General features: G+C 72.8%; 55 protein-coding genes and 2 riboswitches (2 of these 57 only partly in view). Of the genes, 22 read left to right on the plus strand and 33 right to left on the minus strand.

Features of this window, described 5'->3' with window-relative positions:
- Positions 1-1,081, plus strand: partial view of a transglutaminaseTgpA domain-containing protein gene (locus ACFZBD_RS19070; protein WP_391140748.1) — the final stretch only. The gene continues 1,340 nt to the left of window position 1, outside the view; only the last 1,081 of its 2,421 coding nucleotides appear in the window; the start codon falls outside the window, past its left edge; it ends in the stop codon at positions 1,079-1,081.
- Between the two features lie 342 nt (positions 1,082-1,423).
- Here the strand turns inward: ACFZBD_RS19070 and ACFZBD_RS19075 are convergent, their stop codons facing one another.
- From ACFZBD_RS19075 to ACFZBD_RS19085, 3 genes are all read right to left on the minus strand, one after another.
- A complete protein-coding gene (locus ACFZBD_RS19075; protein WP_391140749.1) occupies positions 1,424-1,831 on the minus strand; it encodes a DUF3040 domain-containing protein in 408 nt (135 codons plus the stop codon).
- A 304-nt stretch (positions 1,832-2,135) separates the two neighbouring features.
- On the minus strand, positions 2,136-2,924 hold the full coding sequence (locus ACFZBD_RS19080; RefSeq protein ID WP_391140750.1) for a methyltransferase: 789 nt from the start codon (positions 2,922-2,924) through the stop codon (positions 2,136-2,138).
- 66 nt (positions 2,925-2,990) lie between these two features.
- Positions 2,991-3,551, minus strand: a complete 561-nt coding sequence (locus tag ACFZBD_RS19085) for an SAV_6107 family HEPN domain-containing protein (protein ID WP_391140751.1) — start codon at positions 3,549-3,551, stop codon at positions 2,991-2,993.
- 163 nt (positions 3,552-3,714) lie between these two features.
- On the opposite strand from ACFZBD_RS19085, the gene ACFZBD_RS19090 reads away from it, so the two are divergent.
- The 5 genes from ACFZBD_RS19090 (at position 3,715) to ACFZBD_RS19110 (ending at position 9,745) form a co-directional block, all read left to right on the plus strand.
- On the plus strand, positions 3,715-4,686 hold the full coding sequence (locus ACFZBD_RS19090) for an ATP-binding cassette domain-containing protein (protein ID WP_391140752.1): 972 nt from the start codon (positions 3,715-3,717) through the stop codon (positions 4,684-4,686).
- Positions 4,658-6,745, plus strand: a complete 2,088-nt coding sequence (locus ACFZBD_RS19095; RefSeq protein WP_391140753.1) for a YhgE/Pip family protein — start codon at positions 4,658-4,660, stop codon at positions 6,743-6,745. The genes ACFZBD_RS19090 and ACFZBD_RS19095 overlap by 29 nt, the downstream gene beginning before the upstream one ends.
- A gap of 42 nt (positions 6,746-6,787) precedes the next feature.
- Complete coding sequence (locus ACFZBD_RS19100) at positions 6,788-7,396, plus strand: TetR family transcriptional regulator (RefSeq protein ID WP_391140754.1); 609 nt, start codon at positions 6,788-6,790, stop codon at positions 7,394-7,396.
- A 287-nt stretch (positions 7,397-7,683) separates the two neighbouring features.
- Complete coding sequence (locus ACFZBD_RS19105; protein WP_391140755.1) at positions 7,684-8,301, plus strand: DUF4126 family protein; 618 nt, start codon at positions 7,684-7,686, stop codon at positions 8,299-8,301.
- Between the two features lie 10 nt (positions 8,302-8,311).
- Positions 8,312-9,745 carry an FAD-dependent oxidoreductase gene (locus ACFZBD_RS19110; protein WP_391140756.1) on the plus strand — a complete coding sequence of 478 codons (1,434 nt, stop codon included), beginning with the start codon at positions 8,312-8,314 and terminating at the stop codon, positions 9,743-9,745.
- 25 nt (positions 9,746-9,770) lie between these two features.
- Here ACFZBD_RS19110 and ACFZBD_RS19115 read toward each other — a convergent pair whose 3' ends face one another.
- The 5 genes from ACFZBD_RS19115 to ACFZBD_RS19135 all read right to left on the minus strand — a co-directional run bounded on the left by ACFZBD_RS19115 (position 9,771) and on the right by ACFZBD_RS19135 (position 14,038).
- A complete protein-coding gene (locus tag ACFZBD_RS19115) occupies positions 9,771-10,604 on the minus strand; it encodes a hypothetical protein (RefSeq protein ID WP_391140757.1) in 834 nt (277 codons plus the stop codon).
- A 51-nt stretch (positions 10,605-10,655) separates the two neighbouring features.
- Positions 10,656-11,573 carry a methylenetetrahydrofolate reductase [NAD(P)H] gene (metF, locus tag ACFZBD_RS19120; protein WP_391140758.1) on the minus strand — a complete coding sequence of 306 codons (918 nt, stop codon included), beginning with the start codon at positions 11,571-11,573 and terminating at the stop codon, positions 10,656-10,658.
- Positions 11,574-11,629: 56 nt separating this feature from the next.
- Positions 11,630-12,307: a thiamine phosphate synthase gene (gene thiE / locus ACFZBD_RS19125; protein ID WP_391140759.1), complete on the minus strand. Its 678-nt coding sequence runs from the start codon at positions 12,305-12,307 to the stop codon at positions 11,630-11,632.
- Between the two features lie 85 nt (positions 12,308-12,392).
- Positions 12,393-12,758 (minus strand): Rv2175c family DNA-binding protein, encoded by a 366-nt coding sequence (locus ACFZBD_RS19130; RefSeq protein WP_137989908.1) that lies wholly within the window; start codon positions 12,756-12,758, stop codon positions 12,393-12,395.
- A 116-nt stretch (positions 12,759-12,874) separates the two neighbouring features.
- Positions 12,875-14,038, minus strand: a complete 1,164-nt coding sequence (locus ACFZBD_RS19135; RefSeq protein ID WP_391141208.1) for an FAD-dependent oxidoreductase — start codon at positions 14,036-14,038, stop codon at positions 12,875-12,877.
- Between the two features lie 228 nt (positions 14,039-14,266).
- Positions 14,267-14,379, plus strand: a riboswitch (TPP riboswitch).
- On the opposite strand from ACFZBD_RS19135, the gene thiO reads away from it, so the two are divergent.
- From thiO to ACFZBD_RS19165, 6 genes are all read left to right on the plus strand, one after another.
- On the plus strand, positions 14,377-15,660 hold the full coding sequence (gene thiO / locus ACFZBD_RS19140) for a glycine oxidase ThiO (RefSeq protein WP_391140760.1): 1,284 nt from the start codon (positions 14,377-14,379) through the stop codon (positions 15,658-15,660). It overlaps the preceding riboswitch by 3 nt.
- Positions 15,657-15,866, plus strand: a complete 210-nt coding sequence (thiS, locus tag ACFZBD_RS19145; protein ID WP_391140761.1) for a sulfur carrier protein ThiS — start codon at positions 15,657-15,659, stop codon at positions 15,864-15,866. The genes thiO and thiS overlap by 4 nt, the downstream gene beginning before the upstream one ends.
- A gap of 4 nt (positions 15,867-15,870) precedes the next feature.
- On the plus strand, positions 15,871-16,668 hold the full coding sequence (locus ACFZBD_RS19150) for a thiazole synthase (RefSeq protein WP_391140762.1): 798 nt from the start codon (positions 15,871-15,873) through the stop codon (positions 16,666-16,668).
- A gap of 91 nt (positions 16,669-16,759) precedes the next feature.
- Positions 16,760-18,715 carry a Stk1 family PASTA domain-containing Ser/Thr kinase gene (gene pknB / locus ACFZBD_RS19155; RefSeq protein WP_391140763.1) on the plus strand — a complete coding sequence of 652 codons (1,956 nt, stop codon included), beginning with the start codon at positions 16,760-16,762 and terminating at the stop codon, positions 18,713-18,715.
- A gap of 6 nt (positions 18,716-18,721) precedes the next feature.
- Entirely contained in the window at positions 18,722-19,573 is an 852-nt protein-coding gene (locus ACFZBD_RS19160; RefSeq protein ID WP_391140764.1) for a deoxyribonuclease IV, read from the plus strand.
- 82 nt (positions 19,574-19,655) lie between these two features.
- Positions 19,656-20,195 carry a DUF4396 domain-containing protein gene (locus tag ACFZBD_RS19165; protein WP_391140765.1) on the plus strand — a complete coding sequence of 180 codons (540 nt, stop codon included), beginning with the start codon at positions 19,656-19,658 and terminating at the stop codon, positions 20,193-20,195.
- Between the two features lie 31 nt (positions 20,196-20,226).
- Here the strand turns inward: ACFZBD_RS19165 and ACFZBD_RS19170 are convergent, their stop codons facing one another.
- A complete protein-coding gene (locus ACFZBD_RS19170; protein ID WP_391140766.1) occupies positions 20,227-20,859 on the minus strand; it encodes a molybdopterin-dependent oxidoreductase in 633 nt (210 codons plus the stop codon).
- A 175-nt stretch (positions 20,860-21,034) separates the two neighbouring features.
- Between ACFZBD_RS19170 and bfr the strand changes: the two genes are divergently transcribed.
- On the plus strand, positions 21,035-21,511 hold the full coding sequence (bfr, locus tag ACFZBD_RS19175; protein ID WP_391140767.1) for a bacterioferritin: 477 nt from the start codon (positions 21,035-21,037) through the stop codon (positions 21,509-21,511).
- A gap of 2 nt (positions 21,512-21,513) precedes the next feature.
- Here the strand turns inward: bfr and ACFZBD_RS19180 are convergent, their stop codons facing one another.
- Positions 21,514-21,768: a (2Fe-2S)-binding protein gene (locus ACFZBD_RS19180; RefSeq protein WP_391140768.1), complete on the minus strand. Its 255-nt coding sequence runs from the start codon at positions 21,766-21,768 to the stop codon at positions 21,514-21,516.
- Positions 21,769-21,906: 138 nt separating this feature from the next.
- A complete protein-coding gene (locus ACFZBD_RS19185; protein WP_391140769.1) occupies positions 21,907-23,256 on the minus strand; it encodes a class II 3-deoxy-7-phosphoheptulonate synthase in 1,350 nt (449 codons plus the stop codon).
- Between the two features lie 100 nt (positions 23,257-23,356).
- Between ACFZBD_RS19185 and ACFZBD_RS19190 the strand changes: the two genes are divergently transcribed.
- Entirely contained in the window at positions 23,357-23,413 is a 57-nt protein-coding gene (locus tag ACFZBD_RS19190) for a trp operon leader peptide (RefSeq protein WP_093653364.1), read from the plus strand.
- 93 nt (positions 23,414-23,506) lie between these two features.
- Entirely contained in the window at positions 23,507-25,375 is a 1,869-nt protein-coding gene (locus ACFZBD_RS19195) for a chorismate-binding protein (protein WP_391140770.1), read from the plus strand.
- Between the two features lie 14 nt (positions 25,376-25,389).
- Here the strand turns inward: ACFZBD_RS19195 and ACFZBD_RS19200 are convergent, their stop codons facing one another.
- The 4 genes from ACFZBD_RS19200 to ACFZBD_RS19215 all read right to left on the minus strand — a co-directional run bounded on the left by ACFZBD_RS19200 (position 25,390) and on the right by ACFZBD_RS19215 (position 29,216).
- Entirely contained in the window at positions 25,390-26,388 is a 999-nt protein-coding gene (locus tag ACFZBD_RS19200; protein WP_391140771.1) for an NAD(P)-dependent oxidoreductase, read from the minus strand.
- Between the two features lie 124 nt (positions 26,389-26,512).
- A complete protein-coding gene (locus tag ACFZBD_RS19205) occupies positions 26,513-27,211 on the minus strand; it encodes a response regulator (protein ID WP_391140772.1) in 699 nt (232 codons plus the stop codon).
- Positions 27,212-27,219: 8 nt separating this feature from the next.
- Complete coding sequence (gene macS, locus ACFZBD_RS19210) at positions 27,220-28,452, minus strand: MacS family sensor histidine kinase (protein ID WP_391140773.1); 1,233 nt, start codon at positions 28,450-28,452, stop codon at positions 27,220-27,222.
- A 32-nt stretch (positions 28,453-28,484) separates the two neighbouring features.
- Positions 28,485-29,216 carry a 1-acyl-sn-glycerol-3-phosphate acyltransferase gene (locus ACFZBD_RS19215; protein WP_391141210.1) on the minus strand — a complete coding sequence of 244 codons (732 nt, stop codon included), beginning with the start codon at positions 29,214-29,216 and terminating at the stop codon, positions 28,485-28,487.
- Between the two features lie 213 nt (positions 29,217-29,429).
- On the opposite strand from ACFZBD_RS19215, the gene ACFZBD_RS19220 reads away from it, so the two are divergent.
- Together ACFZBD_RS19220 and ACFZBD_RS19225 are read left to right on the plus strand one after the other, a co-directional pair.
- Positions 29,430-30,212 carry an alpha/beta fold hydrolase gene (locus ACFZBD_RS19220; protein ID WP_391140774.1) on the plus strand — a complete coding sequence of 261 codons (783 nt, stop codon included), beginning with the start codon at positions 29,430-29,432 and terminating at the stop codon, positions 30,210-30,212.
- Complete coding sequence (locus tag ACFZBD_RS19225; protein WP_391140775.1) at positions 30,205-30,858, plus strand: hypothetical protein; 654 nt, start codon at positions 30,205-30,207, stop codon at positions 30,856-30,858. Before ACFZBD_RS19220 ends, ACFZBD_RS19225 begins: the two co-directional genes overlap by 8 nt.
- 183 nt (positions 30,859-31,041) lie before the next feature.
- On the opposite strand, the gene ACFZBD_RS19230 is transcribed toward ACFZBD_RS19225, so the two are convergent.
- The 6 genes from ACFZBD_RS19230 to ACFZBD_RS19255 all read right to left on the minus strand — a co-directional run bounded on the left by ACFZBD_RS19230 (position 31,042) and on the right by ACFZBD_RS19255 (position 35,961).
- Positions 31,042-31,785, minus strand: coding sequence for an endonuclease/exonuclease/phosphatase family protein (locus ACFZBD_RS19230; RefSeq protein ID WP_391140776.1), 744 nt, complete (start codon positions 31,783-31,785; stop codon positions 31,042-31,044).
- Between the two features lie 77 nt (positions 31,786-31,862).
- Entirely contained in the window at positions 31,863-32,804 is a 942-nt protein-coding gene (locus tag ACFZBD_RS19235) for an ROK family glucokinase (protein WP_391140777.1), read from the minus strand.
- Positions 32,805-32,883: 79 nt separating this feature from the next.
- Positions 32,884-33,345, minus strand: coding sequence for a DUF5304 family protein (locus ACFZBD_RS19240; protein ID WP_391140778.1), 462 nt, complete (start codon positions 33,343-33,345; stop codon positions 32,884-32,886).
- A 54-nt stretch (positions 33,346-33,399) separates the two neighbouring features.
- Entirely contained in the window at positions 33,400-34,548 is a 1,149-nt protein-coding gene (locus ACFZBD_RS19245; protein WP_391140779.1) for an ArsA-related P-loop ATPase, read from the minus strand.
- A 112-nt stretch (positions 34,549-34,660) separates the two neighbouring features.
- A complete protein-coding gene (locus ACFZBD_RS19250) occupies positions 34,661-35,104 on the minus strand; it encodes an SRPBCC family protein (protein WP_391140780.1) in 444 nt (147 codons plus the stop codon).
- 89 nt (positions 35,105-35,193) lie between these two features.
- Complete coding sequence (locus tag ACFZBD_RS19255) at positions 35,194-35,961, minus strand: metallophosphoesterase (protein ID WP_391141211.1); 768 nt, start codon at positions 35,959-35,961, stop codon at positions 35,194-35,196.
- A 264-nt stretch (positions 35,962-36,225) separates the two neighbouring features.
- Between ACFZBD_RS19255 and ACFZBD_RS19260 the strand changes: the two genes are divergently transcribed.
- Positions 36,226-38,022 (plus strand): AMP-binding protein, encoded by a 1,797-nt coding sequence (locus ACFZBD_RS19260; protein WP_391140781.1) that lies wholly within the window; start codon positions 36,226-36,228, stop codon positions 38,020-38,022.
- A gap of 175 nt (positions 38,023-38,197) precedes the next feature.
- Entirely contained in the window at positions 38,198-38,728 is a 531-nt protein-coding gene (locus ACFZBD_RS19265) for a hypothetical protein (RefSeq protein ID WP_391140782.1), read from the plus strand.
- Positions 38,729-38,834: 106 nt separating this feature from the next.
- On the opposite strand, the gene ACFZBD_RS19270 is transcribed toward ACFZBD_RS19265, so the two are convergent.
- Complete coding sequence (locus ACFZBD_RS19270) at positions 38,835-39,977, minus strand: glycosyltransferase (protein ID WP_391140783.1); 1,143 nt, start codon at positions 39,975-39,977, stop codon at positions 38,835-38,837.
- An 82-nt stretch (positions 39,978-40,059) separates the two neighbouring features.
- Here ACFZBD_RS19270 and ACFZBD_RS19275 point away from each other — a divergent pair, with 82 nt between their 5' ends.
- Positions 40,060-41,334: a glycosyltransferase 87 family protein gene (locus tag ACFZBD_RS19275; protein WP_391141213.1), complete on the plus strand. Its 1,275-nt coding sequence runs from the start codon at positions 40,060-40,062 to the stop codon at positions 41,332-41,334.
- A 43-nt stretch (positions 41,335-41,377) separates the two neighbouring features.
- Here the strand turns inward: ACFZBD_RS19275 and ACFZBD_RS19280 are convergent, their stop codons facing one another.
- The 5 genes from ACFZBD_RS19280 to ACFZBD_RS19300 all read right to left on the minus strand — a co-directional run bounded on the left by ACFZBD_RS19280 (position 41,378) and on the right by ACFZBD_RS19300 (position 46,807).
- Positions 41,378-42,619, minus strand: a complete 1,242-nt coding sequence (locus ACFZBD_RS19280; protein WP_391140784.1) for a hypothetical protein — start codon at positions 42,617-42,619, stop codon at positions 41,378-41,380.
- A 39-nt stretch (positions 42,620-42,658) separates the two neighbouring features.
- Positions 42,659-43,672: an NlpC/P60 family protein gene (locus ACFZBD_RS19285; RefSeq protein WP_391140785.1), complete on the minus strand. Its 1,014-nt coding sequence runs from the start codon at positions 43,670-43,672 to the stop codon at positions 42,659-42,661.
- Positions 43,673-43,877: 205 nt separating this feature from the next.
- Positions 43,878-44,909, minus strand: a complete 1,032-nt coding sequence (locus tag ACFZBD_RS19290) for an NlpC/P60 family protein (protein WP_391140786.1) — start codon at positions 44,907-44,909, stop codon at positions 43,878-43,880.
- 256 nt (positions 44,910-45,165) lie between these two features.
- Positions 45,166-46,530: an NYN domain-containing protein gene (locus ACFZBD_RS19295; protein WP_391140787.1), complete on the minus strand. Its 1,365-nt coding sequence runs from the start codon at positions 46,528-46,530 to the stop codon at positions 45,166-45,168.
- A 34-nt stretch (positions 46,531-46,564) separates the two neighbouring features.
- Positions 46,565-46,807 (minus strand): hypothetical protein, encoded by a 243-nt coding sequence (locus ACFZBD_RS19300; protein ID WP_260228851.1) that lies wholly within the window; start codon positions 46,805-46,807, stop codon positions 46,565-46,567.
- A gap of 187 nt (positions 46,808-46,994) precedes the next feature.
- On the opposite strand from ACFZBD_RS19300, the gene ACFZBD_RS19305 reads away from it, so the two are divergent.
- Both ACFZBD_RS19305 and ACFZBD_RS19310 read left to right on the plus strand, forming a co-directional pair.
- Complete coding sequence (locus ACFZBD_RS19305; protein ID WP_391140788.1) at positions 46,995-47,729, plus strand: rhomboid family intramembrane serine protease; 735 nt, start codon at positions 46,995-46,997, stop codon at positions 47,727-47,729.
- Positions 47,726-48,007 (plus strand): Lrp/AsnC ligand binding domain-containing protein, encoded by a 282-nt coding sequence (locus ACFZBD_RS19310; protein WP_391140789.1) that lies wholly within the window; start codon positions 47,726-47,728, stop codon positions 48,005-48,007. Before ACFZBD_RS19305 ends, ACFZBD_RS19310 begins: the two co-directional genes overlap by 4 nt.
- 90 nt (positions 48,008-48,097) lie before the next feature.
- Here the strand turns inward: ACFZBD_RS19310 and ACFZBD_RS19315 are convergent, their stop codons facing one another.
- From ACFZBD_RS19315 to ACFZBD_RS19340, 6 genes are all read right to left on the minus strand, one after another.
- On the minus strand, positions 48,098-49,462 hold the full coding sequence (locus ACFZBD_RS19315; protein ID WP_391140790.1) for an aminotransferase class V-fold PLP-dependent enzyme: 1,365 nt from the start codon (positions 49,460-49,462) through the stop codon (positions 48,098-48,100).
- Positions 49,463-49,622: 160 nt separating this feature from the next.
- A riboswitch (SAM riboswitch) is annotated at positions 49,623-49,739 on the minus strand.
- 87 nt (positions 49,740-49,826) lie between these two features.
- Positions 49,827-50,891: an anthranilate phosphoribosyltransferase gene (gene trpD, locus ACFZBD_RS19320; protein WP_391140791.1), complete on the minus strand. Its 1,065-nt coding sequence runs from the start codon at positions 50,889-50,891 to the stop codon at positions 49,827-49,829.
- Between the two features lie 157 nt (positions 50,892-51,048).
- On the minus strand, positions 51,049-52,674 hold the full coding sequence (locus ACFZBD_RS19325) for a cytochrome b N-terminal domain-containing protein (RefSeq protein ID WP_391140792.1): 1,626 nt from the start codon (positions 52,672-52,674) through the stop codon (positions 51,049-51,051).
- Complete coding sequence (locus tag ACFZBD_RS19330; protein WP_391140793.1) at positions 52,671-53,723, minus strand: Rieske 2Fe-2S domain-containing protein; 1,053 nt, start codon at positions 53,721-53,723, stop codon at positions 52,671-52,673. The genes ACFZBD_RS19325 and ACFZBD_RS19330 overlap by 4 nt, the downstream gene beginning before the upstream one ends.
- On the minus strand, positions 53,720-54,529 hold the full coding sequence (locus ACFZBD_RS19335) for a c-type cytochrome (RefSeq protein ID WP_391140794.1): 810 nt from the start codon (positions 54,527-54,529) through the stop codon (positions 53,720-53,722). Before ACFZBD_RS19335 ends, ACFZBD_RS19330 begins: the two co-directional genes overlap by 4 nt.
- 71 nt (positions 54,530-54,600) lie before the next feature.
- Positions 54,601-54,974 carry the 3' portion of a cytochrome c oxidase subunit 3 gene (locus ACFZBD_RS19340; protein WP_391140795.1) on the minus strand. 247 nt of this gene lie beyond the right edge of the window, so only the last 374 of its 621 coding nucleotides appear in the window; its start codon lies beyond the right edge, outside the window; it ends in the stop codon at positions 54,601-54,603.

The raw sequence follows: 54,974 nt of genomic DNA on the forward strand, positions 1-54,974 counted from the left end.
CTACGAGCGGGCGGTGAAGCTCCAGGACTGGTTCGCCCGCGACGGCGGGTTCCGCTACGACGTGGAGGTCGAGTCGGGGACGGGGGCGCAGGCGATCTCACACTTCCTGAAGCAGAAGGAAGGGTTCTGCGTCCACTTCTCCTTCTCGATGGCGGCGATGGCGCGCTCGCTGGGCATCCCGGCGCGGGTGGCGGTCGGCTTCATGCCCGGCACGCCGCGGGCCGACGGCTCGGTGTCGGTGGGGATCCGGGACGCGCACGCATGGCCTGAGCTGTACTTCGAGGGGGCCGGGTGGATCCGGTTCGAGCCGACGCCGTCGCGCGGTTCCACTCCTGACTACACGCGGGCGCAGACTCCCTCGGACACGCCGTCGGGCTCGGCGCAACCGGAGACCAGTGCCTCGGCGCTGCCCTCCGAGGTGCCGAGCACCGAGGACAGCTGCCCGCCGCAGATGCGCCGGCAGGGCGAGTGCGGCCCCGACGCGGCGGCGGGCGCCGACGCGTCCGACGGGGGCGGGCCGAATCCGCTGATGGTGCTGCTGGTGTGCCTGGGGGTGGCGATCGCGGTGCTGCTGCCGCTGTCGCCGCTGCTGTGGCGTACGCGGGTACGGGCGGGGCGGCTCGGTTCCCCGGGCCGTACGGCCGAGGACGCGGCGGCCCGGACCCTGGCGGTCTGGCGGGAGGTCGTCGACACGGCCTGGGACCACGGGGTGGTGCCGGACGAGTCGCTGACGCCCCGGCGGACGGCGGCGCGGATCGTCCGCCTGGGCTCCTTGGAGGGCGAGGCGGCGAACGCGGTGCACCGGGTGGCGCGGGCGGTGGAGGAGGTTCTCTACGCTCCGGCCCCGCACCCGGCCGCCGGCCTGCCGGAGGAGCTCGCCCTGATCAGGACCGGCTTCCACACGGCCGCCTCCCGCCGCACCCGCCTGCGCGCCCTGCTCGCCCCCCGCTCGGCCGTCCGGGTGCTCTGGACCGCCTCTTCCCGCTGGTCCGCTGTGACGACCCGCTGGTCGGCCCACCGCCACGCCCTGACGGCCCGCGCGACGACGACCCTCCGGAAGGCCGCCCGCCAACGGGGGTGAGGGGGCGGGGGGGGGCCGGCCGGGCCCGGGCGGGGCCCGGCTGCCGGCCGGGTTCGGTCCCGAGGCTCTGACTGCTGGCCGGCTTCGGTCTCGGGGCCTGCCTCCCGGGCGGGTTCGGTCCCGAGGCCCGGCTGCCGGGCGGGTTCGGGCGGGGGCCGCCCGGTTTCGTTCGGCGGGGGCCCGGCTGCCGGCCCCGTTCGGCGGGGCCCCGTTACGCCGGCCGCGTTTCAGAGGCCCCCCGGGGCCGCACGCGACGAGCCCCGCGGGGCGGGCACCTGGGGGTGCCGGGCCGCGGGGCTCGGGAGCGTGAGGGGGCTGGTCAGAGCCCTCGGTCAGGGGGCGTCAGTGGCTGCCGCCCTGTTGTTCGTCTCGGCGGCGCTGCCACCGTTCCTCGATGCGGTGCATCATCGAACGGCGCTGCCGGGCCTGACGGCCGCCGGCCGCTCCACCCGCCGCCTGCTGCTGCTGCTCGCCCGGCTTGGGCGCCTTGCGCCAGCCGGTGACGGCCAGGACCGCGCAGCCCAGCATGACGAGGAACCCCACCACGCTGATCCAGATCTGCTGAGCGACCATTCCGGCCATGAGGAGCGCGATACCCACCAGGAAGCCGGCGACTGCCTGGTAGACCCGTCGCCGGGTGTACGTACGCAGTCCGCTTCCCTCGAGCGCTGTCGCGAACTTGGGATCTTCGGCGTACAGCGCTCGCTCCATCTGCTCGAGCATTCGCTGCTCGTGCTCCGAGAGCGGCACGGAGTCCTCCTAGTCGTCGGTCGCGGGGGCGACCGGGATGCGGCCCTTTCAGGATAGGCAGGGAATCGCCCCCGTGAAACCCGCCCTCAACGCCAAATCGCCATTCCGGGCCGCCATGCGGTTCGGTTGCTGAGGCGTTGATTCCCCTGCGCGCTGCCTGTCATGCCGGTTGGTGTCCCCCGATCATACGGGGCGAAGCCCCGGACCGGAGGGTCTGTGGCGTACTCCATGTGCGGCTGCGTCGCTGATCAGCCGGTTGCTCGACGGTCCGCGCCCGGACGGGGCCCGCACCGCCGAGCGGGTGTCAGGCGCGCTTGTCGCCCAGGACGTGCAGCTGGGTGGCGATGGCGTGGAAGGACGCCAGCTCCGCGGCGGCCGCCTCCAGCTTGAGCAGGGCCTCCGCGGCGCCGGGCTCGGTGTCGACCAGGACCCCGGGGACCAGGTCGGCGAAGACCCGGACGCCGTGCACCGCGCCGACGTCCAGACCGGCCTCGGAGGCCAGCGCGGTGAGCTGGTCCGCGGTGAAGCGCCGGGGCACCGGGTCGCCGTCGCCCCAGCGGCCGTCGGGGTCGCTCAGGGCGGTGCGGGCCTCGGTGAAGTGGCCGGCGAGGGCGCGCGCGAGGACGGCGCCGCCGACGCCCGCGGCGAGCAGGCTGAGGGCGCCGCCGGGCCGCAGCGCGGCGACCGCGTTCCGTACGCCCTCGGCCGGGTCGTCGACGTACTCGAGGACGCCGTGGCAGAGCACCACGTCGTACTCCTCGCGGGCGACGACGTCGAACAGGCCGCGGATGTCCCCTTGGACGCCCTCGACGCGGTCGGCCACACCGGCCTCGGCGACGCGCCGCTCCAGCGCGAAGAGCGCGTTCGGGCTGGGGTCGACGACGGTGACGCGGTGGCCGAGGCGGGCCACCGGCACGGCGAAGTTGCCGGATCCGCCGCCGGTGTCGAGGACGTCGAGGCTCGTCTTCCCGCCGGCCTTGGCCCGGCGGTCGAGGGCGTCCTGGAGGACGTCCCAGACGACGGCGGTACGCAGGGAGGCGCGCGACGGCCGCGACGACGTCTCTCGACCGAAGACAGGGGAAGGGTCCGACACGGCTGCTGACTCCTCGGTGACAGGGGCGAACGCTCCCACCCTATGGCCTCGAACGGTCTCTCCCGATCACCGCGCGGCCTCGTCGCCCCGGGGCTGGCGGGGCAGTACCGGCTGGAGGACGAGGAGCCGCTCGACCAGTCGCAGGAACATCCCGGCGTCCCGGATCAGATCGTCGGCGTCCCGTCGGCTCGCCGCGCCCGCGATGCCCGCCTCGGCCCTGGCCCGCCGCTCGGCGCCGGAGGCGAACAGGGCGCTCCACTCGGCCAGCTCGGGGGCGATCTCGGGCAGCACCTCCCATGCGCTGCGTATGCGCCGCCGCTTGCGCGGATCGTCCTCGGGCCTGCCCCGGGCGGCGAGCACGGCCGCCGCGGTGCGCAGGGCGGCGAGGTGGGCGGTGGCGTACCGCTCGTGGGGCGCGTCGAACGAGGCCGCCTCGTCGAGCCCGGCGCGGGCCTTGGCCAGCAGGTCGAGCGCGGCGGGCGGGGCGGTGGCGCGGCGCAGGACGGGGTGGATGTCGGTCGGCGGGCCGACCAGCGCGGGGGCGGGGCGGCCTCCCCCGTGGCTTTCGGCACGGGAGGTGCCGCCGGGGCGGCGCCGGGGCGCGGCTGCTGCGGAGGAGCTGACCATGACGAGCCTCCTGTCGTCGTGTGACGGCGCTGTGGCCGTATGTGTCCATCGTGCAGGGCACCACTGACAATCGGCCTGACCTGGGCTTTTGCCTCAACCTCCGTTCAGCGGTAAGTTTTTGCACTGACCAGTCAGTTCAAAAGGGGAAGAGGGGGGTGGATCCGTGGAAGCGCATGCGGAGGAGCCGTCGGGCGCCGCCGTCGTCGCGGACGGGTTCGGACTGAAGGGCCCGCGCGGCTGGGTCTTCCGCGAGGTCGGCTTCCGGGCGGAGCCGGGTTCGCTCGTCGCGATCGAAGGTCCTTCGGGTACGGGTCGCACCTGTCTGCTGCTCGCCCTGACCGGCCGGATGAAACCCCACGAGGGCCACGCCGAGGTCGCCGGGCTCCCGCTGCCCCGCAAGATGGCCGCCGTGCGCCGGATCAGCGCGCTCGGCCCGGTCCCCGGCGTCAGCGACCTCGACCCGGCCCTCACGGTCGACGAGCACCTGCGGGAGCGCGCCCTGCTCCAGCGCAGGTACGACGGCTCCCTGCGGTCCCTGCTGCGCCCGCGCGGGGAGCGGGCCGCCGCCACCCGGGCCCGGATCGAGGAGGCCCTGGAGGCCGCCGGGCTCGACCTGGGCACCTTGCCGAAGGCCGGGCGGACCTCCGTACGGGACCTGGAGCGCCTGGAGGCCCTGCGCCTCTCGGTCGCCCTGGCCCTGATCGGCAGGCCCCGGCTGCTCGCCCTGGACGACGCCGACATGAAGCTCCGGGACGCCGACCGCGCCGCCGCCTGGTCGCTGCTGCGGTCGATCGCCGACGCCGGCACCACCGTCCTCGCCGTCTGCAGCGAGGCCCCCGAGGGCGCCCTGCGGGTGACCACCGCGCCCCGCGCCACCCCGGCGACGGACACCCCGCAGGACCTGGCCGCCGAGGACCGGACGGCCGACGCGGACGACACCACCACCGCGGACCGGACGGACGCCATCGCCGCCGAGGACCGGACCGCCGACGCGGACGACGCCACCACCGCGGACCGGACCGCCGCCGGCAGCGGCGCGACCGGCGGCACCCACACCGAGACCACCACCGACGGCGACGCCGTCACCATCGAGGAGGGGGAGGGCGATGCGCTCGCCGAAACTGGCCGCGCTTGAGCTGAAGCGGTTCGGCAGGGGGAAGCTGCCGCGCGCCGCGCTCGTCGCGATCCTGCTGCTGCCCCTGCTCTACGGCGCGCTGTACCTGTGGTCCTTCTGGGACCCCTACAGCAGGCTCGACCGGATACCCGTCGCGCTCGTCAACGAGGACGAGGGCGCCACGGCCGACGGCAAGAAGGTCCACGCCGGCGACGACATCACGGCGGGCCTGCGCGAGAGCAAGGTCTTCGAGTGGCACGAGGTCGGCGATGCCGAGGCCCGTGCGGGCGTGGAGGACGGCACGTACTACCTCTCGCTGACCATGCCCGCCGACTTCAGCACCCGGATCGCCTCCAGCTCCGGTGACGCCCCGGAGACCGGCGCGCTCAAGGTCCGTACGAACGACGCCAACAACTACATCGTCGGGCAGATCTCCCGGACGGTGTTCTCCGAGGTCCGCACCGCGGCCTCCACCAAGTCCTCGCGCTCCTTCCTGGACCGGATCTTCATCTCCTTCTCCGACATCCACGACGCGACCGAGAAGGCCGCCAAGGGCGCCGGACAGCTCAAGGCGGGCGCGGACAAGGCCAAGAAGGGCTCCAAGAGCCTGGCCGACGGGCTGATCACCGCCAAGGAGGGCAGCGGCGACCTGGCCTCCGGGCTGAAGAAGCTCGACAAGGGCGCGGGCGAGCTGGAGACCGGCTCCCGGCAGGTCGCGGACGGCACAAAGGCCCTCGCCGACAAGGTCAACGGCAAGGCCGCCCAGGTCCGCCCGTACCTGAAGAACAACGGCAAGGCGATCGGTGACACGGCCCGCCTGGTGGCGCACTCCGCCGCGGCGGTGCGGCACGACCTCGACGACCTGGTCAGGCGCGCCCCCCTCGCCCGCAGCGCCGCCCACCTCGCCGACGACAAGCTGGAGAAGGTCCACCGCGAGCAGTGCGTCGACGACCCGCTGCCGGACCCCCAGGTGTGCCCGGCCCTCAAGGAGGCCAAGGTCACCGCCGACGACGTGGCGAAGATCGCCGACGACCTGCACGAGCTGACCAAGGACAGCGCGGGCGACCTGAAGAAGCTCGACGGGCAGCTCGCCACCCTGCAGAAGCAGGCCGAGGACCTCGCCAAGGCCGCGCCGACCCTCGAAGAGGACCTCGACGGCGCCGTCGCGAAGATCAACAAGCTCAACACCGGGGCCCAGAAGGTCGCCAAGGGCGCCGACCGGCTGCACACCGGCCTCACCACCGCCAAAACCGGCTCCAAGAACCTCGACACCGGGGTCGGCAAGCTCAAGAAGGGCGCCGGTGAACTCGACGGCGGCCTGTTCAAGCTGGTCGACGGCTCGGGCGAGCTGGCCACCGGTCTCCACGACGGCGTCGGCAAGATCCCGGACTACGACAAGCAGGACCGCGACCGCCGTACGGAGGTCATGGCCGACCCGGTCGAGCTCGCCTCCCAGTCGATGCACAAGGCACCCAACTACGGCACCGGTTTCGCCCCGTACTTCATCCCGCTCTCCCTCTGGGTCGGCGCGATGGTGGCGTACATGCTGATCCAGCCGCTCAACCGGCGCGCCCTGGCCGCCGGTGCCTCGGCCTGGCGGATCGCGCTGGCCGGCTGGCTCCCGGTCGCGGCGATCGGGCTGCTCCAGGTCGCCGCGCTGATGTCGGTGCTGCACTGGGGCCTCGGCCTGCAGATGGCCAGCGCCGCCGGGACGGTCGGCTTCCTCGCCCTGGTGACCTGCTGCTTCGCCGCGATCATCCAGTGGCTCAACGCCCGCTTCGGCGCGGCGGGGCGGATCCTCGTCCTCGCGGTGCTGATGCTGCAGCTGACCTCGGCGGGCGGAACGTACCCCGTGCAGACCAGCCCGGGCTTCTTCAACGCCATCCACCCCTTCCTGCCGATGAGCTACGTGGTCGAGGCGCTGCGGCGGCTGATCACGGGCGGCGGGACCGGTCCGGTGTGGCAGGCGGTCGCGGTGCTGTCCGCGTTCACGGTGGGCGCCCTGGCGCTGACCGCCCTCTCGGCCCGCGGCAAGCAGGTGTGGACCCTGGACCGCCTCCACCCCGAACTGTCCCTGTGACACCGGGACCCCGACAGCCGCCGCACCTGTGAGAATCGAGCCATGGACAGCAGCAGCACCAGACGCCGGGCCACGCGCGCGAAGCTCTACGAGGCCGCCGTCACCCTCATCGCCGAGCAGGGCTTCTCGGCGACGACGGTGGACGAGATCGCCGAGCGCGCGGGCGTCGCCAAAGGCACGGTGTACTACAACTTCAAGAGCAAGACCGAACTCTTCGAGGAGCTGCTGAGGCACGGCGTGGGCCTGCTCACCGCCTCCCTGCGGGACGCGGCCGAGGAGACGGAGAAGCGGGGCGGGAGCCGGGTCGACGCGCTCGACGCGATGATCCGGGCGGGCCTGGTCTTCATCGACCGCTATCCGGCCTTCACCCAGCTGTACGTCGCCGAACTGTGGCGCACGAACCGGGCGTGGAACGAGACCCTGCTGGTGGTCCGTCAGCAGGCGGTGGCCGTGGTGGAGGGCGTCCTGCGCGAGGGCGTCGAGGGCGGGGAGCTGAGCGAGGAGATCGACATCCCGCTGACGGCGGCGGCGCTGGTCGGGATGGTCCTGGTGGCCGCCCTCGACTGGCAGGCGTTCCAGCGGGAGCGCTCGATCGACGACGTGCACAGCGCGCTCTCCCGGCTGCTGCACGGGCGCGTGAGCGGCCGCTGACGGCAGACGAAAGACGCCGGTCCGATGAGGCTCGATCCCCCCGAGCCTCGCCGGACCGGCGCTTCTTTCATCCCCCGTGCACCCCCGTTACGGCAGGTGCGCGGCCCCGATCCGCAGCCCCGTGTCCGCGGTTGCGGGGCCGCGCCCCTTCCGTGGTCTCCACTCTGCCGTCCGCGCAGGTCGGAGCCCATCCGCGCGGCTACTCATCTCCGCGCCTGAGTACGGGTACTCACGGCCGCGTCACGGTCCCCACGCGCGCGTGGCGCCCGCTGGCTACGATCGCGTGCGTGTCCGTACTCCCCCTGGTCTTCACCAGCGGCTGGGCGAGCGGGATCAACGCGTACGCGGTGGTCCTGCTGCTCGGCCTCTTCGGCGCGACCGGTCTCACCGACGAGGTGCCCGCGTCGCTGCAGCGCACCGACGTCCTGATCGCCGCCGGGGTGCTCTTCCTGTGCGAGGCGGTGGCGGACAAGATCCCGTACGTCGACTCCGTCTGGGACTCCATCCACACGGTGGTCCGCCCGGTCGCGGGGGCGGTGGTCGGCGCGCTGCTCGCCGGGCAGTCCGGTTCGCTGCCGGAGCTGGCCGCCGGCGCGGTGGGCGGCTCCACCGCCCTGCTCAGCCATGTCGTCAAGGCCGGGACGCGGATGGCGATCAACACCTCGCCGGAGCCGTTCTCCAACATCGCGGCGAGTGTCGCGGAGGACCTCGGCGTCGCCGGGATCATCACCTTCGCGATCTTCAATCCGCAGGCCGCGGCGATCATCGCCGCCGTGCTGCTCGTCCTCGGTCTGGTGATACTGGGCTTCCTCGCCCACCGCATCCGCCGCTTCCTGCGCCGCCGGGCCCAGCGCCGGGAGGAGAAGCGGCTGGCTGCCGCCCGGCCCCGCCACCCCGGCGGATAGGGTCCCTGACATGGCACGGATTGTGGTGATCGGCGCCGGCATGGGCGCCATGGCGGCGGCCGCGCGGCTGGCCGTGGCGGGCCACCGGGTGACGGTGTACGAACGCACGGAGACCTACGGCGGCGCGGTGCGCCGCCTCGCCCGCGACGGGTTCGCCTTCGACACGGGGCCGGGGCTGCTCCATCTGCCCGCCGTCTACCGCGATCTGTTCGTCAAGACCGGCAAAGAGCCGCTGGAGGAGTGCGTCGAGCTGACGCAGGTCGACCCGGCGAGTCGCCATGTCTTCGCCGACGGCACCCTGGTCGACCTCCCCAACGCCTCCCGCGCGGGGACGGTCGCCGCCCTGGACGCGGCGCTCGGCGCCGGCGCGGGCGAGCGCTGGGGCGCGTTCATGGTCCGGGCCCGCGAAGCCTGGGACCGCACCCGGCGCCCGCTCCTGGAGGAGCCGCGGACGGCGGACACCGCGGCGCTCGCCCGGGAGCCGTACCCGGCGCCGAAGGCGGGGCTGTTGCGCCGCCCCACGACGACGCTCGCGCGGATCGGGTCGCGGGAGCTGCGCGACCCCCGGCTCGCCGCGCTCCTCGACTCCTACGCCTGGGCCTACGGCTTCGATCCGGCCACCGCCCCGGCCGCGGCCGCCGTCCTGCCGTACATGGAGCAGACGTTCGGGACGTGGTACGTCCGGGGCGGTCTGCGGGCGCTCGCGGACGCGGTGTACGCGCGGTGTCTGCGGCGGCGGGTGGACTTCGTCTTCGACGCGCGCGTGGACCGGGTCCTGGAGAAGGACGGGCGGGCGGCCGGGGTGGTGCTGGCCGGCGGCGAGACCGTGGCGGCGGACCACGTCGTCGCGGGCGCGCCCGTGCCCGCGCTGTACCGGGACGGGGTGGTGGGCCGGGCTGCCGGGGGCGACGGGCCGGGGCACCAGGCCGACGGGACGGGCCGGGTGACGGTCTGTCTGGCGCTGCGCGGTGCCCGGGAGGCCGGGGCCGCGCACCGGACGGTCGTGCACGCCTCCGGGGACCGCCCCACCACGACCGTGCTGCGGCCCGACGATCCGTCTCTCCGCCCCGACGCCGGCCACGAGTCGGTCACCCTCACGGCGACGCTGCGCCTCGACCCGGCGTACGACGCGACGGCGGTCGGCGAGGCGATGGTGACGGCGGCGGAAGCCGCCGTGCCCGGGCTCCGGGAGCGGCTGCTCTGGCGGGAGGTCCGCACCCCGGACGACACCCTGCGCGAGACGGGCGTCGCCGGCGTGCCGGGTCCGGCCCTTGCGGGCGGCTCGGGCGCCTTCCTGCCCGCCGCCAACCTCTCGCCGCTGCCGGGCCTCTACTTCGCCGGAGGCTGGTCCCACCCGGGCGGCGGGCTGGCCCACGCGGGCATGTCGGGGGCGCTGGTCGCCGGCCTGATCGTGGAGGGCGACGACTTCCGCGGCTCACGGTGAGGGGCGGACGGCTTTCTCCTGCCGTCTAGTACCGGTACTGCTGGTCGTTGCCGTAGTCGTGGTGTTCCTGGCCCTGCGGGTACGGGGGCTGTTCGCCGTCGCGCTGCTGCGGCACCCAGACTCCGCCGGGCGGCGTGTCGTAGCCGTAGGACGGGGCGTACGGGTCGGCGTAGGGCTGCTGGCCGCCGGTGCCGTAGTCGTACGTGCCGTACTGCTGGCCGTCCGTCGTCGGGCCGATGTACGGGTCCGAGTAGGCGGCGTACTGCTGCTGTCCGCTGCCGTAGTCGTAGCCCGGCTGCTCGTACGCGGGCTGGTCGTAGCCCGGCTGGTGGCCGTAGCCCGGCTGCTCCTGGTGGGGCGCGTACGGGTCGTAGCCGCCGTAGGCGGGGCCCGCCTCGGACCGGGCGGCCGTCTGGTCGTAGGCGCCGGCGTAGACGCCGTACTGGCCGGTGTCGTCGGGCATCGGCTGGGGCTCGTACACCGCGGTCCGCTCGGCCGCGGAGGGCTCGGCCGCCGCCGGCTCGTAGGCGACCTCGGTGACCTCCAGGGTGGGGCCGGCGGCCTCGGCCGGCGCGGTGGACCTGCGGCGGCGGCTCGCGCCCGGGTTGCCGCCGATCGCCCATCCGGTGGAGAAGCCGCGGCGGAAGGAGAGCGTCACGTAGGTCTGTCCGACGGCGAAGGCGACGGCGCCCGCGATGATCACGGCGACCGAGGGCAGCAGGACGCCGAGGACGACGCCGAGGAAGCCGCAGAACGCCAGGACGCGCCAGCGCAGCCGCGCCTTGTACTGCAGGAGCACCTCACCCAGCAGCCACAACGCCACGACACCGAACGCGATGTAGAGGACCGTCCACCCCATGCCCGCCCCTCTCCTACGGCCACCGCCGCGGGTCTGGGGCGGGTACGCCGGTCACGACTGCACGTGCAGTCCGAGATTCTCGTAGATCTCCAGCGTCGCGGTGGAGTTGTTCAGCGTGATGAAGTGCAGTCCGGGGACACCCTCGGAGAGCAGACGCGCGCAGAACTCCGTCGCGAACTCGATGCCAATGGAGCGTACAGCGGCCGGATCGTCCTTGACGGCGAGGATGCGCTCTTTCACATCGGCCGGGAACGCGGCGTTGCTCAGCTGGGGCAGCCGGTCGAGGGTCTTGACGTTCACAACGGGCATGACTTCGGGGATGATCGGCGTCTCACAGCCGGCCTTCTGGACGCTGTCGCGCATCCGGAGGTAGTTCTCCGGGTCGAAGAACATCTGGGTGATGGCGTAGTCGGCGCCGGCATGGCACTTGTCCACGAAGTGCCGGATGTCCGTGTCCCAGTCGGTGGAGCGGGGGTGCATCTCGGGGAAGGCGGCGACGCCGACGCAGAAGTCGCCGGACTCCTTGATCAGCCGGACCAGGTCGGCGGCGTACCGCACGCCCTCCGGGTGCTCGATCCACTCCCCCAGCGGGTCGCCCGGCGGGTCGCCGCGCAGGGCGAGCATGTTGCGGATCCCGGCGTCGGCGTACTGGCCCAGGACGTTGCGCAGCTCGGCGACCGAGTGGTCGACGGCGGTGAGATGGGCCACCGGGGTGAGGACGGTGTCGGCGGCGATCTTCTGGGTGGCCTTGACCGTCCCGCCGCGGGTGGACCCGCCGGCGCCGTAGGTGACGGAGACGAAGCTGGGGGCGACCGCCTCGATCCTGCGCAGGGCGTTCCAGAGGCTTCGCTCGCCCTTCTCCGTCCTGGGCGCGAAGAACTCGAAGGAGTACGAACGCTTGCCGGACGCGAGGATGTCGCGGACCGTACGAGCGCGGTCCGAGCGGGTGGAAGCGGTTCCTAGGGCCATACCGGCAGGTTAGACGGGGTACCTCCGCCGACGAAGCGGAGTCCGAAAGATGGACGTCATCCGGCCGCCCGCTCGTGGACGCGCTTGGCCAGGCGCGCGGTCGCCGCGGCGGGGTCGTCGGCCTCGGTGATCGCCCGGACGACGACGATCCGGCGGGCGCCCGCGTCCAGGACCTCGTCGAGGGTGGTCTCGTCGATGCCGCCGATGGCGAACCAGGGGCGCTCCTGGGGCAGGGAGGCGGCGTACCGCACGAGCCCGAGGCCGGGAGCGTACCGGCCGGGCTTGGTGGGGGTGGGCCAGCAGGGGCCGGTGCAGAAATAGTCCACGCCCGGTTCGGCGACGGCGGCGTCGACCTCGGACTCGGCGTGGCAGGAGCGGCCGATCAGCACTCCCCCGGACTCGGTCCGGGGGGATTCCCAGCCGAGGATGGCGCGGGCGGCGGGGACGGGCAGGTCTCCCTGGCCGAGGTGCAGCACGTCGGAGCCGATGGCGTGGGCGACGTCGGCCCGGTCGTTCACGGCGAGGAGCGTGCCGTGGCGGCGGCAGGCGTCGGCGAATACGGCGAGGTGCTCCAGCTCCTCGCCGGCCTCCAGGCCCTTGTCGCGGAGCTGCACGATGTCCACGCCGGAGGAGAGCACGGCGTCGAGGAACGCGGGCAGGTCGCCCTGGCGCCTGCGGGCGTCCGTGCAGAGGTAGAGCCGGGCGTCGGCGAGCTGCGCGCGTGGCGTGGACATGGGTGGTTCCCCCCGTGGGCTGCGGCGGTGCCGTGGGGCCGGGGCGGGCCCGGCCCCACGGACCTCCTGTGGTGGCGTGGGTGCGTCAGACGGCGAGCGCCTGGGCGCGGCGCTTCACCTCCGTGCCGCGATTCTCGCTGAGGGCCTGCGCGGGCGTGCCCGGCAGGGTCGGGTCGGGAGTGAAGAGCCACTCCAGCATCTCTTCGTCGGTGAAGCCGTCGTCCTTCAGGAGCGTCAGGGTGCCGCTGAGGCCCTTGACGACCTTGTCGCCGTCGATGAAGGCGGCGGGCACCTGGAGCGCCCGGTTCTCTCCGCGGCGCACGGCGATGAGCTGGCCCTCCTTGACCAGCTGCCGCACGCGCGTCACCTCGACATCGAGCATTTCCGCGATGTCGGGGAGGTAGAGCCAGGCGGGGACGAGAGCATCGATTCTTGCGTCAATCTCGGTCACGGGAACAAGCCTGCCATCTGGGACTGACAGTCGGTAGTCGGGCCCCGTGGAGTGTCCGCTCCCGGCCGGGGCGGGGGCACGGGCGCGCGGCCCCGGCCGGGCGCCCTGAGCACGTCTCAGAGGACCGCCGTCTTCAGGGCGACGGCCGGGTCGGTGGCCCGGGCGGGGTCGAGGCGGGCGGCCGCCTCGATCAGCTTGCGGCCCTGGGCCAGGTCGCGGGGGCGGCCCACGGCGAGCAGGGCGACCAGGACGCCCGCGCGCAGCCAGAGGACGGACCAGGAGGCGCCGGCGGGGTCGCCGCGGCGGACGAGCGCGTCGGCGGTGGTGTGGTGGCCCGCGTACTGCACGAAGCGGCCGAACTGCTCGGACCAGAAGTACGGCACCGGGTCGTAGGCCCCGGGGTTCTCGCCGATGATGTCGGCCGCGACCGTCCGCGGGCCCTGGAGGGCGTTGTCCCAGTGGTGGACCAGGAGCCGCTCGCCGTAGCGGGCGGACGGGAAGGAGGCGCAGTCGCCGACGGCGTACACGCCGGGTACGGAGGTGCGCAGCCGGTCGTCGGCGGTGAGGGAGCCGCCGGCGTCGAGGGTGACGCCGGAACCGGCGAGCCAGTCGGTGGCGGGGCGGGCGCCGATGCCGACGACGACGGCGTCGGCGGGCAGCCGCCGCCCGTCGGCGAGGACGACGCTGCCGCCCTCGAAGCGGTCCACGCGCGCGTGGGTGAGGAGAGCGGCGCCGCTCTCCTCGTACCAGCGGGCCATGGGGGCGGCGACCTCGGCGGGCAGCGCGCCCGCGAGCGGGTGGTCGGCGGCCTCCACGACGGTGACGGCGCACCCCGCCTCGCGCGCGGCGGTGGCGAACTCGGCGCCGATCCAGCCGGCGCCGACGACCACGATGTCGTGGCGCCGTTCCAGGACGGGCTTGAGCCGGGCGGCGTCGTCGAGGGTGCGCAGCAGATGGACCCCGGGCACGCCCTCGGTGCCGGGAAGGGTGACGGGCTGGGCGCCGGTGGCGACGACCAGGACGTCGTAGGGGACGGGGCCGGCCTCGGTGTCGATCTCGCGGTCGCCGGCGCGCAGGCCGGTGACCTCCAGGCCGAGGCGCAGCTCGATGGCGAGTGCTTCGAAGTCGACGTCGAAGGCCGAGTCCTCGGCCTTGCCCAGGAGTACGGCCTTGGAGAGCGGGGGCCGGTCGTAGGGCTGGTGCGGCTCGGCTCCGATGAGGGTGACGGGGCCTTCGAAGCCCTGTTCGCGCAGGGCGACGGCGGTCTGCACCCCCGCCATCCCGGCGCCCACGATCACGACGTGCTGCTGTGCCTGCTTCTGCTCGCTCACCCGATCACCTTACGCAGCTGACGTGCCGTCAGGAAGGCAGCGGTCGCACCCGCGACGGGCCGGCTCCTCCCGCCGGGGCCGTCCGCCCGGCTCGGCGCCTCTTCCCACCCGCGCCCCGGGGAGGCGGGAGGCTCCCTTACCGGCCGCCGAGGGCGGGGGTTAGTCTGACCGTCAACGTAGAGCACTCGCGGGAGCCCGGACGCACCGGGCTGAGAGGGAGGCTGGCCGGCCTCCGACCGTACGAACCTGATCCGGGTCATGCCGGCGAAGGGAGGGGCTGGACGCCCATGCCATCACGTACGCCACACCTCGGTGCGCCGTCCGCGCGCACCCCGGACTCCGGTGCGCCGTCCGCGCGCACCCCGCACGTCCGGACACCGCACGCGCACGCCGCGCACCCCGGGACACCACCCGCCGGTACCTCCTCGGACGTCCTCGTCATCGGGGGCGGGATCATCGGCCTCGTCACGGCCTGGCGCGCGGCGCAGCGCGGGCTGCGGACGGCGCTCGTCGATCCGGAGCCCGGGGGCGGGGCGGCGCGGGTGGCGGCCGGAATGCTCGCCGCCGTCACCGAACTCCACTACGGCGAGGAGACCCTGCTCGGCCTCAACCTCGCCTCCGCGCGCCGCTATCCCGACTTCGTCGCGGAGCTGCGGGACGCCACCGGCCAGGACGTCGGCTACCGCTCCTGCGGAACGCTCGCCGTCGCGCTGGACGCCGACGACCGGGCGCACCTGCGGGAGCTGCACGCCCTGCAGACGCGGTGCGGTCTGGAATCGGAGTGGCTCAGCGGGCGCGACTGCCGCCGTCTGGAGCCGATGCTGGCCCCGGGCGTCCGGGGCGGGCTGCGGGTCGACGGCGACCACCAGGTCGATCCGCGCCGGCTGGCCGCCGCGCTGGTCACCGCCTGCGAGCGGGCCGGGGTGGTCGTCCACCGGAGCGTCGCCGAGCGGCTGACGGTGGTGCGCGACCGGGCCGTGGGCGCGGTCCTCGCGGACGGGACGGAGCTCGGCGCCGACCAGGTCGTCCTCGCCGCCGGCAGCCTCAGCGGCCGGCTCGACGGTGTACCGGAGGAGGTGCTGCCGCCCGTACGGCCCGTCAAGGGGCAGGTGCTGCGGCTGAGCGTGCCGCCGGCGTACGCGCCGTTCCTCTCCCGGACGGTCCGGGCCGTGGTGCGCGGCAGCCACGTCTATCTGGTGCCGCGCGAGAACGGGGAGCTGGTCGTCGGGGCGACGAGCGAGGAGCTGGGCTGGGACACCACCGTCACGGCGGGCGGGGTGTACGAACTGCTGCGCGACGCGCACGAGCTGGTGCCCGGCATCACCGAGCTGCCGCTCACCGAGACCCGGGCGGGCCTGCGACCCGGGTCCCCGGACAACGCGCCGCTGCTCGGGCCGAGCGCCCTGCCGGGGCTCCATCTGGCCACCGGCCACTACCGCAACGGGGTGCTGCTCACCCCCGTCACCGGCGACGTCATGGCGGAGGTGCTGACCACCGGCACGCTCCCGGACGAGGCCCGCCCCTTCACTCCCCGCCGCTTCTCTCCCGTACGTCTGGAGCAGCCCGCATGAACGTGCTGAACGTGTCCGTGAACGGGGAGCCGCGCACGCTTCCCGGCCCCGTCTCGCTCGACGCCCTGGTCGCCACCCTCACCGCGGCGCCCTCGGGGGTGGCCGCGGCCGTCAACGAGACCGTGGTGCCGCGCGGCCGGTGGGCCGTGACGGTCATCGGCGACGGCGACCGGGTCGAGGTCCTCACCGCCGTCCAGGGAGGCTGAGCCGATGTCCGACGACACCTTCGTCCTCGCGGGTACGGAGTTCTCCTCGCGCCTGATCATGGGCACGGGCGGGGCGCCCAGCCTGGACGTCCTGGAGCGCTCGCTGGTCGCCAGCGGCACGGAGCTGACGACGGTCGCCATGCGGCGACTGGACCCGACGGTGCGGGGCTCGGTCCTCTCCGTCCTGGAGCGGCTCGGGATCCGGGTCCTGCCGAACACGGCGGGCTGCTTCACGGCGGGCGAGGCGGTGCTGACCGCGCGCCTGGCCCGGGAGGCCCTCGGGACCGACTGGGTCAAGCTGGAGGTCGTCGCCGACGAGCGGACCCTGCTGCCGGACGGGGTGGAGCTGCTCGACGCGGCGGAGACGCTGGTGGACGACGGCTTCACGGTCCTGCCGTACACCAACGACGACCCGGTCCTCGCGCGGAAGCTGGAGGACGTCGGGTGCGCCGCGATCATGCCGCTCGGTTCGCCGATCGGCTCCGGGCTCGGGATCCGCAACCCGCACAACTTCCAGCTGATCGCGGAGCGGGCCGGGGTGCCGGTGATCCTGGACGCGGGGGCCGGGACGGCTTCGGACGCGGCGCTCGCGATGGAGCTGGGGTGCGCGGCGGTGATGCTGGCGTCGGCGGTGACCCGGGCGCAGGAGCCGGTGCTCATGGCGTCGGCGATGCGGCACGCGGTCGAGGCGGGCCGGCTGGCGTGGCGGGCGGGCCGCATCCCCCGCCGCCATTTCGCCGAGGCGTCCTCCCCCGCGGAGGGCCGCGCCGCCCTGGACCCGGAGCGTCCCGCGTTCCGATGACGTGATCCCGGCCACCCCGTCCCGTCACAGGTGCGCTGCAGTCGCCGGTGGCGGCGACGGGGTGTCCGCGGGGACTCGTAAACTCGGGGCCGTGGACACGACCCTTCAGGACCCTCTCGTCGGGCAGCTGCTCGACGGCCGCTACCACGTCGACGCGCGCGTCGCCGTCGGCGGGATGGCCACGGTCTACCGGGCCGTCGACACCCGCCTCGACCGGGTGCTCGCGCTCAAGGTGATGCATCCGGCGCTGGCGACCGACGCCACCTTCGTCGAGCGGTTCATCCGCGAGGCGAAGTCCGTGGCGCGGCTCTCCCACCCCAACGTCGTCGGGGTCTTCGACCAGGGCGCGGACGGGGCGTACGTCTATCTCGCGATGGAGTACGTCGCCGGCTGCACCCTGCGCGACGTGCTGCGCGAGCGCGGCGCCCTGCAGCCCCGGGCCGCGCTGGACATCCTGGAGCCCGTCCTCGCGGCGCTCGGCGCCGCGCACCGGGCCGGTTTCGTCCACCGGGACATGAAGCCGGAGAACGTCCTGATCGGGGACGACGGCCGGGTCAAGGTCGCCGACTTCGGTCTCGTACGGGCCGTCGGCTCGGCCACGAACACCACCGGCTCCGTCCTCGGCACGGTCTCGTACCTCGCCCCCGAGCAGATCGAGCACGGCACCGCCGACACCCGCGCCGACGTGTACGCCTGCGGTGTCGTCCTGTACGAGATGCTGACCGGCGGGAAGCCGCACGGCGGGGACACGCCCGCGCAGGTCCTCTACCGGCACCTGAACACCGACGTCCCGGCCCCCTCGGCCGTCGTCCCCGGCCTCGCGGTCGAGCTGGACGAGCTGGTCACGGCGGCCACCGCCCGCAACCCGGAGATCCGCCCTTACGACGCCGTCGCGCTGCTCGCCCTGACCCGGGAGGCCCGGGCGGCCCTCGGTGACGAGCAGCTCGACGCGGTGCCGCCGGGGGCGCGCGCCGAGACGGACGGGGCGGGCGAGGACGGCTCCGAGGACCGGACCAGCGTGATCCCGCGCACCGCCGTGCCGCAGCACACGAGCCGGCTGGCGATGCCCCCGGAGCCCGAGCCGGAACCGCGTCCCTCGCGCCGGGCAGGCGGCTTCGCGGGCGCCGGTGGCGTGGGGTCCGGTGCGCGCAGGCTGCCCCGCCCGCGCGGTCCCCTGCTCGTCCTCGCCCTCGTCCTGGTGGCCCTCGGGCTCGGCGGCGGCGTCTGGTACATCAATTCCGGCCAGTTCACCCGGGTCCCCGCCATCCTCGGCCAGAGCGAGGCCCAGGCCACGCAGCGGCTGGAGAAGGCGGGCCTGGAGGTCGGGAAGACCCGGCGCGCGTTCAGCGAGGTCTACGAACGCGGGACGGTCATGGCCACGGACCCGGCCCCGGGCGAGCGCATCCGCGGAAACGGCACGGTGACGCTCACCCTCTCCCGCGGCCCGGAGATCGTGAAGGTCCCCCGCCTGGAGGGCAGGACGCTCGCCGAGGCCAAGCGGATGCTGACCGAGGAGGGCCTGGCCCCCGGTGTGGTCACGGAGGCCTTCAGCGAGGACGTGCCGCAGTCCGCGGTGATCGGCTCCGACCCCGGGCCCGGCACCGAGCGCTCCCCCGACTCGGCGGTCGCCCTGATCGTCAGCAAGGGCGCCCCGATCGAGGTTCCCTCCGTGTCCGGCGAGTCCGTGGCCGACGCCACCCAGACGCTGCGGAACGCCGGGCTGAAGGTGCAGGTCGCGGCCGAGCGGATCGACTCCCCGCGGCCGGCCGGTTCGGTCGCCGCCCAGTCCCTGGCCGAGGGCAGCCGCGCCGCCCGCGGCGACACGATCACCCTCACGGTCTCCAAGGGGCCGAGGATGATCGAGGTGCCCGACGTCATGGGCGAGCAGATCGACACCGCGCGCGAGCGGCTGGAGGGCGCCGGCTTCGAGGTGGAGGTCAAGAAGACCTTCCCCTTCCTCGGCGACACCGTCTCCGCCCAGTCCGTCGAGGGCGGCTCCACCGCCCCCGAGGGCTCCACCGTCACGCTCACGACCAAGGGACTGTAGAGACTCATGCGCAACCCCGTCGGCGGCCATGTCCCCGTGGCCGGCGGCCTCGCCACGACCGGCCTGGCCTACGCCCGCGAGCTGGGCGCCGAGGCCGTCCAGGTCTTCGTCGCCAATCCGCGCGGCTGGGCCACCCCGGTGGGCAACCCCGCGCAGGACGAACGGTTCCGCGCCGCCTGCGAGGCCGCGTCGATGTCGGCCTGGGTCCACGCCCCGTACCTCATCAACTTCGGCTCGCACACCGAGGCGACGGTCGAGAGGTCGGTGGAGTCGCTGCGGCACTCGCTGCGCCGGGGCCGGGAGATCGGCGCCAAGGGCGTGGTGGTGCACACCGGCTCGGCGACCGGAGGCCGCCCGCGCGAGGAGGCGCTGGCGCAGGTGCGGGAGCGGATGCTGCCGCTGCTCGACGAGCTGACGCACGAGGACGACCCCTTCCTGCTCCTGGAGTCCACGGCCGGGCAGGGCTCCTCGCTCTGCTCCCGTACGTGGGACTTCGGGCCGTACTTCGACGCGCTGGACCACCACCCGCGGCTCGGGATCTGCCTGGACACCTGCCACATCTTCGCGGCGGGGCACGACCTGACCGGCCCGCACGGCGCGACGCAGACCCTGGACCTGCTGGTGGAGACGGTCGGCGAGGGCCGACTGAAGCTGATCCACGCCAACGACTCGAAGGACGTCGTCGGGGCGCACAAGGACCGGCACGCGAACATCGGGTCGGGCCACATCGGCCAGGAGCCGTTCCGGGCGCTGATGCGCCACCCGGAGACGGAGGGCGTGCCGCTGGTCATCGAGACGCCCGGCGGCAAGGAAGGGCACGTGGCGGACGTGGAGCTGCTGAAGAAGCTCCGCGGCTGACGCCCACGCGTTGAGGAATACCCCTAGGGGGTATACGGTTCCTGGAGAGGCAGGAACCGCTATCCGACGTTGGGGGCTCGTCATGGAGCACGAAGCGCACACCGGCCACCTCGGCCGGCAGGACCACCGGAACCCTCACGACCACCACGGAGACCACACGGCCCACGGGCACCACGGCGGCGGCGCGGTGTCCTGGTCGATGGCCGTGAAGGCGACGCTGCACTGCCTCACCGGATGCGCCATCGGCGAGGTCCTCGGCATGATCATCGGCACGGCCCTCGGCTGGGGCAACGCCCCCACGATGGCGCTCGCCATCGCCCTGGCCTTCCTCTTCGGCTACTCCCTGACCCTGTGGGCCGTCGTCCGCGCCGGGCTCTCGCTCAAGGCGGCCATCGGCGTCGCGCTCGCCGCCGACACCCTCTCCATCACGGTGATGGAGATCGTCGACAACGGGGTCCTGCTGCTGGTCCCGGGCGCCATGGACGCGCATCTGTCGGACGCGCTCTTCTGGGGCGCCCTCGCCTTCGCCTTCCTCGTCGCCTTCCTGATCACCACACCCGTCAACAAGTGGATGATCGGCCGCGGCAAGGGCCACGCGGTGGTCCACCGCTACCACCACTGACCCCGCCGCCCGGCTCGGCGACCCGGGGCGGCTACAGCTCCGGGCCGTCGCCCGGCTCCTCCTGGTAGGAGTAGCGCTGCTCCGTCCAGGGGTCGCCGATGTTGTGGTAGCCGCGCTCCTCCCAGAAGCCGCGGCGGTCGGCGGTCATGTACTCCACGCCGCGGACCCACTTGGGCCCCTTCCAGGCGTACAGATGGGGCACCACGAGCCGCAGCGGGAAGCCGTGCTCGGCGGTGAGCAGCTCCCCGTCCTTGTGGGTGGCGAAGATCGCGCCCTCGGCGGCGAAGTCGGAGAGCCGCATGTTGGCGCTGAAGCCGTACTCGGCCCAGACCATGACGTGCGTGACGTTGGCGGCCGGCGGGGCGAGCTCCAGGACCGTACGGGCGGGCACACCGCCCCATTCGGCCCCGAGCATGCTGAATTTCGTGACGCAGTGCAGATCGGCCACCACCGTCGAGAACGGCAGGGCGGAGAACTCCTCGTGGTTCCAGCACCGCTTGTCGCCGTCGGCGGTCGCGCCGAAGACGCGGAATTCCCAGCGGTCGGGCTTGAACCTGGGCACGGGGCCGTAGTGGGTAACCGGCCAGCCGCGTTGCAGCCGCTGCCCCGGCGGAAGATCCGACTGCGCCGCTTCCCGGTGTACTCCGCTCTCCGGCTGACCCATGTCCTCCATGGTGACAGACGGCGAGGGGTGGTCATGACCAGTGAACGCCGGGGTAGGGGCCTTTCGGGGCAACTCCCACTAAGCCTGCACTTACTGGACGCCCCCCATCCGTGGTGCAAGGATGCGGCCATCCTGCCCAGTCATTACGTAGACATGCGTGGAAGGAGCCTCTGCGATGCAGGGCGACCCCGAGGTCCTCGAGTTCCTCAACGAGCAGCTGACCGGCGAGCTTACGGCCATCAACCAGTACTGGCTGCACTACCGCATCCAGGACAACAAGGGCTGGACCAAGCTCGCGAAGTACACCCGCGAAGAGTCCATCGACGAGATGAAGCACGCGGACAAGCTCACCGAGCGCATCCTGATGCTCGACGGGCTGCCCAACTACCAGCGGCTCTTCCACGTCCGGGTCGGTCAGACGGTCACCGAGATGTTCCAGGCGGACCGCCAGGTGGAGGTGGAGGCGATCGACCGCCTCAAGCGGGGCATCGAGGTCATGCGCGCCAAGGGGGACATCACCTCGGCGAACCTCTTCGAGGAGATCCTGGCCGACGAGGAGCACCACATCGACTACCTCGACACCCAGCTGGACCTGATCGAGAACCTCGGTGAGTCCCTCTACATCTCGACGCTGATCGAGCAGCCCAGCTAGGTCTAGGCGGCTTCGGAGAGCTCGTCCGGGACCGGCAGGTCGGTCGCGAGGGCGGGCATGCCCTGGTCGAGGAGCTCGCGCCGGGGGCAGTTGCCGCGGCCGAGGATGGCCTGGATACGGCGGACACAGGAACCGCAGTCGGTCCCGGCCTTGCAGGCGGAGGCGATCTGGCGGGGTGTGCAGGCGCCCGCGTCCGCGTGGGCCTTGACCTGCTTCTCCGTGACACCGAAGCATGAGCAGACGTACACGCGGTTCACCTCCTGCCGAGATCGATAAGGCTAACCTAACCTTACCCGGCACGCCCGGCGCGTAAAAGCCCCGTGAACGACGGTGGGGCGCGGATCACATGGACCCGCGCCCCATCGTCGTAGGAACACACCTACTGATCGCGACCGCTAGTCGCGGTACAGCTCCGCCACCAGGAAGGCGAGGTCCAGCGACTGGCTGCGGTTGAGCCGCGGGTCGCAGGCCGTCTCGTAGCGCTGGTGCAGGTCGTCGACGAAGATCTCGTCGCCGCCGCCCACGCACTCGGTGACGTCGTCGCCGGTGAGCTCGACGTGGATGCCGCCCGGGTGCGTGCCGAGGGCCTTGTGGACCTCGAAGAAGCCCTTGACCTCGTCGAGCACGTCGTCGAAGCGGCGGGTCTTGTGGCCGGAGGCCGCCTCGAAGGTGTTGCCGTGCATCGGGTCGGTCACCCAGGCGACGGTCGCGCCGGAGGCGGTGACCTTCTCGACCAGCTCCGGGAGCTTGTCCCGGACCTTGTCGGCGCCCATGCGGACGATGAAGGTCAGCCGGCCGGGCTCGCGCTCCGGGTCCAGGCGGTCGATGTACGTCAGCGCGTCGTCGCCGGTGGTCGTCGGGCCGAGCTTGATCCCGATCGGGTTGGCGATCCGCGAGGCGAACTCGATGTGCGCGTGGTCGAGCTGGCGGGTGCGCTCACCGATCCAGACCATGTGGCCGGAGGTGTCGTACAGCCGGCCCGTGCGCGAGTCGGTGCGGGTGAGGGCGCCTTCGTAGTCGAGCAGCAGCGCCTCGTGGGAGGCGTAGAACTCGACGGCCTTGAACTCGGCCGGGTCGGTGCCGCAGGCCTTCATGAAGTTCAGCGCGTTGTCGATCTCGCGCGCCAGCTGTTCGTAGCGCTGGCCCGAGGGGGACGACTTCACGAAGTCCTGGTTCCAGGCGTGCACCTGGCGCAGGTCGGCGTAGCCGCCGGTGGTGAAGGCGCGCACCAGGTTGAGCGTCGAGGCGGACGCGTTGTACATCCGCTTCAGGCGCTCCGGGTCCGGGACGCGGGCCTTCTCGTGAAAGTCGAAGCCGTTGACGGAGTCGCCGCGGTACGTCGGCAGCGTGACGCCGTCACGGGTCTCGGTCCCCTTCGAGCGGGGCTTGGAGTACTGCCCGGCGATGCGGCCGACCTTGACGACGGGCACGGAGGCCGCGTACGTCAGGACGGCGCTCATCTGGAGCAGCGTCTTGAGCTTGGCACGGATGTGTTCGGCGGACACGGCGTCGAAGGCCTCGGCGCAGTCGCCGCCCTGGAGCAGGAACGCCTCGCCACGGGCGACGGCTCCCATCCGGGCGCGCAGCTGGTCGCACTCGCCCGCGAAGACGAGCGGCGGATACGACTCGAGGTCCGCGATCACATCGCGCAGAGCCTCGGCATCGGGGTACTCGGGCTGCTGCGCCGCGGGCAGGTCTCGCCAGGTCGCCTTGGCGACGGCGTGGGAATCAGCGTTCACGGTCACACCACCACAGTACGTGGCGGCGGGCGCCGTCCAAGCCACTGACCGCTTGCTGAGACGGATGAGAGGGACACGACAGAGCCGATGGGCTACGATCTCGGCCATGTTCGCGCAGACGACCCGTAACTGGTGGTGGACCGCTCATCCGGCGGCCCACTGACTGCGCGTACCCGAACACGCGAAGGCCGCCCGAGGGGCGGCCTTCTCTGTTTTCCCGGGCCGTTCCTCTCCGCTCCACGGAAGGAACGCATCGATGGACCTCTCCCGCCTCCTGGACGACTCCTGTCCCCCGTTCGCGCTGCTGCGCCGCCGTACCCCGGGCCGTGACCACGACACCGTCGAGGTGCTGATCGGCGCGGTGCACGAGGCGGAACGACTCGCCGACCTGCCGGTCGGGCCACTGCCGACGCTCGCGCTCGTGCCGTTCCGGCAGATCCGCGAGCGGGGCTTCGACGTCCGCGACGACGGCACACCGCTCTCCGTGCTGGTCGCCGAGGAGGCGTACGAGCTGCCGCTGGCCGCCGTGACGGAGCGGCTGCCGGCCCATGACGTACGGGTGGAGGGCGGCGGGTTCGACGTGTCGGACGCGGCCTACGCCGCCACCGTGCGGCGGGTGATCGACGAGGAGATCGGGTCCGGGGAGGGCGCCAACTTCGTCATCCGGCGCACCTACACGGGCGAGATCCCGGGCTTCGGGCGGGCCGACGCGCTGGCCCTCTTCCGGCGGCTGCTCACCGGCGAGCGGGGCGCGTACTGGACGTTCGTCGTCCACACCGGGGAGCGGACGCTGGTGGGCGCGAGTCCGGAGGTGCACGTCCGGATGTCCGGGGGCACCGTCGTGATGAACCCGATCAGCGGCACGTACCGCTATCCGTCCGGCACCGCGCCGACCCCCGAGGGCCTCCTCGCCTTCCTCGCCGACCGCAAGGAGACCGAGGAGCTGTCCATGGTGGTCGACGAGGAGCTGAAGATGATGTGCACCGTCGGCGACCGGGGCGGGGTGGTGATCGGGCCCCGGCTCAAGGAGATGGCACATCTCGCCCATACGGAGTACGAGCTGCGCGGCCGCTCCTCCCTCGATGTGCGGGAGGTGCTGCGGGAGACGATGTTCGCGGCGACCGTCACCGGGTCCCCGGTGCAGAACGCCTGCCGGGTCATCGAGCGCCACGAGTCGGGGGGCCGCGGGTACTACGCGGGGGCTCTCGCGCTGCTCGGCCGGGACGAGAGCGGGGCCCAGACGCTGGACTCGCCCATCCTGATCCGTACCGCCGACATCTCCGCCGGCGGCCGGCTGCGGGTGCCGGTCGGCGCGACGCTGGTCCGGCACTCCGATCCGGCGGGCGAGGTGGCCGAGACGCACGCCAAGGCGGCCGGGGTGCTCGCCGCCCTGGGGGTACGGGAGGGGCGGCCCGGCGACGGGGCGGCGCCGGCGGCGCGGCTCGCCGACGATCCCCGGGTGCGGGCGGCGCTGGACGCGCGGCGGGCCGACCTGGCGCCGTTCTGGCTGCGGATGCAGGTGCGATCGGCGGAGCTGAGCGGCCACGCCCTGGTGATCGACGCGGAGGACACCTTCACCGCGATGCTCGCCCACCTGCTGCGCTCCTCCGGGCTCGACGTCTCGGTGACGCGCTACGACGAGCCGGGGGTGCGGGAGCTGGCCCTCGCGCACGAGGGTCCGGTGGTCCTCGGCCCCGGGCCCGGCGATCCGGGGGACACGGCCGATCCGAAGATGCGGTTCCTGCGGGGGCTGACGGCCGAGCTGGTCCGCGACCACCGCCACGGTCTGCTGGGCGTCTGCCTGGGCCATGAGCTGATCGCGGCCGAGCTGGGTCTGGAGATCGTCCGCAAGCGGGTGCCGTTCCAGGGGGCGCAGGTGCGGATCGACCTCTTCGGGCAGGAGCGGACGGTCGGCTTCTACAACAGCTTCACGGCCCGCTGCGACGACCGGACGGTGACCGAGCTGGCGCTGCACCGGATCGAGGTGAGCCGGGACGCGGAGACGGGCGAGGTGCACGCGCTGCGCGGGCCGGGCTTCGCGGGCGTGCAGTTCCACCCGGAGTCGGTGCTGACGAGGGAGGGGGCGGAGCTGACCGCGTCGCTGCTCGCCGGGGTGCTGGTCTAGGTCGTAGGTCGGGGTCAGGGGGCGGCGGGGACCAGGACGTTCTCGCTGCGCCGGCCCTCGGTGTAGTCAAGGACGTTGCGGAGCGTCGTGGCGACGATCTGGCCGACCGCGTCGACGGTGTAGTACGCCTGGTGGGAGGTGACCACGACGTTGGGGAAGGTCACCAGGCGGGCCAGGGTGTCGTCCTCGACGACCTCCAGGGACTTGTCGAGGAAGAAGAGCCCGGCCTCCGCCTCGTAGACGTCGAGTCCCACCCCGGTGAAGCGGCCGGCCCGCAGTTCGGTGACGAGGGCTTCGGTGTCGACGAGGCCGCCGCGGCTGGAGTTCACCAGGATGGCGTCGTCCTTCATGGCCTTGAGCGCGGCGGCGTCGATGAGGTGGCGGGTGGCCGGCATCAGCGGGAGGTGGAGGCTGACGACGTCGGACTCGGTGAGGAGCCGGTCCTTGTCGACGTAGGCCATGCCGAGGTCGGCGCAGGCCGGGTTCGGGGAGACGTCCCAGCCGAGCAGCCGCATGCCGAAGCCGTGGGCGATCCGGGTGAACGCCTCGCCGATCTTGCCGGTGCCGAGGACGCCGACGGTGCGGCCGCGCAGATCGCGTCCCATGAGCCCGTCGAGCCGGAAGTCGAAGTCGCGGGTCCGGTTCGAGGCGCGCACGATCCGCCGGTTGACCGCCATCGCCAGCGTCCAGGCGAACTCGGCGACGGAGTAGGGGGAGTAGAAGGAGACCCGGGCGACGGTGAGGCCCAGGCGTTCGGCCACGTCGAGGTCGATGTTGTTGAAGCCGGTGGAGCGCTGGGCGATCATCCTGGTCCCGCCGTCGGCGAGGGTCCGCAGCACCCGGGCGCCGAGGTCGGCGTTGACGCTGGTGGAGACGATGGGGTGGCCGGCGGCGAGGGGGGCGGTGTCCTCGGTGAGGAAGACGTCCAGGCAGCGGACCTCGTGGTGGCCGTGGAAGGCCGCCTCGATCAGCGGCTTCTCGTCCGCCTGCACACCGAACGCAAGGATCTCCACGGAGCCCCTCCGGGGGTTTGCCGGTTTTGTCTGGTACTCGGCGAATATACGGTCCCCGGAGGCGGCGCGCGTGCCTCAGCCGAGGAAGCCCCCCCCCGCTTCCGTGCAACGGGCGGGGGAATCCTCAGGCGTCGTCCAGGCCGCGCTCGATGGCGTAGCGGACGAGCTCCACGCGGTTGTGCAGCTGGAGCTTGCCGAGGGTGTTCTGGACGTGGTTCTGCACCGTGCGGTGCGAGATGACCAGGCGTTCGGCGATCTGCTTGTAGCTCAGCCCCTTGGCGACCAGGCGCAGGACCTCGGTCTCGCGTTCGGTCAGCTGGGGGGCCTTCGGCTCGTCGGCGCCCGCGGTGGGGGCCGGCTCGGAGGCGAGCCGGCGGTACTCCCCGAGGACCAGGCCCGCCAGGCCCGGCGTGAAGACCGGATCGCCGACGGCGGTGCGGCGGACCGCGTCGATCAGCTCGGCCGTGCTGGCGGACTTCAGCAGATAGCCGGTGGCGCCGGACTTGACCGCCTCCAGGACGTCGGCGTGCTCGCCGCTCGCCGAGAGCACCAGGACCCGCAGCGCCGGGTCGGCGCCGACCAGCTCCTTGCAGACCTGGACGCCGGGCTTCGCCGGCAGGTTGAGGTCCAGGACGAGGACGTCCGGGCTCACCGCCGTGGCGCGCCGCACCGCCTGTTCGCCGTCGCCGGCCGTGGCGACCACGTCCAGGCCGGCCTCGGCGAGGTCGCGCGCGACCGCGTCCCGCCACATCGGATGGTCGTCGACGACCATCACCCTGATCGGCCCGGCCGTCGAGGACCCGTCCACCCGCTGCTCGCTCATCTGTCCGTTCACCTTCCCCCGTGGCTCCCGCGCTGACGCGGGACCTTCAGTTCCACTTCCGTGCCCTGGCCGGGGACCGAGATCAGCTCGGCCGTACCGCCCAGGTCCCGCAGTCTCCCCCGGATGGACAGGGCCACGCCCATCCGGCCCTCGCCCTCGGCCTGCGCCAGCCGCCCCTCGGGGATGCCGGGGCCGTCGTCCCGTACGGTCACGATCACCTCGTCCGGCCAGTCCTCGACCAGGATCCACGCCCGCGCGTCCGCCCCCGCGTGGACCCGGACATTGTCCAGGGCGGCACCGACGGCGGCGGCCAGTTCGCGGGCGGCGGCCGAGGGGAGCAGGACGGGGGCGCCCGGGTCGGAGAGGGTGACCCGGGCCCCGGCCCGCGGGGCGAGCAGGGACCGCAGATCGACCGGGGCGGTCGCGGAGGCCGCCGTGCCGGCCTCGTCCTCGGAGACGTCGACGTAGCGGACGACGGCTCCCTCGGACGCGTCCTCGGAGACCAGGGACGGCCGGGTCAGTCCGCCGGCGACCAGGGTGCGCAGGGCGACCTCCTGCTCCCCGGCCATCCGGCCCAGCTCGGCGGCCTCGCCGCCGAGCGCCGTGCCCCGCCGCTGCACCATCGCCAGGACCTGGAGCACGCTGTCGTGGATGTCCCGGGCGAGCCGCTCCCGCTCCCGGGTCGCGGCCTCGATCTCCAGGGCGCGGGCGAGGGTGCGCTCGGAGGCGCGGGCGACCTCGACGACGTAGCCGATGGCGATGGAGGCGACCCAGACGAGGAGCACGTTGTGCAGGGTGTCGCGGCTCGGGTGGCCGCGCTCGATGATGTTGGCGACGGCGACCAGCGAGGAGGCGAAGCCCGCCCAGCGCCAGCCGCCCTTGATGGCGTACGCGAGGACGGCCCCTGCGGTCCATATCGACGGCAGGGTGGGGCCGTCGACGGTCCGGGCCTGGTCGTCGGCGAGCGGGGTGAGCAGGATGCCGGTCAGCGCGACGGTGAGGTCGGCGACCAGGAAGCGCCGGGTGCAGCCGGCGGCGTTGGCCACCTTCGGGAGGGTGGCCAGGTTCCAGACGCACAGGACGGTGAGGAAGCCGATGGCCACCCAGGGCCGCTCGAAGGAGTCGCGCGAGAAGACGAAGAGCAGCACGGCGTAGACCATGGTCAGGACACGGTAGGCGGTGAGCGCCCGCCACAGCGGCTGCTCGACCGACATCCGCACGACTCGCTCGCGCTTGGCCATCTCCCCCACCCCACGACGCCCCCCGGCAGGGGTCAGGCGCCGGACTCTTCCCGTGCCGCGATCTCGGCCTTGACGGCTTCCTTGGCGGCCTTCTCGGCTTCGGCGATCTGCCGCTTCGCGGCCGTCGCGTAGATGTCGACGTACTCCTGGCCGGACAGCTTCATGATCTCGTACATGACCTCGTCGGTCACCGAGCGCAGGATGAAGCGGTCCCCCTCCATGCCGTGGTAGCGGCTGAAGTCCAGCGGCTTGCCGATCCGGATGCCCGGGCGCATCAGCTTGGGGACGACCTTGCCCGGCGGCTGGATCTTCTCGGTGTCGATCATGGCGACCGGGATGACGGGCGCGCCGGTGGCCAGGGCCACGCGCGCGAGGCCGCCGGGCTTGCCGCGGTAGAGCCGGCCGTCGGGCGAGCGGGTGCCCTCGGGGTAGATCCCGAAGAGTCCGCCCTTCTCGATGACGTCGATCCCGGCCTTGATCGCCGCCTCGCCGGCGCCGCGCGCGCCGGAGCGGTCCACCGGCAGCTGGCCGACGCCCTTGAAGAAGGCGGCGGTGAGCTTGCCCTTCACCCCGGGCGAGGTGAAGTACTCGGCCTTGGCGATGAAGGTGACCTTGCGGTCGAGCACGGCGGGGAGGAAGAAGGAGTCGGAGAACGACAGGTGGTTGCTCGCGAGGATCGCCGGCCCCTCGTCGGGGATGTTCTCGAGGCCCTCCACCCACGGCCTGAAGGCCAGCTTCAGCGAGCCTCCGATGGAGAACTTCATTGCGCCGTAGATCAACTCGGGTACCTTCCGTGTGCCGTCGGACAGACCATATCCCGCCGTGTCCCACGCCCCCGCGCCGGAGCGGCCCACGGCGGGGCACCTTCGTGTCTACGGACCTGGTCGGTGTCGGTCCGGTCGCGTACCGTGAAGTCCTTCCCTCTTGCCGTCGCTTCGTCGTACCTCCCGAAGCCGAACCCCGAACAGGAGACCCCGGTGCCGGTCCTCCCTGGAGCCGAGCCGTACCGCCATGAGGGCGGAGAGGTCGGCGTCCTTCTCTGTCACGGATTCACCGGATCCCCGCAGTCGCTGCGGCCCTGGGCCGAGTACCTCGCCGAGCGCGGGCTGACGGTGTCGCTGCCCCTGCTGCCCGGGCACGGCACCCGCTGGGAGGACATGCAGCTCACCACCTGGCAGGACTGGTACGCGGAGGTGGACCGGGCCCTGCGGGAGCTGCTCGCCCGGTGCGAGCGGGTCTTCGTCTTCGGCCTGTCGATGGGCGGGGCGCTGGCCCTGCGGCTCGCGGCGAAGCACGGGGACGCGGTCCGGGGCCTGGTCCTGGTCAACCCCGGCAACAAGGTGCACGGTGTCGCCGCGCACGCGCTGCCGGTGGTCCGCCACCTCGTCCCCACGACGAACGGCATCGCCAGCGACATCGCCAAGGAGGGCGTCACCGAGATCGGGTACGACAAGGTGCCGCTGCACGCGGCGCACTCGCTGCGCCGGTTCTTCCGCACGGTGGACGCGGAGCTGCCGCAGGTCACCCAGCCGCTCGTCCTGCTGCACAGCCCGCAGGACCACGTGGTGCCGCCGGCGGACTCGGCCCGCATCCTCAGCCGGGTCTCCTCGACGGACGTCCGCGAGGTCCTGCTGGAACAGAGTTACCACGTGGCGACGTTGGACCATGACGCGGAGCGGATCTTCGAGGAGAGCTGGGCGTTCGTCGGCCGGCTCGCTCCGGACGTCGTAGGGGAGAAGGGGAGCACGAGCGGTGGCTGAGCAGCAGGACGGGGAGCGCGAGCCGCAGCCCATCGACGAGGAGGCGGCCTGGGCCGCGATCGTCGCCGGGTACGGCGAGGAGCCGACGGATCCGCCTGGCGCGCGGCCCTTCCGGTCGGTCGAGGACTTGGCGCTGCCCGAGCCGGTGGAGAGCGAGAGCGAGAGCGAAGGCGACACCGAGGACGAGGCCGAGGACGAGGAGCCGGAGAGACCGGCTCTCGGCAGCTCGGTCGTCTTCGCCCCCGGGGTGAGCGTGGGCGGCGGCCCGCGTGACTACCGGCTCGCGGACCCGGACGAGGAGCCGGCCGAGGAGCCGGCCGAGGAGACCGGGGACGGCGAGCCCGCCGCGGGGAGCAAGGCCGGCAAGCGCGCCGCGAAGGACGACGACGGCGAGGGCCACTTCGTCCCGCCGGAGCCGCCGCCGCTGCCGGAGGCCGACGCGACGACGAAGTTCGCGTGGCTGGGCGTGGTGGGCGGCCCGGTCCTGATGCTGCTGGCGGTGCTCCTCGGGTGGGACATGACCTGGTGGATGACGACCCTGTGCGTGGGCGGCTTCCTGGGCGGCTTCGCGACGCTGGTGGCCCGGATGAAGCACGACGACGACGAGGACGGCTTCGACGACCCGGGCCGCGGCGCGGTGGTGTGAGCGGGGCGCGGCCCTCGACAGGCCGGTGACCGGAGCCCCGGGCGGGGGCCGAGGCCCGGTGGGGCCGGCGGTGGCGTGACCGGCGCGCCCACCCGCTTCCGGGCGCCCGGGCGGCGTGCTCAGCCCGCCGGGCCCCGCCTGCTCAGCCCGCCGGGATCCGCACCGCCGCCCGGCCCCACGTGCTCAGCCCGCCGGGATCCGCACCGCCGCCAGCACCGGCAGGTGGTCCGTCGCCGCCCTGAGGTCCGCCTCCGGGAGGCCCGTCGGGACACCGCAGCCGAGGAACTCGACCCCCGGGGTGGCGAGGATCGCGTCGATCCGCTGGTACGGATCGCCCGGCGGGAAGGTGCGCTCCCCGCCCCAGGGGGCGACCTGCCACCCGTCCCGCAGCTCCTTCGCCAGCCGCGTGAAGCTCCGGCCCTCCGGGCGCTCGTTGAGGTCCCCGGCCACGATCGTGTGCGGCGCGCCCATGGCCGCCACCCGGTCCAGGACCATCCCCGCCTGCGCGTACCGCTCCTCCTCGCGCAGGCTCAGATGGCAGCTGATCAGCCCGACCCGCGCCGCCCCGAACCGTACGACCGCCGTGGCGAGGCCCCGCCGGTGCTGCCCCGGGGTGAGCGGCAGCAGCACGTCCTCGGTGCGTTCCACGGTCGCCCGCAACGAGCACATCAGCAGCGGCCCGGCGGCGGTGGCGCCCCCGCTCAGCACATAGAGGTCGCATTTGGCGGCGAGCCGGGCCGCGTGCTTGCGCCAGCGGAAGAAGCGGGGCGCCTCCTGGACGAAGACGAGGTCGGGCGCGCAGGCCCGGATGACCCGGGCGAGGGCGTCCTCGTCGTCCCGCTGGGAACGGACGTTGTAGGAGAGCACCCGGACGACGGCCGAACCGTCCGCTTCGGTGCGGGAGTTGGGCAGCTCACTGATCGCCATGCCCAGCAACATACGACAACCGCCCGCCGTACCCCGAGGGGCACGGCGGGCGGAGTCATGAGGAGTACGGGACGGTGTCAGCCCTGGCGGGCGAGGTCCGCCGCGCCGACCAGGCCGGCCTCGCCGCCGAGCTGGGCCGCGAGGACCTGCGCGTGCGGGCGCCACTGGCCGCCGATCAGCCAGCGCCGGAAGGACTTCCGGATCGGGTCGAGCACCAGCTCGCCCTCGTCCGACACACCGCCGCCGACGATGAACGCCGACGGGTCGAACAGCGACGCCAGGTCGGCCAGGCCCGCGCCCGCCCAGCGGGCCAGCTCGCGGAAGGAGTCCACGGCCACCGGGCAGCCCTGCCGGGCGGCCGCGCTGACGTGCTTGCCCTCGATGCCCTCCGGGGTGCCGTCGCCCAGCGCGAGGAGGATGGCGGCGTTCTCCGGGGTGGCGTTCGCGCGCTGCCGGGCGTACCGGACGAGGGCGCGCCCGGAGGCGTACTGCTCCCAGCAGCCCTGGCTGCCGCAGCCGCACAGCAGGCCGTCGGGGACGACCCGGATGTGGCCGAACTCCGCGGCGACGCCGAAGCGTCCGCGGCGGAGCTTGTTGCCGATGATGATGCCGCCGCCGAGGCCGGTGCCGAGCGTGATGCAGATGACGTCGTCGTGCCCCTGCCCCGCGCCGAACCGGTACTCGCCCCAGGCCGCCGCGTTCGCGTCGTTCTCGACGACGACCGGCAGGCCGACCCGCTGCTCGACCTTGTCCTTCAGCGGCTCGTGCCGCCAGTCGATGTTCGGCGCGAAGAGGACGGTGGCGCGCTTGTCGTCGACGTAACCCGCCGCACCGATGCCGACGGCCTCGATCTGATGACCCTTGCCGGCCTCGGACACAGCGGCGCAGATCGCGTCGACGATGCCTCCGGGGGTCGGCGGGGTGGGCACCTTGTGCGTGTCGAGGATGTTGCCCTCCTCGTCGACCACGCCGGCCGCGATCTTCGTGCCGCCGATGTCGACGCCGATGGTGAGTCCCATGTGTCCCTCAGTTTTCGGTCGAGCCCCGCTAGGGGCAACCGTACCCGAGGGGCGCGACCCTACCGCTCAGTCGGACCGCTCAGTCGAGATCGATGTGCTGCCCGGTGCCGGGGCCCTCGTCGCGCGGGTCGTCGGGACGGTCGGCGGGGGCCGCGTCGCCCTGTTCCGCGCGCGACGGGCCGGCCCCCTCCCGGGTCCAGCGCGTCTCGTGGCTCTCGACCGCGGAGCGGTACGCGGCGAGCAGTTCGTTGCCCGCGGCCGCGAGGTGGTCGAAGACCTGCGGGTTCCGCTCGATGACGGGCTCGACGGCGGCCTTCGCCTGGTGGACGATCTGCTGCACCGTGTGCTGGACCGCGCCCTGGGCGGCCATGCCGCCCAGCGGGCCCCGCAGACCGGAGACCTTGTCGGCGACGGCGTCGAAGAGTCTGCGGAACTCCTCGGCGGCCGAACCGGGCTCCGTGCCGGCGCGGGCGCGGCGGCGGGCCTTCTCGGCCTCCAGGTCCTCGGCGCACGCCTTGGCCCAGGCATCCGAATCGCTCATGGCGTACTCCTTACGGCTTCTACCGTCGACGGTACACGGGCGCAGCGGTGTCCGTTACGACGTCTTCGGCCAGAGGCCGGTGTCGGGGGTGAACCGGATCCGCAGGTCGCCGTCGACGAGAGCGGCGCCGGAGACGGTGCAGCGGCGCAGGACGGGCGGCAGCGGGACGTTCCGGCGGAAGGGCCCGGCGGCGAGGAGGAGTTCGTCCCCTCGGCGTACGAGGGACAGCTCCTCCTTGACGGCGCCGGGCAGCGGGAGGTGCCAGACGAGGATGCCGTCGTCCTCGCGGCGGTCCTCGACCCGCCACGCGGGGGCGGGCCGCTCGACCGGGTCCCCGGCCTTCTCCGCCACGGCGAGCGTGACGAGGTCCTCGGGGCCCTCGGGGTCGCGGCCGAGGTGGGGCAGGGTGTGGACGGTGCCGTCGTAACCGGTACGGAGCCGGTCCAGGTGCTCTCGCCGGCGGGCGGCCAGGGCGGCGAACCAGGGGTCGGCGGAGTCGGCGGGGAGCATCCGGTTGGCGACGACGGCGTCGAGGGCGAGGCCGTGGAGCGCGAGTCCGAGGCGGGCGGTGCGCAGGGCGTCGTGGGCGTCCGGGCCGGGCTCGACGACGAGGCGGACGGTGGTGTCCGGGGCGTCGACGACCGCCTGGACGGCGGCGAGTTCGGCCTCCCAGCGGCCGGTGGTCTCGTACAGCCACTGGGCGGGCATGGGGACGCCGGCCAGCTGGGCGAGCATCGGACGCAGGGCGCGGGCGGCCTGTCGTTCGGCGGGCAGGAGGCGGCGCAGATAGCGGCGGAGCTGCTCGGGCAGGGCGAGGACCGCGAGGGCGTCAAGGAGCGGCGGCATGTCGACGACGACCAGGTCCCGGTCCGTGGCGGCGGCGTCGCGCAGGGCACGCAGGAGGGCGAAGGGGCGGCTGCCGGGGAGTTCGGTCAGCTCGGCGTCCTCCAGGGGGGCCGCGCCGAGGAGGTCGAGGGCGGTGGCGGAGCGGGCCTGGAGGTCCAGGAACTCGCGGCGGAAGTCGGCGGCCGGGTCGGGGCGCAGGATCCGCAGGGCGCCGGGGGCGGCCGCGGCGAGCGCCTCGTCGGGTCGCTCGGACACCAGCAGGACCCCGCGGCCCGCCCGCGCCTCGGCGAGGGCGGTCGCCGAGGCGACCGTGGTGCGCCCGGCGCCGCCGGGGCCGGTGACAAGGATGATCCGCATGCGGCGACGTTATCGGTGTGCGCCGCCCGCCCGGGCCCCCGGGGTCGCCGGGGGCGGGCCCGTCGGGAGCCCGGTTCCGCCGCCGGCCCGTGGGGCCTGCGGGGGCGGTGGCTCAGGCGCCCGACTCCACGCGCTTCTTCAGGCCGGCCAGCGCGCGGTCGATGATGACCTTCTCCGCCTTGCGCTTGATCATGCCGAGCATCGGGATCTTGACGTCGACCGTCAGCTGGTACGTCACCTCGGTGCCCTTGCCGCCGTTCGCGGGGGCGAGCCGGTAGGAGCCGTCGAGGGCGCGGAGCATCTGGGACTTGACCAGGGTCCAGCTGACCTCGTGGTCTCCGGTCCAGGTGTACGCCAGGGTGTGGTCGTCCTTGATCGCGCCGGCGTCGAGCAGCAGCCGGACCTTCTCCGCGCGGCCGGCCGGGTCGGTCGCCAGGACCTCGGCCTCCTTCACCTCGCCCGTCCACTCGGGGTAGCGGGCGAAGTCGGCGATCACGCCCATGACGTCGGCCGGTGCCGCCTCGATGGTGATGCTCGAGCTGGTGTGTTCGGCCATCGCGGTGGTTCCTCCACTGTGCGGTCCGGCGGAAGTCGAAGGGCACGAACGTGCCGACCGAAGGCTATCGCGCCCCCGGGGCCGGGCTTTCACCACTCCAGCGCCCACGGCCTCCCGGTCGCGGCGAAGTGGCCGACGTTCACGCATTCCGTGGCGCCGATCCGCATCCGCCGCGCCAGCGGCTGGTGGACGTGGCCGAAGAGGGCGTAGCGGGGCCGGGTGCGGCGGATGGCGTCGAGGAGGGCGCGGCTGCCGCGCTCGAAGCGGCGCGCGACCGTGTCGTAGGTCAGCTCCGGCACGTCGGGCGGGATGTGGCTGCACAGCACGTCGACGGCGCCGAGGGCCTCGACCTTCGCCGCGTACTCCTCGTCCGAGATCTCGTACGGCGTGCGCATCGGTGTCCGCAGGCCGCCGCCGACGAAGCCGAAGACCAGGCCGCCGAGCTCGATCCGGTCGCCGTCCAGGACGGTGGTCCCGGGGCGGGCGAACTCGGGCCACAGGCGCGGGATGTCGACGTTGCCGTAGGTGGCGTAGGTCGGCGTGGGGAAGGCGGCGAACATCTCGGCGTACTGGCGGCGGACGGCCGCCTCGATGGCCGTGTCGCGGTCGACCTCGAGCGCGGCCCAGAGCCGTCTGCCCAGCTCGCGGGCCTCGTCGAAGCGGCGCGCGGTGCGCAGTTCGACGATGAGGTCGGCGTTCTCGACGCCGAAGAGGTCGGGGAAGATCCCCCGGCTGTGGTCGGCGTAGTCGAGGAAGAGCACGAGGTCACCGAGACATATGAGGGCGTCCGCCCCCTCCCCCGCCTTGGCGAGGGCGCCGGTGTTCCCGTGCACATCACTGACGACATGGACTCTCATGCCTGGCATGAGACCCACCTTAGGGGGTCGGACCTGCGGTTACTTCCAAGTCCGCGAAGGAGTGGACTACTGTGCGCGAAGCACCGCCATACATGTGTGACGCATGGAACATCTGACCTGACCCCCCTATCGGGAACCGAGTACTGATGGGTAACGTCCGGGCAGTCCAGTCGTGCTCACCCCACTGAGCACCTGCCCGATCTTGGACTTCACCGGTGCATCACACAGAGCCGTGGCGCCGGCGCCCGATGAGGAGCAGCAGTCTTGCGCGAGTTCAGCCTTCCGGCCCTGTACGAGGTCCCCACGGACGGCAATCTGACGGATCTCATCCGCCGCAACGCCTCTCAGCACCCCGATGTCGCCGTGATGGGACGCAAGGTGGCCGGCGTCTGGACGGACGTCACCGCCGAGCAGTTCCTCGCCGAGGTCCGCGGGGTCGCGAAGGGGCTGATCGCCGCCGGTGTGGAGCCGGGTGACCGGGTGGCCCTGCTGTCCCGGACCCGTTACGAATGGGTGCTTCTCGATTTCGCGATCTGGAGCGCCGGCGGTGTGACCGTCCCGGTGTACGAGACCAGCTCGCCGGAGCAGATCCAGTGGATCCTCGGCGACTCGGAGGCCACGCTGGTCCTCGCGGAGTCCGCCGCCCACGAGGCGGCGGTGGAGTCGGTGCGCTCCGGCCTGCCGGAGCTCAAGGGCGTCTGGCAGATCGAGGCCGACGCGGTGGCCCGCCTCACCGCGTCCGGCGCGGAGGTCTCCGACGCGCTGCTCGACGAGCGGATGTCGTCCGCGCACGCCGACGACCCGGCGACGATCGTCTACACCTCGGGCACCACGGGCCGCCCCAAGGGCTGTGTGCTGACCCACCGCGCGTTCTTCGCCGAGTGCGGCAACGTGGTGGAGCGGCTCAAGCCGCTGTTCCGTACCGGCGAGTGCTCGGTCCTGCTCTTCCTGCCCGCCGCGCACGTCTTCGGGCGTCTGGTCGAGGTCGCCTCCGTGATGGCGCCGATCAAGCTGGGCACCGTGCCGGACATCAAGAACCTCACCGACGAACTGGCCGCGTTCCGGCCCACCCTGATCCTCGGTGTGCCACGCGTCTTCGAGAAGGTCTACAACTCGGCGCGCGCCAAGGCGCAGGCGGACGGCAAGGGCAAGATCTTCGACAAGGCCGCGCACACGGCGATCGCGTACAGCCGCGCGATCGGCACGCCGCAGGGCCCCTCGCTCGGTCTGCGGATCAAGCACCGGATCTTCGACAAGCTGGTCTTCTCCAAGCTGCGCGCGGTCCTCGGCGGCCGCGGCGAGTACGCGATCTCGGGCGGCGCGCCGCTGGGCGAGCGGCTCGGCCACTTCTTCCGGGGCATCGGCTTCACCGTCCTGGAGGGCTACGGCCTGACGGAGTCGTGCGCGGCGACCGCGTTCAACCCCTGGGACCGGCAGAAGATCGGCACGGTCGGGCAGCCCCTGCCCGGGTCGGTGGTCCGGATCGCCGACGACGGCGAGGTGCTCCTGCACGGCGAGCACATCTTCTCGGGCTACTGGAAGAACGAGGCCGCCACGGCCGAGGCGCTCGCCGACGGCTGGTTCCACACCGGTGACATCGGCACGCTCGACGAGGACGGCTACCTCGCGATCACCGGCCGGAAGAAGGAGATCCTGGTGACGGCGGGCGGCAAGAACGTCGCCCCGGCGGTCATCGAGGACCGGATCCGGGCGCACGCGCTGGTCGCGGAGTGCATGGTGGTGGGCGACGGGCGGCCGTTCGTCGGCGCGCTGGTCACCCTGGACGAGGAGTTCCTCGGCCGGTGGGCCGCCGACCACGGCAAGCCGTCCGGCTCGACAGCCGCTACGCTGCGCGAGGACGCGGAGCTGCTCGCCGAGGTGCAGCGGGCGGTGGACGACGGCAACGCGGCGGTGTCCAAGGCCGAGTCGGTGCGGAAGTTCAGGATCCTGAACTCCCAGTTCACCGAGGAGGCGGGGCACATCACCCCGTCGCTGAAGCTGAAGCGGAACGTCGTGGCGAAGGACTTCGCCGACGAGATCGAGGCGATCTACCGCGCCTGACGGTCGCCCAGAACGCCCCTGGCAGCCCGCGTCGGGCCGCCGGGGGCGTTCGCGCGGTCCGAGAGCGTGTTCCGGGAGCGGGTTCCGGAGCGTGTTCCGCGTCCACCACCGGTCACGGCGACCCGCCGTGCCACCGGCACCCGAGGCAGAGACAGACATGAGGAGCAGAGGTTTCATGCGGCTCAAGCGCACCGCCGTCCTGGGGGCGGCCCTGACCGCCCTGGTCACGGTCACGGGCTGCAGCAGCAGCTGGGGAGAGGACGCCGGCCTGGCGAAGGCGGGCGACCTGGCGGGCGTCGAACGGATCGTCAGCGAACACACGCTCTGCAGCGATCTGCGGGCGGCCTCCGGGGACGGCTCCATGAACGAGGAGGCCAAGGACCCCGCCTGGGGCATAGGCCAGCGCGCGGTCTGCGGCGACGACCGCGAGGACACCCTGACCCTGCTGACCGTCACCGACATGGAGAAGTTCCAGAAGGCGAACCGGGATGCGGCGGCCAAGGGCGGCGGCGGCCGTTTCCTCATCGGCCAGGACTTCGCGCTCGTCCCGGGCGACGAGCGGGTGGCCCAGAAGCTCAAGGACTCGGGCACCCTCCTCTTCACCTGCGAGAAGGACTTCAAGATCCCCGACGGGTACCGCCAGGAGGAGCTCCTGGTGGACGGCTGCGCGCTGACCGACTACCTGCCCGCCCGGCTCTCCGGCTGACACCGGGGAGCGGAACGGCCACCCGCCCGGCTCTCCGGCTGACACCGGGGAGCGGCGGCGCCCGCCCGGTCGCGGTCCGGGGCCGGCGGGCGCCGTCGGGGCATCGTCAGAGCAGCTCCTTCAGCCGCTCGGCCAGCAGGTCCCACCGCCAGCGCTCCTCGACCCAGGCGCGGCCGCGCTCGCCCATCCGCGCGCGCAGCTCCGGGTCGAGCAGCAGGGTCGCCACCCGGTCCGCGGACTCCTCGGGGGAGTCGCCGCGCACCACCCAGCCGGTCTCGCCGTCGAGCACCGCGTCCGGGGCGCCGCCCGAGTCCCCGGCGACGACCGGCAGGCCGGTGGCCGAGGCCTCCAGATAGACGATGCCGAGCCCCTCGACGTCGAGGCCGCCCCGGCGGGTCCGACAGGGCATGGCGAAGACGTCGCCGGCGCCGTAGTGGGCCGGCAGCTCGGCCCAGGGCACGGCGCCGGTGAAGCGTACGGAACCGGCCACGCCGGTCGTCGCGGCGAGCCGCCGCAGATCGTTCTCGTACGGGCCGCCGCCGACGATCAGGAGCACCGCGTCCGGCACCCGGCGCAGGATCGCCGGGAGGGCCCTGATCAGCGTGTCCTGCCCCTTTCGGGGGACGAGCCGGGAGACGCACACCACCACCGGCCGGTCGGTCAGCCCGAGCCGTTCGCGTACCGCCTCGCCGCCGGATCCGGGGTGGAAGGTCTTCTCGTCGACGCCCGGCGGGAGCTGCGTCATCCGCCCGGCCGCCGCCGGCGTGAGCGCCGAGGCGATCCGCGAGCGGGTGTACTCGCCGAGGTAGGTGATCGTGTCCGTGTGCTCGCCGATCCGCCGCAGCAGCTGCCGGGAGGCGGGCAGCTGCGCCCATCCCGCCTCGTGCCCGTGCGTGGTGGCCACCAGGCGCCGCGCGCCGGCCCGCCGCAGCGCGGGCGCCATCAGACCGAGCGGCGCGGCCGCCCCGAACCAGACCGACTCGCAGCCGTGCTCGCGCAGCAGGGCGGTCGCCCGGGCGGTGACGCGGGGGGTCGGCAGGAGCATGGTGGTGCGGTCGCGTACGACCGTGAAAGGCTGTTCCGCGTCGAACGCGGCGGTCGCCTCGGTCCCCTCGCGGCCGCGCTTCCACGTGGAGGCGTAGACCACGATCCGCTCGGGATCCAGGCGCAGCGCCATGTTGTGCAGGAACGCCTGAATTCCGCCGGGGCGGGGCGGGAAGTCGTTGGTTACGATCAAGGTCTTGTGCATCGTGGCCGAATCTACCGTGGCCGCGCCGCCGCCCGGCAGCACCTCCGCGACAGCGGACCGACAGGACGAGGACGAGGCAGGGATGACGGGCGTACTGGGCGCGCTGCGCGGGCGCGCGGCCGACGGCGCGGAGCTCAGGCTTCCGCTGGCGGTGTGGGCAGTGACGAGGGCGGTACTGCTGCTGTGCGTCTTCAAGGTGCTGGTGATGCCGGGCCCCGACGTCACCAGCGACATCGAGCACATCTACCAGGGCTGGTACGAGGTCCTGCGGACGGGCACGTACCCGCTGGACGACGTCAGCTGGCAGTACCCGCCGGGTGCCGCCCTCGCGGTCCTCTCCCCCGCGCTGCTGCCGTTCCTCGGCTACTCCTCCGCCTTCTTCGTCCTCGCCCTCCTCTGTGACGCGGTCGTCCTGGGCCTGCTGCTGTACACGGGCAGGCGCCCCGGCCGTACCCCGCGCGGCGCCTGGATCTGGATCGCCGGTGTCCCCCTGCTCGGCCCGACCGCGTTCGCCCGGTACGACCTGATGGTCACCGCCGTCGCCGTCGCCGCCCTGCTCGCGGCGCCCCGGCGCCCCGGGGTCCTGGGCGCGCTGGCCGGCTTCGGGGCCGTGGTGAAGGTCTGGCCGGCGCTGCTCCTCGCGGGCACCCCGCGCGGCCGGGCCACCCTGCGCTCCTGGTCGACGGCGGCGGGCGCGGCGGCCGGTGTGCTGCTGCTGTGCACCCTCGCGGCGCCGGGTGCGCTGGCCTTCCTCGGCTACCAGCGGGACCGGGGTACGGAGGTCGAGTCGCTCGGCGCGCTCGTCTTCCACGTGGCGCGGCACGTCGGCTGGGAGGGCGAGCCGCGGATGAACTACGGCTCGATCGAGTTCCTCGGCCCGGGCGTCGCCGCCGTCTCCACGGCCGCGATGGCGCTGGCGGTCGCCGTCTTCGCCTGGCTGCTGCTGTGGCGGTTCCGGGCCCGCGCCTTCTCCACCACGACCCCGGCGGACGCGGCGTTCGTGGCGGTGCTGCTGTTCACCACCACGAGCCGGGTGATCAGCCCGCAGTACATGATCTGGCTGGTCGGGCTCGCGGCCGTCTGCCTGGTCTACCGCGCGAGCCGGATGCGGCGGCCCGCGGTCCTGGTCCTGTGGGCGACGGCGGTGACGCAGCTGGAGTTCCCCGTCTGGTTCTCGCACGTGACCGACAGCGACCCGCTGGGCCTCACCCTGCTGCTGGTACGGAACGGGCTGCTGGTCGCCGCCTCCGTCTCCGCCTGCCGCGTCCTGTGGCGCCAGACGGTGACCGAGCCGCGCGAGCGGACCCCGGCGGCGCCGGTGCGCGCGGACCGGGCGAAGGCCCTGTCGGCCCCCTGAAACCGAACCGGAGCCGTACGAGACCTCCGCGTCCCCCCGGGTCTCAGGCCAGCCGCTCGGACAGATGGCGGCGCCAGGCGGCGGTGAACGCGTCGGGCGTCGTGCCGAGGACGTCGTGCAGGGCCTTCTCCACCGCGCCCTCGCGGGAGGGGTGGGCGCCCACCGCGCGGTAGAAGTCGGTCAGTCTCCGCTCGCCCCACCGCTCGGCGATCAGGGCGCACGCCAGCCAGCCGCCCTCGTACGCCCGTGCCAGCGCCTCCCCGTCGGCGCCGAAGGCGAAGGCCCGGTCGTCGGGGAGCGTCGCCGGGAGGTCGCCCGCGGCGACCGCGCGGTGCAGCTCCGGGGCGGCCTGGGCGGCGGAGCGGCCGGTGCCGCGGTAGGCCACCCAGTCGGCGAAGCCCTCGGAGAGCCAGACCGGGGTGGCGGGCGAGGTCGCGGCCCGGGTGGCCACGTGCGTCGTCTCGTGGGTGAGCACGATCTGCCGGCCGAAGGCGCCGAGCGCCCCGTACGCCTCGGGGTTGACGATCACGCGGTCGGCGGGGGAATCGGGGCCGCCGCGGACCTCGCCGGTGGTGACGGCCGCGATGCCCCGGTAGGAGGCCCCCGGCGCCCCGAGCAGGCCGCCCATCGCGTCCAGGGAGGACGGGACGAGGACGACCACCCGGCCCGCCCAGGCCGACGGCCAGGCAGCCGAGACCGCGGGCACCGCTTCGTCCGCCGCGGCCGCGATCGCCCGCAGGCGCTCCTCCGGCTGCCCGACGCCGAGGACGAGGCTGTGCCGTCCCCGTACCGCCTCCACCTCGCCCTGCTGCCACAGCTGCTGGACGGCGGTCTTCTCGCCGGGCCGGTCGGCGCTGACGTACCACCGGCCGTGCCGCCGGGTCAGTTCCAGGAGGCGCTCGGTCGTGACGGGCCCGGGGTCGTAGCCGCGGACCTGGTAGCGCAGCTCCGCGCGGACCGTCGCCCGGCCGCCGTCCGCCCGGTCCACGTCGGTGACCCGGTAGTTCCAGGAGCCGAGCGGCACCTCGGCGAGGTGGTCGAACTCCCGCAGGGCGGCCGGGGCGAGCGAGGGGTCGAGTCCGACGGTGTAGGCGGCCTCGTCCCGGGCGAGCAGCGCCCGCGCCTGGCGGTCGAGCAGGCCCTGGATCTCCCGGGGCGCCGGGTCGGCGGGCCCGGGGGCGGCGCACCCGCCGAGGGCGAGCAACGCGGTCAGCAGGCAGGCGGCGCCGCGCGCCCCGCCCGCTGTGGGGCGATCCCCCCGCGTCCTCCGCCCCTGCCGTGCCACGCCCTCGATCGTACGGGCACGCGAACGGCGGGCGTACGGTCAGACCCGGGTCACCGTGACGTGCGACATCATCCCGACCGGGTCGTAGCGCACCCGCGCCCCGGGGTAGGGAGCGTGGATCACCTGGCCGTTCCCGGCGTAGATGCCGACGTGGCTGGCGTCGCTGCGGTACGTCACCAGGTCGCCCGGCTGCGCCTGCGAGAGCGGCACCTGCCGTCCGGCGTACCGCTGCGCCGAGGAGGTCCGGGGCAGGCTGATCCCGGCCTGCCGGTACGACCAGACCATGAGGCCCGAGCAGTCGAAGCCGGAGGGGCCGGTCGCGCCCCAGACGTAGGGCCGGCCGATCGCGCTGCGGGCGGCGAGGACGGCGGCGGCGGCCCGTGAGGAGCCCGGCGCCAGGCCGGCGAGCGGCGGCAGCTCGTCCCGGCCGGAGCGGGAGGCGCGGGCGTCGCTGTCGAAGGACTCGCGCTCCTCCGCGGTGAGGGAGGCCAGCAGCCGGCGGGCCTCGGCGAGCTTCCGCTCGACCGTGCGCTTGTGCCCGGCGACCTGGGTCCTGCTGCGCTCCAGCTCGGTGAGGAGCCGTCGCGCCTCGCTCCGCTTCTGGGTGGAGGCGCGCAGTTCGTCCCGGAGCAGGCCGAGCGCGACGCCCTGGCGGGAGGCGACCCGGTCGAGGACCGAGGCCCGGTCGAGGTAGGAGTCGGGGTCGGCGGAGAGCAGGAGGGCGAGGGCGGGGTCGATGCCGCCGGAGCGGTACTGGGCTCCGGCGACCGAACCGAGGGCGCCGCGCATGCGGTTGATGCGCTCCTGGCCGCGCGCGACGCTGTCCTGGGCCTGGGAGAGCGTCCTGCGCAGGGCGTCGGCCCGCTCGTCGGCCTTGTTGTAGCCCTCGGTGGCCCGTTCGGCCTCCTCGTAGAGCCGGTCGACCGTGGCCTTGGTGGACTCGGCGGTGCCGCTCGGGTCGGCGCTCGCGGGGACGGCGCCGAAGGCCGTCGCCGCGGTGGCCGCGGCGGCGGTCAGGACGGTGACCCTGGCGGGTCGTCGATGGGACGCCACGTATCGCGCTCCGTTCAGCTGTGCCCGGACTGGCGCGGCAGACAGTAGCCGGAGATCACCGCGCGTCCAACGAAGGCGCCGGGCACACAAAGTGACGCCCCGCCGGAGACCACAGGTCACCGGCGGGGCGTCAGGTCAGGCAGGGGCGCGACGAACCACCCGATCGGGCGTCAGGCGGCGGGAGCCGCCCGACGGGCCGGAGGCGTCAGATGCGCACGCCGAACTGGAAGGTGCCCATGTAGTCCATGGACTCGTAACGGACCACGGCGCCCGGCTTGGGGGCGTGCAGGATGGTGTTGTTGCCCGCGTACAGGCCCACGTGCGACAGGCCGTTGAAGAAGACCAGGTCGCCCGGCTTGAGCTGGCTGCGGCCGATCTTCACGCCGTCGTTCTGCTGGGTGTAGGTGGTGCGGGTGAGGCTCACGCCGGCCTGGGCGTAGGCCCACTGGGTCAGCCCGGAGCAGTCGTACGCGCCGGGGCCCTCGGCGCCGGACTGGTACGGCTTGCCGAGCTGGGTGGCGGCGGCGTTGAGGGCGGCACCGCCGCGCTGGGAGGCGGGGACCTCGTTGCCGAGTTCGAGGCGGTCACCGGCGGCCCGGCTGGAGCGCTGGGCCTCCTCCTGGCGCATCTTGGCGCGCTCGGCGGCGGTCAGGGTGTTGAGCAGCTTCTGCGCCTCGGCGAGCTTGCCCTGGAACTTCTTCTTCTTCTCGCCGAGGGTCTTGCGGACGTCCTCGAGGTCGGCGAGCTTCGTCGTCGCCTCGGCGCGCTGCTGGGCGAGAGTGCGCTGCTTGGCCTGGATCGACTGGAGCACGTCGGCCTGCTTGGCGCCGAGCTGGTCGATCGCGGACGCCTTGTCGAGGTAGGTGTCCGGGTCGGAGGAGAGGAAGAGCTGGACCGCCGGGTCGATGCCACCGGAGCGGTACTGCGCGCTGGCGACGGAACCGATGTTGTCGCGCAGGGTGTTGAGCTCCTGCTGCCCGCGGGCGACCTTGTCCTGGAGGGCGCCGATCTCCTTCTGGAGCTTGCCGCGGCGCTCTTCGGCCAGGTTGTACTGCTCCGTGGCCTCCTCGGCCTCGTGGTGCAGGTCGTCGACCTTCGACTTCACTTCGTCGATCTTCGGCTTCGGAGCCGCCTGGGCGCCGGTCTGGGCGGTGAACGCGACAGCTGCCGCGGCGGTCACGGTGAGCACGGTCACGCGGGCGCGGCTCGGCTGCTTGGGACGACGGTGGGACGCCACGAAGGCGAGCTCCTTCTTCCTCGAGCCGCCCGACCAGGCTGCGGCAGGCGGTTCCTCCGCTGACATCCCCGATGGATGATCAACCGCGCGAAGGTTCGAGGCCTGACCCTAGTGACCAAGTTGTGATCAGTTCAAATCCTCACGGGCAAAATCTCGCCCACCCGGCACTTTATTTACACACATCGCACAGGCAGTGATGAGCACTTGACCGTGCGCCCCCCAGAATTCGGGCAATACGGCCAGGAGTTGCCATGCGTCACGAGGGGCGCGAAAGCCGCTTCAGCAACAAGGCGGACGCGACCGGGCGGGCGCCGGACTTGGCGACCCCGTCGGCGACCTCGCGGTCGGTGGAGACGACCACGACCGGCCGGCCCGGCGGCTCGGCCCGGACCAGCTGCCGGATCAACTCGTCGGCGGTGACGCCCGGCTTGGAGAACAGCACCCGCACCCCGCGCGGTGGTGCCAGCAGCACGGGGGCCGCCAGCTCCGCCCCGTCGAAGACACAGGTGACCTCGGCGCCCGAGCGGGCCGCCAGCGCGGAGAGCCCGCCGAGCAGCCGCAGCCGCTGCTTCTCCAGCGGCATGGTCGGATAGCCGGTCTTGGTGACGTTGTAGCCGTCCACGACCAGATGGGCCTGCGGCAGCGCGAGGAGCTGGTCGAGCAGCGCCGGGTCGGTCTCGGACAGGGCGCGGGCGGCGATGTCCTTCGGCGACATCCGGCCGGGCTCGACCGCGTCCACGGTGTCCGCCGGGTGGACGGAGACGGGTGGCAGCGCCAGCTCGCGGCGCAGCCCCTGGGCCGCGTCCAGGACCGTGTCGAGCAGCAGCCGCAGCCGCATGTCCTCCACCGAGCGCCCCTCGCGGGCGGACCGGCGGCTGGCCTCCAGGGCGGCCTCGACCTCGGCGAGCCGGGCCTTGAGCCGGCGGCTCTCGCTCTCGGCGGAGGAGACCTGGGCGGCGGCCTCCGCCCTGACGGAATCGATCTCGGCCTGGGTGCGGCGCAGGGCCGCCTCGCCCCGCTTCACATCGCTCTGGGCGCTGCGCAGCTTGCGGTGAAGCGATTCGGCTTCCTTGCGGGCCGCCTCCAGATCGTGGCGCAACTGCTCGGTCTCGCCCCGGCCGCGCTCCTTGGCCGCGGCGACCTCCTCGCGCAGCCGCTCCAGTTCGCGGCGCCCGGCCTCGTCGGCCCGCTCGGCGTCGGCCCGCTGGACCTCCTCGCCGGCGGCGGCGACCAGCTTGACCCAGCCGGCGGGCCGCAGCACGTAGGCGGCCGCGGCGATGTCGACGGGGTCGGCGGCGGCGGGCGGCGCCCCCGACTCGACGGTCCCGGCCAGCTCCGGCTGCGCCTCCCTGAAGCGCTCGCCGATCCGCTGCCGGAAGAGCGGGTCGCTCTCCAGGGCGGCGGCCATGGCGTTGCCGGCGAACTTGGCGCGACGGGTGGGGGTGAAGCGGGCGTACTGCCGCAGCGGACCGGGCAGCTCCGCGACGGTCAGCCCGCCGAAGGCGTCCGAGACGATCGCGACGACCCGGCGCCGTACGCCTTCCGGCAACGGCCGGTCGAGCGCCTCGGCGGCGTCACCTGCCGCGCCGGCCGGCTCGTCACCGTGCGCGGGCTGCTCCACGATCCGTCACCCCTATGTCGTTCGCACCGCTCCGTCAGGAAGCGGTGCCGGGCCTGTCCACCAGCTCGATCTGGTCCACCGCGTTGCACCACCGGCAGCGGACCGACTCGATGGTCTCACTGACCACCTCGCGCTCCTCCACCTTCGGCTCCCCGGCGAGGTCCAGATGGACGTACTCGACGACCTTGGAGGAGCGCGTCACGTCGAACCGGGTCAGGTTGCCGCAGAGTGTGCAGCGCCAGCGGGTCTCGGCGGTCGGCAGGGGAACCGTCGTCATCGGGCCGTCCTCTTTCATGTGCGGGATGCGGGAGCCGCGGTGCGCCGTCGAACTGCGGTGGTACTGCTCGTCACCCTACGGCCTCGGGGGTCCACGCTGCGCGGGTGGAGCCCGGCTCGGGGGCGGCCGTCGCGCGCCCCGGCGAGGCGCTCTGTCCAGGTCGACCCTGGTACGCCATGATCTGTCCATGATCGACTGGCGGGCAGCGGCCCTCGGCGCGTGGCGGGGTGCCCGGAGCGGCCCCAGGGTGACCTACGGCCTGATCGCCGTCTGCACGGTGACCTTCCTGATCGGCCCGGCCTCGGGCCTCAATCCGGTGTACGGCGGCGGGGACGCGCTCCTCGCGGCGCAGAGCACGTACTTCCACCGCTGGGGGGTCCTCCCGGCCGAGCTGACGAGCGGCGAGCCGCGCGCGCTGCTCACCCCGCTGACCGCGCTCTTCGTCCACGGCAGCTGGCTGCACCTGCTCGGGAACATGCTCTTCCTCTACGTCTTCGGCGCGATGGCCGAGGAGCGGATGGGGGCGGCCGGGTTCCTCCTCTTCTCCGTCGGCTGCGGCTACCTCGCCCTGCTGGGCTACGCCGCGGTGCACGCGACCAGCGAGCAGACGCTGGTGGGGGCCTCGGGGGCGATCTCCGGAGTCCTCGGGGCGTTCCTCTACCTCTTCCCCAGGGCCCGGGTGACCAGCCTCTTCCCGTTCCTCTTCTTCCTGCCGCTGCGCTTCCCCGCCTGGATCGTGCTGATCTTCTGGTTCGTGCTGCAGTGGCTGGCGGCGCGCTCGGCGGGGCCGGGCCCGGGCGTCGCCTATCTGGCGCACGTGGTGGGCTTCACCATCGGCTTCCTCTACGCCTGGGGCCGCTACCACCGTGGGGTTAAGGTGAAGTCCCCAGCCGCGGCGACCGAGGGAGAAAGCCAGCCGTGATCACCGCGATCGTGCTCATCAAGACCAGTGTGGACCGCATCCCCGAGATCGCGGAGTCCATCGCCGCGCTCGACAGCGTCAGCGAGGTCTTCTCGGTGACCGGTACGTACGACCTGATCGCCATGGTCCGGGTGCCCCGGCACGACGACCTCGCGGACGTCATCCCCGGCCGGATCAGCAAGATCCCGGGCGTCGAGGGGACGGACACGCACGTCGCGTTCCGCACGTACTCCCAGCACGACCTGGAAGCGGCGTTCGCCATCGGACTGGAGTCCTGACGCCGCCGCTCCACCGCCCGCCCGGCCCGGCCGGGACGGCATGACGAAGGGGGCCCCGAGCGGAGCCCCCTTCATCCGTACGAGTGATGGTCAGCCGCGGTCGGGGACGCAGCGGCCGTCCTCGGTGCGGTACTTCCACTGCGCGCCGTCCCGGACCAGCTCCTTGACGGCCCGTACGAATCGCTCCACGTGCTCGTCCGGCGTACCGGCGCCGAAGCTCACCCGGATGGCGTTCAGCGACTTCTCGCCCGGCTCGCCCTCCGGGGCGCCGCACTCGCCCACCTGCTGCTGGTCGCCGCCGAGGAGGGTGCGGACCAGCGGGTGGGCGCAGAAGAGGCCGTCGCGGACCCCGATGCCGTACTCGGCGGAGAGCGCCGCGGCGAAGTGGGAGCTGTTCCAGCCCTCCACGACGAAGGAGAGGACGCCGACGCGCGGGGCGTCGTCGCCGAAGAGCGAGAGCACCCTGACCTCGGGCACCTCGGCCAGGCCCGCGCGCACGGTGTCGATCAGGCGCCGCTCGCGCGCCACGAGGGTGTCGAAGCCGGCCTCGGTCAGCGCCTTGCAGGCGGAGGCGATGGCGTAGACGCCGATCACGTTCGGCGATCCGGCCTCGTGGCGGGCGGCGGTGGTGTGCCACTCGACGTCCACTCCCCCGTCGGTCCGGCGGGCGACCTTCCGCGAGGCGCCGCCGCCTGCGAGGTACGGGTCGGCGTCCTGGAGCCAGTCGGCGCGGCCGGCGAGGACGCCCGAGCCGAACGGGGCGTACAGCTTGTGGCCGGAGAAGGCGATCCAGTCCACGTCCGACTCCGCGACGGAGACCGGGTGGTGGGGGGCGAGCTGGGCGGCGTCGAGGACGATCCGGGCGCCGTGGGCGTGGGCGGCGGCGGCCAGCTCCTTCACCGGCCACAGCTCGCCGGTGACGTTGGACGCGCCGGTGACGCAGACGAGGGCGGGGCCGTAGGGGTCGCGGTCGGCGAGCGCGCGCTCCAGGGTCTCGACGGCCTCGGCGGGGGTGCGCGGGGCGTTGAGGTAGGTGACCCGGGCGTCCTTCCACGGCAGCAGCGAGGCGTGGTGCTCGGTCTCGAAGACGAAGACCTCGCAGCCGGCGGGGATGGCCCGGGCGAGCAGGTTGAGGGAGTCGGTGGTGGAGCGGGTGAAGACGACCTGGTCGTCCGGGCGGCAGCCGAGGAACTCGGCGACGGTGGCCCGGCTGTTCTCGAACAGGTCGGTGGAGAGCTGCGAGAGGTATCCGGCGCCCCGGTGGACGCTGCCGTAGTACGGCGCGTAGGCGGCGACGTCGTCCCACACCCGCTGGAGGGCCGGCGCGCTGGCCGCGTAGTCGAGCGCGGCGTACGACACCTCGCCGCCGGTGACGAGCGGGACGGTGACATCCCGTCCGAGAACGGGCAGCGGGGCACAAACCGACTGGTCGGCGGCAGCGGTGGAGACAGACATGGCGAACTCCCGTACGAGGCAGGCGAGATCCCGCGCCGGCGGATACGCGGCAGCGCTGGGAGAAGAAAGAGGGGTGTGCGGAGAAGGGCCGGAAAAGGCCCTATCGCATTCGCGTGCTCACAAGAGGCTCCCTGAGGACCAGGACCCCAAGGCTTCGAGGGGTCCGCGCTTGCCGTGGACCTTGCTGTCCACGGCCTGGTCTTCACCCGGGGCACCCCGCCACGGACGGAGGGTTGCCGGACAGCAAGCCGGGGCTTCGTAGCTGTCACTCATGACCTGGCACAGAACGTATGTCAGCTGATCGTGTCCGCGCAACCCCGTTCCGCATTCCGGAACGGGGCAGCGCGGGTTGCGCAGATGTTCTCTAGGCGTTGCTGGCGGTGATCCAGCGCTCCAGCGCCTTGCGGGCGGCTCCGGAGTCGAGGGACTCGGCCGCCTTCGCGATCCCGCCGCGCAGTTGCTCCACCAGGGTGCCCCCGCCCGGCTCCAGCGCCGTGAGCGCCGCCGCGGAGTTGAGCAGCACCGCGTCCCGTACGGGACCGGTCTCGCCCGCCAGCAGCCGGCGGGCCACGTCGGCGTTGTACGAGGCGTCGGCGCCGCGCAGCGCCTCGACGGGGACGATGTCGATGCCGACGTCCCTCGGGTCGAACGCCTCCTCGCGCACCGCCCCGTCGCGGACCACCCACACCCGGGAGGTGGCGGTGGTGGTCAGCTCGTCGAGGCCGTCGTCGCCGCGGAAGACCAGCGCGGAGGAGCCGCGCTCGGCGAGCACGCCGGCCATGATCGGGGCCATCCGGGCGTCGGCGACACCGGTCGCCTGGGCCCTGACCCGGGCCGGGTTGGTGAGCGGACCGAGGAAGTTGAAGACCGTCCGGATCCCCAGCTGGCCGCGCGCGGCGGCCACATGGCGGAGCGCGGGGTGGAACTTCACCGCGAAGCAGAAGGTGATCCCGGCCTCCTCGGCGACCTCGGCCACCCGCCGCGGGGTCAGCTCCAGGTTGACGCCGAGCTTCTCCAGGACGTCGGAGGCACCGCTGGCGCTGGACGCGGCCCGGTTGCCGTGCTTGACGACCTTGGCCCCGGCGCCGGCCACCACGATCGCCGACATGGTGGAGATGTTGACGGTCTTCGCGCCGTCGCCGCCCGTGCCGACGATGTCCACGGACGCGCCCGGGACCTCGATGAGGTTGGCGTGCTCGTACATGGTCCGGACGAGGCCGGTGATCTCCTCGACCGTCTCGCCCTTGGCGCGCAGCGCGACCGCGAAGCCGGCGATCTGGGCGTCGGTGGCCTCGCCGCGCAGGATCCGGTCCATGGCCCAGGCGGTGTCCTCGGCGCTCTGGTCACGGCCGGTCAGCAGGCCGTCCAGCACGGCCGGCCAGGAGCGGCCCGCCGTGTGAGGTCCTCCAGCGGGGGTCGCAGCGCTCATGGCAGCTCCTGGTCATCGCGTGACGAGACGAATACAAGGCCACCCTATCCACCCGGGGAGACGGCAAAGAGCCCCGTCCATCGAATGGACGGGGCTCTCGCCGTGGCGACCTCGAGGGTGCCCGCTCAGGGCGAAGCCCTGAGCGGGACTCGGGTGATCAGTGGTGGCCGTGGCCGCTGGTGATCTCCTTGTACTCCTCGGCGGTGGGCTTGGCGACCTGGTTGTCCTGGCCGTAGTAGCCCCGGTTGAGCTTGATCCGGAGCTTCTCCATCCGGCCCACCTTGCGCTCGACGCCGTTCTCGTCGACGGCCGCGGGCAGCGCCGCGGGCTCGTACTGCTCGTGCGCCGTGAGCGTGTACAGCTGGCCCTGGCTGAGCGGCTCGTGGATCTCGACGAACTCACCGTGCGGCAGGCGCTTGATGATGCCGGACTCGCGACCGTGCAGCACCTTGTCCTTGTCCCGGCGCTGGAGGCCGAGGCAGATCCGCTTGGTGATGATGAACGCGATGACCGGGCCGACGAAGAACGCGATCCGGACGAACCAGGTGATCGCATTGATCGACAGGTGGAAGTGGGTCGCGAAGATGTCGTTGCCACCACCCACGAGCATGATCATGTACGCGGTGATCCAGGCGACACCGAAGGCGGTGCGCGTCGGAGCGTTGCGCGGGCGCTGCGCGATGTGGTGCTCGCGCTTGTCGCCGGTGATCCACGACTCGATGAACGGGTAGACCGCGATCGCCGCGAGGACCGCCGGGAAGATCGCCAGCGGGATCATCACGCCGAGGACCAGCGTGTGGCCCCAGAGGTTGATCTCCCAGCCCGGCATGACACGGATCAGGCCTTCGGCGAAGCCCATGTACCAGTCGGGCTGGGCGCCGGTGGACACCTGGTCCGGGCGGTACGGGCCGAGCGCCCAGATCGGGTTGATCGAGGCGATCGCCGAGATGACCGCGATGACACCGAAGACCAGGAAGAAGAAGCCTCCGGCCTTGGCCATGTAGACCGGCAGCAGCGGCATGCCCACGACGTTCTTGTTCGTACGGCCGGGGCCCTCGAACTGCGTGTGCTTGTGGTAGAAGACCAGGATCAGGTGCGCCACCACGAGGCCGAGCATGATGCCGGGCAGCAGCAGCACGTGGGCCGAGTAGAACCGGGCCACGAAGTCGCCGCCGGGGAACTCCCCGCCGAACAGGAACATCGACAGGTACGTGCCGACGATCGGCACGGACAGGATCGCGCCCTGCATGAAGCGGACACCGGTGCCGGAGAGCAGGTCGTCCGGGAGCGAGTAGCCGGTGAAGCCGGTGAACATGCCCAGGAAGAACAGCAGGAAGCCGAACAGCCAGTTGATCTCACGCGGCTTGCGGAAGGCGCCGGTGAAGAACACGCGCATCATGTGCACGAACATGCCGGCGATGAAGATCAGCGCCGCCCAGTGGTGGATCTGCCGGATGAGCAGACCACCGCGCACGTCGAACGAGATGTGCATGGTCGAGTTGAACGCCTCGGACATCAGCTGACCCTGCAGCGGGACGTAGCTGCCGTGGTACTCCACCTCGTTCATCGACGGGTGGAAGAACATGGTCAGGTACACACCCGTGAGGATGATGATGATGAAGCTGTAGAGGCAGATCTCACCGAGCATGAAGGACCAGTGGTCCGGGAAGATCTTCCGCATGTTGGCCTTGGCCAGGGAGTAGATCCCCAGGCGGCCGTCGGCCCAGTCGGCGACCCGCTCACCGGCGGGCGCCTTCTTCTGCGTATCGGTCACAGTGCTCATCCGCGCTCCCAGAAGGCAGGGCCGACGGGCTCGTCGAAGTCGCCGAGCGCCTCGAGGAAGCCCTTGTCGTTCACACCGATCCGCAGCTGCGGAAGGGCGTGACCGGCCGGGCCGAAGATGACGCGGGCGCCGTCGGACAGGTCGAAGGTGGACTGGTGGCACGGGCAGAGCACGTGGTGCGTCTGCTGCTCGTACAGGGAGATCGGGCAGCCCACGTGGGTGCAGATCTTCGAGAAGGCGACGATGCCCTCGTGCGACCACTCGAGCTCGCGCTTGTCCTTGATGTCGTCCGGCTGGATCCGGACGATCATCAGGGCGGCCTTGGCGATCTCGGTCTGGAAGTTGTGGTCGTGCTCCGAGAGGCCCTCGGGCATCGCGAAGGTCAGCGAACCGACCGCGACGTCCTCGGGACGCAGCGGCTCGTGCGTGTTCATGTTGATGAGCTGCTTGCCCTTGGCCCACAGCGTGCTGCGGAGCTTCTTCTCGGGCAGCGGACCCATGTCACGCAGGAGCACGATGCCGGAGAGCGGTACGAGGGCGAGCGCGCCGAACATGGTGTTGCGGATCAGGCTGCGCCGGCCCATGCCGGACTCGGCGGCACCGGCCGCGAAGTCCGCCATCACCTTCGCCTTGGTCTCCGGGGAGGCCTGGATCGGGTGACGGTCGTCCGCCATCTCGACGTCGGACATCAGGGTGCGGGCCCAGTGGACCGCGCCCGCGCCGATGAAGAAGAGCGCCGCGCCGAGGGTCAGACCCAGGGCGAGGTTGAGCGCGCTCACCCGGCCGAGCGGCCAGACGTACACGATCTTGTCGACCGGGAAGATCACGTACGAGGCGATGAAGCCCACCGTGGCCAGCATCGACAGCGTGAACATGAAGGCGACCGCACGCTCGGACCGCTTGGCGGCCCGCTCGTCGATGTCCTGGATGCGCGGCTTGTGGGGCGGGAGCCCCGGGTCGGCGAACGGGTCGTCGGCGACCTTCACCGCGCCGTGCGCGGTGTCCTGCTCACTGGGCAGGTTCTCTTCTGGAATCTCTTGGGTACTCATGACTTCTTGGCCTTAGCGGTGTGGGCCGCGACCCAGACGGCAACGGCGATGAGCGAACCGAGGCCGAAGATCCAGCCGAAGAGCCCTTCGCTGACGGGGCCGAGGCCACCGAGGGAGAGCCCGCCGGGGTTGTCGGCCTTTTCGCCGTTGACGGCCTGGACGTACGCGATGATGTCCCTCTTCTCCTTCTCCGGCATGGTCGTGTCCGGGAAGGAAGGCATGTTCTGCGGGCCGGTCTGCATGGCCTCGAACATGTGCTTCGGGCTCACGCCTTCGAGGCTCGGGGCGTACTTGCCGTGCGTCAGCGCGCCGCCCTCACCGGTGAAGTTGTGGCACTGGGCGCAGTTGGAGCGGAACAGGTCGCCGCCGCGCGCGATGTCGGCGCCGTCGGGGCTGTACTGCCCCTCCTTCGGCGTGATGGGGCCGGCGCCGAGGGAGGCGACGTACGCCGCGAGCTGGTCGATCTGAGCCTGCGTGTAGATGACCTTCTTCTTCGGCACCTGGGCGCCCGGCTGCTGGGCCGGCATGCGGCCGGTGCCGACCTGGAAGTCCACGGACGCCGAGCCGACGCCGACCAGGGAAGGGCCGTCAGAGGTGCCCTGACCGCCGGTTCCGTGGCAGCTGGCGCAGCCGACGGAGTAGAGCTTCTTGCCCTCCTCGATGGCGAGGGACTGGGCGGTTTCATCGGCCTTCGCCGTGCCCGCGGGCGCGAACGCGGCGTACAGCCCCCCAGTGGCCGCCAGCGCGAGAAGGAGGACGACGACCGCCGCCAGCGGATGGCGTCGTCGTGCGGAGAGCTTTTTCACGGATTACCCCGGTGTCAGGATCTTCTGCGTCGATGCTTGCTGGATGTCTCGGTGCGCCGAGAGGCGACCGATTACTTGATCATGTAGATCGTGGCGAAGAGGCCGATCCAGACGACATCGACGAAGTGCCAGTAGTAGGACACGACGATGGCGGCGGTTGCCTGCTCGTGAGTGAACCTCTTGGCGGCGTACGTCCGGCCCAGGACCAGCAGGAAGGCGATGAGACCGCCCGTCACGTGCAGGCCGTGGAAGCCGGTGGTGAGGTAGAACACCGAGCCGTAGGGGTCCGACGAGAGCGACAGGCCCTCGTGCTTGACCAGCTCGGTGTACTCGAACACCTGGCCGCCGATGAAGATCGCACCCATCACGAACGTGATGATGAACCACGACCGGAGCTTCTTCACATCGCCCCGCTCGGCGGCGAAGACGCCGAGCTGGCAGGTGA

The sequence above is a fragment of the Streptomyces sp. NPDC008121 genome (assembly GCF_042957155.1).
GTDB lineage: Bacteria > Actinomycetota > Actinomycetes > Streptomycetales > Streptomycetaceae > Streptomyces.

What these genes read in the sequence shown, in the direction of transcription:
- ACFZBD_RS19270 (WP_391140783.1), bottom strand. Translation starts at nt 39,977, where the DNA reads ATGCACAAGACCTTGATCGTAACCAACGACTTCCCGCCCCGCCCCGGC.
- ACFZBD_RS19115 (WP_391140757.1), bottom strand. Translation starts at nt 10,604, where the DNA reads ATGGGGTGGACGGTCCTCTACATCGCGTTCGGTGTCGTGGCGTTGTGG.
- ACFZBD_RS19265 (WP_391140782.1), top strand. Translation starts at nt 38,198, where the DNA reads ATGCGGCTCAAGCGCACCGCCGTCCTGGGGGCGGCCCTGACCGCCCTG.
- thiE (WP_391140759.1), bottom strand. Translation starts at nt 12,307, where the DNA reads ATGTCCACGCCACGCGCGCAGCTCGCCGACGCCCGGCTCTACCTCTGC.
- ACFZBD_RS19315 (WP_391140790.1), bottom strand. Translation starts at nt 49,462, where the DNA reads ATGTCTGTCTCCACCGCTGCCGCCGACCAGTCGGTTTGTGCCCCGCTG.
- ACFZBD_RS19300 (WP_260228851.1), bottom strand. Translation starts at nt 46,807, where the DNA reads ATGACGACGGTTCCCCTGCCGACCGCCGAGACCCGCTGGCGCTGCACA.
- ACFZBD_RS19135 (WP_391141208.1), bottom strand. Translation starts at nt 14,038, where the DNA reads ATGGCGGGGGTGCAGACCGCCGTCGCCCTGCGCGAACAGGGCTTCGAA.
- ACFZBD_RS19305 (WP_391140788.1), top strand. Translation starts at nt 46,995, where the DNA reads ATGATCGACTGGCGGGCAGCGGCCCTCGGCGCGTGGCGGGGTGCCCGG.
- ACFZBD_RS19250 (WP_391140780.1), bottom strand. Translation starts at nt 35,104, where the DNA reads ATGGCCGAACACACCAGCTCGAGCATCACCATCGAGGCGGCACCGGCC.
- bfr (WP_391140767.1), top strand. Translation starts at nt 21,035, where the DNA reads ATGCAGGGCGACCCCGAGGTCCTCGAGTTCCTCAACGAGCAGCTGACC.
- metF (WP_391140758.1), bottom strand. Translation starts at nt 11,573, where the DNA reads ATGGCCCTAGGAACCGCTTCCACCCGCTCGGACCGCGCTCGTACGGTC.
- ACFZBD_RS19150 (WP_391140762.1), top strand. Translation starts at nt 15,871, where the DNA reads ATGTCCGACGACACCTTCGTCCTCGCGGGTACGGAGTTCTCCTCGCGC.
- ACFZBD_RS19275 (WP_391141213.1), top strand. Translation starts at nt 40,060, where the DNA reads ATGACGGGCGTACTGGGCGCGCTGCGCGGGCGCGCGGCCGACGGCGCG.
- ACFZBD_RS19160 (WP_391140764.1), top strand. Translation starts at nt 18,722, where the DNA reads ATGCGCAACCCCGTCGGCGGCCATGTCCCCGTGGCCGGCGGCCTCGCC.
- ACFZBD_RS19235 (WP_391140777.1), bottom strand. Translation starts at nt 32,804, where the DNA reads ATGGGACTCACCATCGGCGTCGACATCGGCGGCACGAAGATCGCGGCC.
- trpD (WP_391140791.1), bottom strand. Translation starts at nt 50,891, where the DNA reads ATGAGCGCTGCGACCCCCGCTGGAGGACCTCACACGGCGGGCCGCTCC.
- ACFZBD_RS19110 (WP_391140756.1), top strand. Translation starts at nt 8,312, where the DNA reads ATGGCACGGATTGTGGTGATCGGCGCCGGCATGGGCGCCATGGCGGCG.
- ACFZBD_RS19245 (WP_391140779.1), bottom strand. Translation starts at nt 34,548, where the DNA reads ATGCGGATCATCCTTGTCACCGGCCCCGGCGGCGCCGGGCGCACCACG.
- ACFZBD_RS19100 (WP_391140754.1), top strand. Translation starts at nt 6,788, where the DNA reads ATGGACAGCAGCAGCACCAGACGCCGGGCCACGCGCGCGAAGCTCTAC.
- macS (WP_391140773.1), bottom strand. Translation starts at nt 28,452, where the DNA reads ATGGCCAAGCGCGAGCGAGTCGTGCGGATGTCGGTCGAGCAGCCGCTG.
- ACFZBD_RS19170 (WP_391140766.1), bottom strand. Translation starts at nt 20,859, where the DNA reads ATGGGTCAGCCGGAGAGCGGAGTACACCGGGAAGCGGCGCAGTCGGAT.
- ACFZBD_RS19325 (WP_391140792.1), bottom strand. Translation starts at nt 52,674, where the DNA reads ATGAGCACTGTGACCGATACGCAGAAGAAGGCGCCCGCCGGTGAGCGG.
- thiO (WP_391140760.1), top strand. Translation starts at nt 14,377, where the DNA reads ATGCCATCACGTACGCCACACCTCGGTGCGCCGTCCGCGCGCACCCCG.
- ACFZBD_RS19230 (WP_391140776.1), bottom strand. Translation starts at nt 31,785, where the DNA reads ATGGCGATCAGTGAGCTGCCCAACTCCCGCACCGAAGCGGACGGTTCG.
- ACFZBD_RS19330 (WP_391140793.1), bottom strand. Translation starts at nt 53,723, where the DNA reads ATGAGTACCCAAGAGATTCCAGAAGAGAACCTGCCCAGTGAGCAGGAC.
- ACFZBD_RS19085 (WP_391140751.1), bottom strand. Translation starts at nt 3,551, where the DNA reads ATGGTCAGCTCCTCCGCAGCAGCCGCGCCCCGGCGCCGCCCCGGCGGC.
- ACFZBD_RS19215 (WP_391141210.1), bottom strand. Translation starts at nt 29,216, where the DNA reads ATGAAGTTCTCCATCGGAGGCTCGCTGAAGCTGGCCTTCAGGCCGTGG.
- ACFZBD_RS19255 (WP_391141211.1), bottom strand. Translation starts at nt 35,961, where the DNA reads ATGAGAGTCCATGTCGTCAGTGATGTGCACGGGAACACCGGCGCCCTC.
- ACFZBD_RS19205 (WP_391140772.1), bottom strand. Translation starts at nt 27,211, where the DNA reads ATGAGCGAGCAGCGGGTGGACGGGTCCTCGACGGCCGGGCCGATCAGG.
- thiS (WP_391140761.1), top strand. Translation starts at nt 15,657, where the DNA reads ATGAACGTGCTGAACGTGTCCGTGAACGGGGAGCCGCGCACGCTTCCC.
- ACFZBD_RS19240 (WP_391140778.1), bottom strand. Translation starts at nt 33,345, where the DNA reads ATGAGCGATTCGGATGCCTGGGCCAAGGCGTGCGCCGAGGACCTGGAG.
- ACFZBD_RS19095 (WP_391140753.1), top strand. Translation starts at nt 4,658, where the DNA reads ATGCGCTCGCCGAAACTGGCCGCGCTTGAGCTGAAGCGGTTCGGCAGG.
- ACFZBD_RS19195 (WP_391140770.1), top strand. Translation starts at nt 23,507, where the DNA reads ATGGACCTCTCCCGCCTCCTGGACGACTCCTGTCCCCCGTTCGCGCTG.
- ACFZBD_RS19165 (WP_391140765.1), top strand. Translation starts at nt 19,656, where the DNA reads ATGGAGCACGAAGCGCACACCGGCCACCTCGGCCGGCAGGACCACCGG.